This window comes from Pseudomonas sp. NPDC087336 (assembly GCF_044744285.1).
Classification (GTDB): Bacteria; Pseudomonadota; Gammaproteobacteria; order Pseudomonadales; family Pseudomonadaceae; genus Aquipseudomonas.
This window is the reverse complement of the sequence record NZ_JBIUYA010000012.1, coordinates 57672-115146: the sequence shown is the minus strand read 5'-3', so window position 1 is coordinate 115146 and position 57475 is coordinate 57672. Positions and strand designations below refer to the sequence as shown.

General features: G+C 60.7%; 54 protein-coding genes (2 of these 54 only partly in view). 25 read left to right on the top strand and 29 right to left on the bottom strand.

Going from position 1 to position 57475, the window contains the following annotated elements:
* The 3 genes from ACIO0C_RS14375 to ACIO0C_RS14365 form a co-directional block, all read right to left on the bottom strand.
* Positions 1 to 508, bottom strand: partial view of an extracellular solute-binding protein gene (locus ACIO0C_RS14375; RefSeq protein WP_046818851.1) — the start only. 596 nt of this gene lie to the left of the window's left edge; 508 of the gene's 1104 nt are visible here — the first part of the coding sequence; it begins with the start codon at positions 506 to 508; the stop codon falls past the left edge of the window.
* A 217-nt stretch (positions 509 to 725) separates the two neighbouring features.
* Complete coding sequence (locus ACIO0C_RS14370; protein WP_401313020.1) at positions 726 to 2186, bottom strand: aldehyde dehydrogenase family protein; 1461 nt, start codon at positions 2184 to 2186, stop codon at positions 726 to 728.
* Positions 2183 to 3820, bottom strand: coding sequence for a 5-guanidino-2-oxopentanoate decarboxylase (locus ACIO0C_RS14365; RefSeq protein ID WP_401313018.1), 1638 nt, complete (start codon positions 3818 to 3820; stop codon positions 2183 to 2185). The genes ACIO0C_RS14370 and ACIO0C_RS14365 overlap by 4 nt, the downstream gene beginning before the upstream one ends.
* Positions 3821 to 3979: 159 nt before the next feature.
* Here ACIO0C_RS14365 and ACIO0C_RS14360 point away from each other — a divergent pair, with 159 nt between their 5' ends.
* Positions 3980 to 4861, top strand: coding sequence for a LysR substrate-binding domain-containing protein (locus tag ACIO0C_RS14360; RefSeq protein WP_272603406.1), 882 nt, complete (start codon positions 3980 to 3982; stop codon positions 4859 to 4861).
* A gap of 162 nt (positions 4862 to 5023) precedes the next feature.
* Here the strand turns inward: ACIO0C_RS14360 and ACIO0C_RS14355 are convergent, their stop codons facing one another.
* Positions 5024 to 5902 carry an MBL fold metallo-hydrolase gene (locus ACIO0C_RS14355; protein WP_401313016.1) on the bottom strand — a complete coding sequence of 293 codons (879 nt, stop codon included), beginning with the start codon at positions 5900 to 5902 and terminating at the stop codon, positions 5024 to 5026.
* A gap of 118 nt (positions 5903 to 6020) precedes the next feature.
* Between ACIO0C_RS14355 and ACIO0C_RS14350 the strand changes: the two genes are divergently transcribed.
* Positions 6021 to 6944, top strand: coding sequence for a LysR family transcriptional regulator (locus tag ACIO0C_RS14350; protein ID WP_401313014.1), 924 nt, complete (start codon positions 6021 to 6023; stop codon positions 6942 to 6944).
* Between the two features lie 48 nt (positions 6945 to 6992).
* Positions 6993 to 7169: a hypothetical protein gene (locus ACIO0C_RS14345; RefSeq protein WP_008061905.1), complete on the top strand. Its 177-nt coding sequence runs from the start codon at positions 6993 to 6995 to the stop codon at positions 7167 to 7169.
* Between the two features lie 8 nt (positions 7170 to 7177).
* Here the strand turns inward: ACIO0C_RS14345 and ACIO0C_RS14340 are convergent, their stop codons facing one another.
* Positions 7178 to 8074: a helix-turn-helix domain-containing protein gene (locus ACIO0C_RS14340; RefSeq protein WP_401313011.1), complete on the bottom strand. Its 897-nt coding sequence runs from the start codon at positions 8072 to 8074 to the stop codon at positions 7178 to 7180.
* On the opposite strand from ACIO0C_RS14340, the gene ACIO0C_RS14335 reads away from it, so the two are divergent.
* Both ACIO0C_RS14335 and ACIO0C_RS14330 read left to right on the top strand, forming a co-directional pair.
* Entirely contained in the window at positions 8067 to 8387 is a 321-nt protein-coding gene (locus tag ACIO0C_RS14335; protein WP_401313168.1) for a hypothetical protein, read from the top strand. The genes ACIO0C_RS14340 and ACIO0C_RS14335 overlap by 8 nt on opposite strands.
* Before the next feature lie 58 nt (positions 8388 to 8445).
* Entirely contained in the window at positions 8446 to 9963 is a 1518-nt protein-coding gene (locus tag ACIO0C_RS14330) for an MDR family MFS transporter (protein ID WP_401313009.1), read from the top strand.
* Between the two features lie 94 nt (positions 9964 to 10057).
* On the opposite strand, the gene ACIO0C_RS14325 is transcribed toward ACIO0C_RS14330, so the two are convergent.
* From ACIO0C_RS14325 to ACIO0C_RS14310, 4 genes are all read right to left on the bottom strand, one after another.
* On the bottom strand, positions 10058 to 10906 hold the full coding sequence (locus ACIO0C_RS14325; RefSeq protein WP_401313006.1) for a cache domain-containing protein: 849 nt from the start codon (positions 10904 to 10906) through the stop codon (positions 10058 to 10060).
* A 122-nt stretch (positions 10907 to 11028) separates the two neighbouring features.
* Positions 11029 to 11901, bottom strand: coding sequence for an ATPase (locus ACIO0C_RS14320; RefSeq protein ID WP_401313003.1), 873 nt, complete (start codon positions 11899 to 11901; stop codon positions 11029 to 11031).
* Between the two features lie 107 nt (positions 11902 to 12008).
* Positions 12009 to 13001: an NAD-dependent epimerase/dehydratase family protein gene (locus ACIO0C_RS14315; protein ID WP_401313000.1), complete on the bottom strand. Its 993-nt coding sequence runs from the start codon at positions 12999 to 13001 to the stop codon at positions 12009 to 12011.
* A 55-nt stretch (positions 13002 to 13056) separates the two neighbouring features.
* Positions 13057 to 13950 carry a LysR family transcriptional regulator ArgP gene (locus ACIO0C_RS14310; protein ID WP_401312997.1) on the bottom strand — a complete coding sequence of 298 codons (894 nt, stop codon included), beginning with the start codon at positions 13948 to 13950 and terminating at the stop codon, positions 13057 to 13059.
* 95 nt (positions 13951 to 14045) lie between these two features.
* On the opposite strand from ACIO0C_RS14310, the gene ACIO0C_RS14305 reads away from it, so the two are divergent.
* From ACIO0C_RS14305 to ACIO0C_RS14295, 3 genes are all read left to right on the top strand, one after another.
* Positions 14046 to 14447, top strand: coding sequence for an ACT domain-containing protein (locus ACIO0C_RS14305; RefSeq protein WP_401312994.1), 402 nt, complete (start codon positions 14046 to 14048; stop codon positions 14445 to 14447).
* 6 nt (positions 14448 to 14453) lie between these two features.
* Positions 14454 to 15056 carry a LysE/ArgO family amino acid transporter gene (locus ACIO0C_RS14300; protein WP_401312992.1) on the top strand — a complete coding sequence of 201 codons (603 nt, stop codon included), beginning with the start codon at positions 14454 to 14456 and terminating at the stop codon, positions 15054 to 15056.
* A gap of 177 nt (positions 15057 to 15233) precedes the next feature.
* Entirely contained in the window at positions 15234 to 15830 is a 597-nt protein-coding gene (locus ACIO0C_RS14295) for a superoxide dismutase (RefSeq protein ID WP_008022038.1), read from the top strand.
* A gap of 117 nt (positions 15831 to 15947) precedes the next feature.
* Here ACIO0C_RS14295 and ACIO0C_RS14290 read toward each other — a convergent pair whose 3' ends face one another.
* On the bottom strand, positions 15948 to 16259 hold the full coding sequence (locus ACIO0C_RS14290) for an NGG1p interacting factor NIF3 (protein WP_401312989.1): 312 nt from the start codon (positions 16257 to 16259) through the stop codon (positions 15948 to 15950).
* 5 nt (positions 16260 to 16264) lie between these two features.
* On the bottom strand, positions 16265 to 20161 hold the full coding sequence (gene purL, locus ACIO0C_RS14285) for a phosphoribosylformylglycinamidine synthase (protein ID WP_401312986.1): 3897 nt from the start codon (positions 20159 to 20161) through the stop codon (positions 16265 to 16267).
* Between the two features lie 285 nt (positions 20162 to 20446).
* Between purL and mltF the strand changes: the two genes are divergently transcribed.
* Positions 20447 to 21907 carry a membrane-bound lytic murein transglycosylase MltF gene (gene mltF / locus ACIO0C_RS14280; RefSeq protein WP_401312983.1) on the top strand — a complete coding sequence of 487 codons (1461 nt, stop codon included), beginning with the start codon at positions 20447 to 20449 and terminating at the stop codon, positions 21905 to 21907.
* 90 nt (positions 21908 to 21997) lie between these two features.
* Here the strand turns inward: mltF and pdxJ are convergent, their stop codons facing one another.
* The 8 genes from pdxJ to lptF form a co-directional block, all read right to left on the bottom strand.
* Positions 21998 to 22738 (bottom strand): pyridoxine 5'-phosphate synthase, encoded by a 741-nt coding sequence (gene pdxJ / locus ACIO0C_RS14275; RefSeq protein ID WP_401312981.1) that lies wholly within the window; start codon positions 22736 to 22738, stop codon positions 21998 to 22000.
* Positions 22739 to 22787: 49 nt separating this feature from the next.
* The gene (recO, locus tag ACIO0C_RS14270; protein ID WP_401312978.1) at positions 22788 to 23471 is read right to left on the bottom strand and encodes a DNA repair protein RecO; all 684 of its coding nucleotides are present in this window, start codon (positions 23469 to 23471) and stop codon (positions 22788 to 22790) included.
* A 164-nt stretch (positions 23472 to 23635) separates the two neighbouring features.
* The gene (gene era / locus ACIO0C_RS14265) at positions 23636 to 24538 is read right to left on the bottom strand and encodes a GTPase Era (RefSeq protein WP_008056597.1); all 903 of its coding nucleotides are present in this window, start codon (positions 24536 to 24538) and stop codon (positions 23636 to 23638) included.
* Positions 24531 to 25220 carry a ribonuclease III gene (rnc, locus tag ACIO0C_RS14260; protein WP_401312975.1) on the bottom strand — a complete coding sequence of 230 codons (690 nt, stop codon included), beginning with the start codon at positions 25218 to 25220 and terminating at the stop codon, positions 24531 to 24533. Before rnc ends, era begins: the two co-directional genes overlap by 8 nt.
* A 184-nt stretch (positions 25221 to 25404) precedes the next feature.
* Positions 25405 to 26259: a signal peptidase I gene (gene lepB / locus ACIO0C_RS14255; protein WP_008056599.1), complete on the bottom strand. Its 855-nt coding sequence runs from the start codon at positions 26257 to 26259 to the stop codon at positions 25405 to 25407.
* A 5-nt stretch (positions 26260 to 26264) separates the two neighbouring features.
* Positions 26265 to 28064 (bottom strand): translation elongation factor 4, encoded by a 1800-nt coding sequence (lepA, locus tag ACIO0C_RS14250; RefSeq protein ID WP_180205238.1) that lies wholly within the window; start codon positions 28062 to 28064, stop codon positions 26265 to 26267.
* A gap of 171 nt (positions 28065 to 28235) precedes the next feature.
* Complete coding sequence (lptG, locus tag ACIO0C_RS14245; RefSeq protein ID WP_401312970.1) at positions 28236 to 29297, bottom strand: LPS export ABC transporter permease LptG; 1062 nt, start codon at positions 29295 to 29297, stop codon at positions 28236 to 28238.
* Positions 29290 to 30408, bottom strand: a complete 1119-nt coding sequence (gene lptF / locus ACIO0C_RS14240) for an LPS export ABC transporter permease LptF (protein WP_401312968.1) — start codon at positions 30406 to 30408, stop codon at positions 29290 to 29292. Before lptF ends, lptG begins: the two co-directional genes overlap by 8 nt.
* A gap of 425 nt (positions 30409 to 30833) precedes the next feature.
* Here lptF and ACIO0C_RS14235 point away from each other — a divergent pair, with 425 nt between their 5' ends.
* The 5 genes from ACIO0C_RS14235 (at position 30834) to rlmF (ending at position 37574) form a co-directional block, all read left to right on the top strand.
* Positions 30834 to 32324 (top strand): leucyl aminopeptidase, encoded by a 1491-nt coding sequence (locus ACIO0C_RS14235; protein ID WP_401312965.1) that lies wholly within the window; start codon positions 30834 to 30836, stop codon positions 32322 to 32324.
* 60 nt (positions 32325 to 32384) lie between these two features.
* Positions 32385 to 32813, top strand: a complete 429-nt coding sequence (locus ACIO0C_RS14230) for a DNA polymerase III subunit chi (protein ID WP_401312964.1) — start codon at positions 32385 to 32387, stop codon at positions 32811 to 32813.
* A gap of 8 nt (positions 32814 to 32821) precedes the next feature.
* Entirely contained in the window at positions 32822 to 33211 is a 390-nt protein-coding gene (locus tag ACIO0C_RS14225) for a DNA polymerase III subunit chi (RefSeq protein ID WP_401312962.1), read from the top strand.
* 225 nt (positions 33212 to 33436) lie between these two features.
* Entirely contained in the window at positions 33437 to 36283 is a 2847-nt protein-coding gene (locus ACIO0C_RS14220; protein ID WP_401312959.1) for a valine--tRNA ligase, read from the top strand.
* 259 nt (positions 36284 to 36542) lie between these two features.
* Positions 36543 to 37574 (top strand): 23S rRNA (adenine(1618)-N(6))-methyltransferase RlmF, encoded by a 1032-nt coding sequence (gene rlmF, locus ACIO0C_RS14215; RefSeq protein WP_401312957.1) that lies wholly within the window; start codon positions 36543 to 36545, stop codon positions 37572 to 37574.
* Positions 37575 to 37635: 61 nt separating this feature from the next.
* Here rlmF and ACIO0C_RS14210 read toward each other — a convergent pair whose 3' ends face one another.
* Positions 37636 to 37917, bottom strand: a complete 282-nt coding sequence (locus ACIO0C_RS14210; RefSeq protein WP_007905514.1) for an HU family DNA-binding protein — start codon at positions 37915 to 37917, stop codon at positions 37636 to 37638.
* A 395-nt stretch (positions 37918 to 38312) separates the two neighbouring features.
* Between ACIO0C_RS14210 and yejK the strand changes: the two genes are divergently transcribed.
* Together yejK and ACIO0C_RS14200 are read left to right on the top strand one after the other, a co-directional pair.
* Positions 38313 to 39317: a nucleoid-associated protein YejK gene (yejK, locus tag ACIO0C_RS14205; RefSeq protein WP_272603425.1), complete on the top strand. Its 1005-nt coding sequence runs from the start codon at positions 38313 to 38315 to the stop codon at positions 39315 to 39317.
* Entirely contained in the window at positions 39317 to 39667 is a 351-nt protein-coding gene (locus ACIO0C_RS14200; protein WP_401312954.1) for a glutaredoxin family protein, read from the top strand. The genes yejK and ACIO0C_RS14200 overlap by 1 nt, the downstream gene beginning before the upstream one ends.
* A gap of 53 nt (positions 39668 to 39720) precedes the next feature.
* On the opposite strand, the gene ACIO0C_RS14195 is transcribed toward ACIO0C_RS14200, so the two are convergent.
* The 8 genes from ACIO0C_RS14195 to ACIO0C_RS14160 all read right to left on the bottom strand — a co-directional run bounded on the left by ACIO0C_RS14195 (position 39721) and on the right by ACIO0C_RS14160 (position 46739).
* On the bottom strand, positions 39721 to 40656 hold the full coding sequence (locus ACIO0C_RS14195; protein WP_401312952.1) for a glutathione S-transferase family protein: 936 nt from the start codon (positions 40654 to 40656) through the stop codon (positions 39721 to 39723).
* 86 nt (positions 40657 to 40742) lie between these two features.
* Positions 40743 to 41054, bottom strand: coding sequence for a GIY-YIG nuclease family protein (locus ACIO0C_RS14190; protein ID WP_401312950.1), 312 nt, complete (start codon positions 41052 to 41054; stop codon positions 40743 to 40745).
* 40 nt (positions 41055 to 41094) lie between these two features.
* Positions 41095 to 41565, bottom strand: a complete 471-nt coding sequence (locus tag ACIO0C_RS14185) for a nuclear transport factor 2 family protein (protein ID WP_401312947.1) — start codon at positions 41563 to 41565, stop codon at positions 41095 to 41097.
* Between the two features lie 100 nt (positions 41566 to 41665).
* The gene (locus ACIO0C_RS14180) at positions 41666 to 42964 is read right to left on the bottom strand and encodes a CynX/NimT family MFS transporter (RefSeq protein ID WP_401312944.1); all 1299 of its coding nucleotides are present in this window, start codon (positions 42962 to 42964) and stop codon (positions 41666 to 41668) included.
* Positions 42954 to 43613: a FadR/GntR family transcriptional regulator gene (locus ACIO0C_RS14175; RefSeq protein ID WP_401312942.1), complete on the bottom strand. Its 660-nt coding sequence runs from the start codon at positions 43611 to 43613 to the stop codon at positions 42954 to 42956. The genes ACIO0C_RS14180 and ACIO0C_RS14175 overlap by 11 nt, the downstream gene beginning before the upstream one ends.
* Before the next feature lie 156 nt (positions 43614 to 43769).
* Entirely contained in the window at positions 43770 to 44111 is a 342-nt protein-coding gene (gene grxD / locus ACIO0C_RS14170) for a Grx4 family monothiol glutaredoxin (RefSeq protein WP_007938922.1), read from the bottom strand.
* 97 nt (positions 44112 to 44208) lie between these two features.
* The gene (locus tag ACIO0C_RS14165; RefSeq protein WP_401312939.1) at positions 44209 to 46314 is read right to left on the bottom strand and encodes a molybdopterin oxidoreductase family protein; all 2106 of its coding nucleotides are present in this window, start codon (positions 46312 to 46314) and stop codon (positions 44209 to 44211) included.
* A 134-nt stretch (positions 46315 to 46448) separates the two neighbouring features.
* A complete protein-coding gene (locus ACIO0C_RS14160; protein WP_401312936.1) occupies positions 46449 to 46739 on the bottom strand; it encodes a hypothetical protein in 291 nt (96 codons plus the stop codon).
* A gap of 407 nt (positions 46740 to 47146) precedes the next feature.
* Here ACIO0C_RS14160 and argF point away from each other — a divergent pair, with 407 nt between their 5' ends.
* Complete coding sequence (argF, locus tag ACIO0C_RS14155) at positions 47147 to 48067, top strand: ornithine carbamoyltransferase (RefSeq protein WP_401312934.1); 921 nt, start codon at positions 47147 to 47149, stop codon at positions 48065 to 48067.
* Positions 48064 to 49173 (top strand): ABC transporter ATP-binding protein, encoded by a 1110-nt coding sequence (locus tag ACIO0C_RS14150; protein ID WP_401312932.1) that lies wholly within the window; start codon positions 48064 to 48066, stop codon positions 49171 to 49173. The genes argF and ACIO0C_RS14150 overlap by 4 nt, the downstream gene beginning before the upstream one ends.
* 7 nt (positions 49174 to 49180) lie before the next feature.
* Here ACIO0C_RS14150 and ybaK read toward each other — a convergent pair whose 3' ends face one another.
* On the bottom strand, positions 49181 to 49651 hold the full coding sequence (ybaK, locus tag ACIO0C_RS14145; protein WP_008056627.1) for a Cys-tRNA(Pro) deacylase: 471 nt from the start codon (positions 49649 to 49651) through the stop codon (positions 49181 to 49183).
* Between the two features lie 328 nt (positions 49652 to 49979).
* Here ybaK and ACIO0C_RS14140 point away from each other — a divergent pair, with 328 nt between their 5' ends.
* The 7 genes from ACIO0C_RS14140 to ACIO0C_RS14110 form a co-directional block, all read left to right on the top strand.
* Complete coding sequence (locus ACIO0C_RS14140; RefSeq protein ID WP_401312929.1) at positions 49980 to 50831, top strand: MIP/aquaporin family protein; 852 nt, start codon at positions 49980 to 49982, stop codon at positions 50829 to 50831.
* 75 nt (positions 50832 to 50906) lie between these two features.
* Positions 50907 to 52412 carry a glycerol kinase GlpK gene (glpK, locus tag ACIO0C_RS14135; protein ID WP_180205255.1) on the top strand — a complete coding sequence of 502 codons (1506 nt, stop codon included), beginning with the start codon at positions 50907 to 50909 and terminating at the stop codon, positions 52410 to 52412.
* Positions 52413 to 52507: 95 nt separating this feature from the next.
* Positions 52508 to 53263 (top strand): DeoR/GlpR family transcriptional regulator, encoded by a 756-nt coding sequence (locus ACIO0C_RS14130; protein ID WP_008056633.1) that lies wholly within the window; start codon positions 52508 to 52510, stop codon positions 53261 to 53263.
* A gap of 365 nt (positions 53264 to 53628) precedes the next feature.
* Complete coding sequence (gene glpD / locus ACIO0C_RS14125; protein ID WP_401312924.1) at positions 53629 to 55167, top strand: glycerol-3-phosphate dehydrogenase; 1539 nt, start codon at positions 53629 to 53631, stop codon at positions 55165 to 55167.
* A gap of 418 nt (positions 55168 to 55585) precedes the next feature.
* Positions 55586 to 56500: a glutamate/aspartate ABC transporter substrate-binding protein gene (locus ACIO0C_RS14120; protein WP_020800741.1), complete on the top strand. Its 915-nt coding sequence runs from the start codon at positions 55586 to 55588 to the stop codon at positions 56498 to 56500.
* Positions 56501 to 56692: 192 nt separating this feature from the next.
* A complete protein-coding gene (locus ACIO0C_RS14115; protein ID WP_401312921.1) occupies positions 56693 to 57439 on the top strand; it encodes an amino acid ABC transporter permease in 747 nt (248 codons plus the stop codon).
* Positions 57439 to 57475 carry the 5' end (the start) of an amino acid ABC transporter permease gene (locus tag ACIO0C_RS14110; RefSeq protein WP_401312918.1) on the top strand. It continues 635 nt past the right edge of the window, so 37 of the gene's 672 nt are visible here — the first part of the coding sequence; its start codon is at positions 57439 to 57441; the stop codon falls past the right edge of the window. Before ACIO0C_RS14115 ends, ACIO0C_RS14110 begins: the two co-directional genes overlap by 1 nt.

The window sequence follows — 57475 nt, the reverse complement described above, 5'->3', positions numbered from 1 at the left end:
ACAGGGCGGCGTAGCTGTTCGGCGCTTCCTTGATGGTGCGCGTGCTGTAGACCAGGCTGTTGCACCAGAGCAGGTAACCGATGCCGTGGCCATTGGCGCCGGTGCGGTATTTTTCCGGTACGTCGACCAGGTTGGGAATGCGGTTGAGGTCGGGTTTTTCCAGCAGGTTGGCGGCGGCCAGGCCTTCGGCGCCGACACCGGCCAGGGTAATGATGTCGTACTGCGGACGATCACCGCCGGCCTTGAGTTTGGCGACCATTTCCGAGGTACTGCCGGTACGGTCGGCGATGACCTTGCAGCCGTACTTGTCTTCGAAGGTCGCGGCGATGTTGCGCAATGCGGCCAGGCCGGTGTCGTCGGACCAGGTCAGCAGGCGCAGGGTCTTGCCTTGAAAGCGGGTGTCGCTGGCATTGGCCTTGACGAACGGCAGGCTCATGGCCGCCGCGGCAACCGAGGCTACGCCCACGGTCTTGATGAATTGACGTCTGTTCAGATCATGCTCGCCCATTACGGACTCCCTTTGTTTTTGTAGGTATAAGGCAGGTCGAAACTGTTGCATCCGCGCGGCTGGACCCGCGGTACCCCTCGTATTTTCGGGGGCTTTACTGAGCCAGCGGGTTCATCCTGAGGTCGTGTAAAACACCTGACTATCGATAAAAATTCATTGAAGCCATGACGCCGGCGCATGCCTCACGAGGAGGCATGCGCGGACCGTTTTCGTGCCTTCAGACGGCGCGAATCACGTGCTTGATTTCCTGGAAAGCCTGCAAGCCCCACGGCCCCAATTCGCGGCCGATGCTGCTCTGCTTGTAGCCCCCCCAAGCGGTCTGCGGGAAGATCACTTGCGGCGCATTGATCCATACAAGCCCCGCCTGCAAAGCGTTGGCGACGCGGTCCGCCGTTTCTGCGTTACGCGTAACGACGCTGGCGACCAGGCCGAACTGGCTGTCGTTGGCCAGGGCAATCGCTTCGGCTTGCGAGGCAAAACGACGTACGCAAATCACCGGGCCGAAAATCTCTTCGCACCACAGCGCACTGTCCAGGGGCACGTCGGTGAAGACGGTCGGCTGCAAAAAATATCCGCGCGGCAGGTCTGCCGGGCGATTGCCGCCGCAAACCAGTTTGGCGCCAGCGCTCAAGCCGCGATCGATGTGGCCGAGCACGCGCTGGAATTGCGCCTGATTGACCAGCGCGCCCATTTCCACGTTCGGGTCGAACGGGTCGGCCACGCGAATGGCTTCGGCACGGGCCTTCACCCGGCTGAGGAACTCATCGGCCAGCTCATCGGCGACCAGCACGCGGCTGGTGGCGGAGCACATCTGGCCGGCGTTGAAGAAACCGCCACCGCAGGCCACTTCCACCGCCAGGTCGAGGTCGGCATCGGCCAGCACCAGCAAGGAGGATTTGCCGCCCAGTTCCAGGCTCACGCCTTTGACGGTTTCCGCCGCCCGTTGCATGACCTGCACGCCCACCGCGTTGCTACCGGTGAAGGAAATCTTGGCGATACGCGGGTCCGCCGACAGCGGTGCGCCAACGGCCAGGCCGGTACCACACACCAAGTTGAACACACCGGCAGGCAAGCCGGCCTGGGCAATGATCGTCGCCAGTTCCAGCTCCGGCAGCGGCGTCACTTCCGAGGGCTTGAGCACCACGCAGCAACCGGCGGCCAGGGCCGGGGCGAGCTTCCACGCAGTGGTGACCATCGGGAAGTTCCACGGCACGATCAGGCCGACCACACCGCAAGGCTCACGGCGCAGGCGCGCACTGAAATCGTCGGTCGGCAGTTCAACCGGGCTGTCCTGTTTCGCGTCCAGCCCTTCGGCCAGAGCGGCGTAATACTCGAACGTGGCGATCACGTCATCGACGTCGATGGCCGCTTCGAACAATGGCTTGCCGTTGTTGCTCGACTGCAAGTGCATCAGGCGCTCGCGACTGGCCTGCACGCCTTGCGCAATCTTGCGCAGGATCGCACCGCGCTCGGCGCCGCTGGTCTGCGACCAGGTGGCGAAGGCTTTGGTTGCCGCGCTCACCGCCAGGTCGACGGCCCGCTCGTCACCGCCGTTAACCGTGGTCAACAGCGCTTCGGTCGACGGGTTGATCACGCGCAAGTGTTCGTTGCCCGCCGACCATTTACCCTCGATGAAAAGGCCGTTCAGAGTCGTCGGAAAAACCGTGGAAAAGCTCATTTCGACACCGCCTTCGTCCACTCGGTCTGATCGATTTCAATCAGGGTCGGGCCCTGGCGATCAGTGGCGACACGCAATGCCGTACGCAGTTGCTCAACACCGTTGACCGCCTCGGCAGCGCAACCCAAAGCCTTCGCCACACCGATGAAGTCCGGGGTGTAGATGTCCACGCCCACCGGCTCGATGGCACGGTTGACCATGTATTTCTTGATCTCTTCGTAACCCTGGTTATTCCACAGCAGCACGATCACCGGTGTGCGCGCTTCAACGGCGCTGGCCAGTTCCGGCAGGGTGAATTGCAGGCCGCCGTCGCCGATCAGGCACACCACTGGCGGACGTGCGCCGCCTTCGACGATGCCCCCCAACCAGGCGCCGATCGCCGCCGGCAAGGCATAACCGAGGGTGCCGTAGCCGGTGGAGGAGTTGAACCAGCGACGCGGGCGTTCCAGGTTGAACGCCAGGTTGCCGGTGTACACCGGTTGGGTCGAATCGCCGACGAATACTGCGTTCGGCAGCTCGTGCAGAACGGTTTCCAGGAAACGGGTCTGGGCCAGGGTCGGCGCATCCCAGGTGGCGGCCAGTTCTTCGCGCAAACGCGCGGCGCGCACCTGGCCCCAATCGTTGCGGCGCTCGGCCAGCGGCTTGTGCGACAGTGCGCTGAGCAAGGCCTGGGCGGCGTTGCGCGAGTCGGCGACCAAGGCCACGTGCGGCGGATAGTTGCGTACGGTCTGGTCCGGATCGATGTCGACGCGCAGTAGCTTGCCAGGGATCTCGAAACCACCGGCGAAGGTCACGTCATAGTCGGTCTCGGCCAGCTCGGTACCGATGGCCAGCACCACGTCGGCCTCGGCGACCAGTGCGCGGGTGGCAACCAGGCTCTGGGTCGAACCAATCAGCAACGGGTGAGCGGAGTGCAGCATGCCCTTGGCATTGATGGTCAGCGCTACAGGTGCGTCCAGCAGTTCGGCCAGTTCGGTCAGCTCGGCGGCGGCATCGATGGCGCCACCACCGGCGAGGATCAACGGACGCTTGGCGCCGGCCAGCAGCTCGGTCATGCGGCTTACGGCGGACGGTGCGGCACCGGCGCGGTCAATGTTGACCGGTACGCTGGCGAGCAGGTCGTCGGCTTCTTCAACCAGAACGTCCAACGGAATTTCGATGTGCACCGGACGCGGACGACCAGCCTGGAACAGCGCGAAGGCTCGGGCCAGCACGCCCGGCAATTCGGACGCCGACATCAGGGTATGGGAGAACGCCGCCACGCCACCGACCAGTGCGCTCTGGTTCGGCAGCTCGTGGAGCTTGCCGCGACCGCCGCCCAGCTGGTTGCGGGTCTGTACGCTGGAGATCACCAGCATCGGGATCGAGTCGGCATAAGCCTGGCCCATTGCCGTGGTGATGTTGGTCATGCCAGGGCCGGTGATGATGAAGCACACACCCGGCTTGCCGCTGGTGCGGGCATAGCCGTCAGCCATGAAGCCGGCGCCTTGCTCGTGACGCGGGGTGACGTGGTTGATGCTCGAACGGGCCAGCCCGCGATACAGCTCCACGGTATGAACCCCGGGAATGCCGAATACCTGCTCGACTCCGTAACCTTCGAGTAACTTGACCAATACTTCGCCGCACGTCGCCATGTCATTGCCCTTCTTGTTCGTTTGAGACGCCGGGCCTGCGCAGTGTTTATGATGGATTCGCAGGTCCAGGGATGGCCTCATTGGAACGGGCGACACATAGCCGCAACAATGGATAAAAAGTCATACTAGCCATGTCCTCACGTCATACCTTGGATCCCAATGAAACGACTGCCTCCCCTGCCGGCGCTGCACACATTCCTGATTACCGCGCAGTGCTGCAATTTCACCCGTGCTGCCGAACAACTGTTTATCACCCAGGGCGCGGTGAGTCGGCAGATCGCCGGGCTGGAAGATTTCCTGGGTTATGAATTGTTCATCCGTCAGGCCCGAGGCCTGGACCTGACGGCCGAAGGACGGGAATGGCTGCCACGGGTCCAGCAGATTTTCGGCCTGATCGACGAGGCGGTGGAGCAGATCGGCGAGAAGCGCGAAACCCTGCAGCTCAAGGCTCCGACCTGCGTCATGCGCTGGTTGCTGCCACGCCTGTTGCAATGGCAAAGGGAACGCCCAGACGTGCCGGTGGAGCTGACCACCACGGTCAAGCACGGCGTGGACTTTCATCGCGAGCAGTTCGATGCGGCAGTGATGTATGGCGCGCCGCCGGACGGCTTGCTGGTGTCGCAAAAACTCTTCGATGAACAACTGACGCCGGTGTGCTCCAAGCCGTTGCTCGAAGGTTCGGTGCCGCTCCAGTCGCCGGAAGATCTGGAGCAGCACATGCTCCTGCACCCGACCCGGGATGAACGGGACTGGAAGGCCTGGCTGGCCACTGCGGATATTCGCCTGAGCAACGTGAGCAAGGGCCAGCATTTCGAAACGCTGGACCTGGCCATGTCGATGGCGTCCCAGGGCACGGGGGTGGCGATCGGTGACTGGTCGTTGATCGGCGATGACTTGAGTGCCGGGAGGCTGGTCATGCCCTTTGAATTGAAGGTGAAAACCGGATTGGCGTATTACCTGGTTTTCCCGGAGAAGCCCGCGCCTTCGGCGAAGTTGCGCGAGTTGATGGGGTGGTTGGTGGAGCAGGCGCAATCGCGGTAATCGAAACCTGTAGGGTGATCTCAATACCCGGATTGGGTGTACTCGTATGATCGTTCCCACGCTCTGCGTGGGAATGCAGCCCGGGACGCTCTGCGTCCCATTGGAACGCGGAGCGTCCCTTGAGGCATTCCCACGCAGAGCGTGGGAACGATCAAATGCGGGTTACCACTTCATCTCGCCCTTGGCGACCTTGGCGCTCAGCTCCAACGAGCTTTCCTCGCCCAGCGTCGGGTAGCGCTTTTTCATCGCCGCGATCAGTGCCGCCGAATCCTTGGCCTTGGCGGTTTCTTCATCGAAGGCCTTGATGTAATCGGCAGTGAACTGCACGGCGGCCAGGGAACGGGCGCTCTCGCCGAGGTAATGCCCCGGCACGACCGTGTTCGGCTTCAGGGTTTCGATCGAATGCAGCGTAGCCAACCAATCGGTATGGGACTGTGCAGACTGGGTGTCGGCCATCCACACGTGGATGTTTTCTGCCACGACCACGCCCCCGACCACGGCCTTGATCGATGGAATCCACACGAAGCTGCGATCCGGTTGTTTGCCCTGCAAACCGACCACCTGCAACTTCTGCCCTTCGAGCATCAGGCTGTCGCCCTTGAGCACATCCGGCACGATGGCTTTAGCGGGCGCGTCAGCCCCCAACTTCGGCCCCCAGAACGCCAGTTTGCCGTCGACGGTGTGCTTGATGTGATCGACGGTCGGCTGTGAAGCGAGCACTTTGGCCGTGGGGAATGCAGTCGTCAGGGTATCGAGGCCGAAGTAGTAATCCGGGTCGCCGTGGCTGATGTAGATGGTGGTCAGTTGCTTGCCGCTGGCGCGGATCTTTTCCACCACTTGCGCGGCTTGGGACTTGCCGAACTGGGCGTCCACCAGGATCACCTCTTTCTCGCCGCTGACCAGCACCGAGGTCACCGGGAATATCGCTTTGTCACCAGGGTTATACACATCCAGCGTCAACGTCGACGCGGCGGCGTGGGCGGCGAAACAGAGGGCGGTGGTCGCCAGCAAGACGCGTTTGAGTGTGGTGAAACCGATCATCAGTTGCTCCGTTGTTCGCGGGCCAGGGTTGGCCGATATGGGAACAGAGCTTAGTTGCATGCCTCAGTACAAAAAATGCGATGCTTGAACATAGTTTGTTTCTGAAATCGGGCAAATCATGGATCGTCTACACGCAATGCGGGTGTTCGTCACGGTGGTCGATCTCGGTAGCCAGTCGGCCGCCGCCGATCACCTGGAGCTGTCACGGCCGGTGGTTTCGCGCTATCTGGCGGAACTGGAAGACTGGGTCGGCGCACGCCTGATGCACCGCACCACGCGCAAATTGAGCCTGACCGCCGCCGGCAGTGAAATGCTGCCCCGCTGCCGGCAGATGCTCGACCTGTCCACGGACATGCAAGCCGCCGTCAGCGTGCCGGACGATGCACCCCGCGGCCTGCTGCGAATCAGCGTCAGCACCTCGTTCGGCCAGGCGCAGTTGGCCGATGCCATGGCAGCTTTCGTCAAGCGCTACCCGGGTGTCAGCATCGACATGCAGATGCTTGATCGCACAGTGAACCTGGTGGATGAGCGCATTGACCTGGCCATTCGCACCAGCAATGACCTGGACCCGAACCTGATCGCCCGGCGACTTACCGTCTGCCGTTCGGTGATCTGCGCCTCCCCCGCTTACCTGCGCGAGCATCCGACGCCCCGGCGGGTCGAAGACCTGTGCCAGCACAACTGTCTGACCCATTCCTATTTCGGTAAAAGCCTCTGGCATTTCGAGCAGGACGGCGAGCAGGTGTCAGTGCCGGTGCAAGGCAACATCAGCGCCAACGAAGCCAGCACATTGCTGCGTGCAGCCATGGCCGGCGCCGGGGTGGCGATGTTGCCGACTTATCAGGCGGGTGTGCATATCCACAGCGGCGAACTGGTGCGCCTGCTGCCCCAGGCCGAACCCCGGCAGATGAACGTGTACGCGGTGTACGCCTCACGCAAACACATGCCATCGGCGCTGCGCTGCTTGCTGGATTTTCTGGTGCTGAGGTTTCCCGAAGAACCAGCGTGGGACGCAAACCTGCGGCAGCTATTACAAGCCTGACCTATGCTCAAGGTAGTACCGAAGGGCATTCGTTCAGAGGTCTACGCCATGAACATCAAAACAAGAAGGTACCTCGCCATCTTCATCACCTGCGCGGTCACGCTCGGGCTGTATGGCGCTGCCGCCTGGCGCGTCGAGCAGCTGCGCAACTTGCCCCGGGAATCAGCCAGCTGCAATTTCGAACGCTGCATTCCGCACAACGCGACCCTTAACGCCCTGCGGTAACGAACGGGTCAGGCCTCCTTGTCCTGATCGGCCTTCAAGCGGTCGCGGAACGCCTTTGGCGAGATGCCCACGCGGCGCCGAAACAGGCGCGTGAAGTTGGTCGGATCGGAGAAACCCAACACGTCGGACATTTCATAGATGGTCATGCTGGTATAGGTCAGCAGGCGCTTGGCTTCCAGCAACTGCCGTTCGTGCATGATCTGCAACGCCGGTTGCCCCGCCAGCTCACGGCAGGTGCCATTGAGATGGGAGACCGAAATCCCCAGCCGATGGGCCAGGTCTTCAACCTTGACGTGCTGGCGATAGGTTTCTTCCACCAACTGGATGTAGCCATTGAGGTATTCCCGAGCCCGCTGCGGTCGTTGACCGACTGAGCGGCGCTGGATCACCTGGCGGCTGACCCACACCATGATCACGCTGACCAGCGAATGCATGAGCATGTCCCGCGCTGGCTGGTGGCCGGTATATTCGCTCTGCAACGCGCTGAACAGACTATTGAGGTACTCGGCGTCCAGGCCCGCCGGGTAGCTCTCGGCTTGGGCCAGGGCATTCACCGAATGCCCCAGCTGCGCCTGAAGATGCGCGATCAGCGGTGCCGCGAGCGTGACCACGAACCCCTCGACATCTTCGCTGAACCGGAAGCCATGCACTGACAGCGGCGGCAGGATCTGGATCGCCGGTTCGGTCAGTTGCGTACGTTTGCCTTCGATTTCAAGCTCTGCCTGACCTTTGAATACGAAGAGCAACTGACATAAATCGGCGTGGCGGTGGGGTTTGATTTCCCATTGATGTTCGCGACTGCGGTTGGAAATGGTTTCACAGTGCAGCAAGTCCGGGGTCGGCCAATCCAGGCTTTCACCGTAGAGCTTGAACACCGGAATCGAAGGCAGGTCAGGCTTGTTCATCACTTCAATCCAGGTTTCGGAATGGACGACGGGCGATAATCGCACCGATTGGCAGAATGTACAGCTATCCGCTCAGTTTTCACCTTCAATTGACCGACCCGCAAGGGAAAAATGCAAGCTTTCGATCCATAAAAATCATTCACCTCCTTTGGTCGCGTGCGCTCTGCAAGCGCAGGCCAGTGGCAAAACGGTGATGTTCTACGGCCAAACCGAAGTCACCCGCGACCTGGTGGCCGCTCGTCAGGTCGAAGGTTTGCAATCGATTTACCAGACCTTCCATACGAGGCTATCGAATAGCTTCCTACCGACTTAAACTGGCAAGCATCCGCTCGCCTTGCCTCGGCGGGTCCACCACTGCCGCAGGTTTACCCGTGACCAATCTCCACCAGCCTGAATTGCCCAAACCGGCCATCCGCAGCGTGCTGATCGCGCTGATGCTGGCGATTTTCCTCGGTGCCCTGGACCAGACCATTGTTGCCGTGTCGATGCCGGCCATTTCCGCGCAGTTCAAGGACGTCAGCCTGCTGGCCTGGGTGATTTCCGGCTACATGGTGGCAATGACGGTGGCGGTGCCGATCTACGGCAAATTGGGCGACTTGTATGGGCGGCGCAAATTGATGCTGTTCGGCATGAGCCTGTTCACCCTGGCGTCACTGTTCTGCGGCATGGCCCAGAGCATGGAGCAGCTGGTGCTGGCGCGAATTCTCCAGGGGATCGGTGCCGGTGGCATGATCTCGGTCAGTCAGGCGATCATCGGCGACATCGTGCCGCCCCGCGAGCGCGGCCGTTATCAGGGCTACTTCAGCAGCATGTATGCGGTGGCCAGCGTCGCCGGCCCGGTACTGGGCGGGTACATGACCCAATACCTGTCCTGGCGCTGGGTATTCCTGATCAATTTGCCGCTGGGCCTGGGGGCGTGGCTGGTGGGCAATCGCACGCTGGTGGGCTTGCCGATTCCGCAACGCAAACCCGTGATCGATTACCTCGGTACCCTGTTGATGATCATCGGGCTGACGGCTTTGTTGCTGGGCATCACCCAGTTCGGCCAGGGCCATTCCTGGCGCAGTGCCGAAGTATTGGGGTTGCTGGCTTGTGCGGCAGCGGTGCTGGGCCTGTTCGTGCTGCATGAACGACGGACATCGGAGCCATTGCTACCGATGCACCTGTTCGCCAACCGCAATGCAATCCTGTGCTGGTGCACGATTTTCTTCACCAGCTTCCAGGCCATTTCGTTGATCGTGCTGATGCCCCTGCGCTTCCAGAGTGTCACCGGTGCCGGTGCGGACAGCGCCGCCCTGCACCTGCTGCCCTTGGCCATGGGATTGCCGATCGGCGCGTATTTCGCCGGCCGCCGTACCTCTGTGACCGGGCGCTACAAGCCGATGATCCTGACTGGCGCACTGCTCATGCCGTTGTCGATTCTCGGCATGGCGTTCAGCCCGCCCCAGGCCTTTTTGCTGAGCAGCCTGTTCATGCTGTTCTGCGGAATCGCCTCGGGCATGCAGTTTCCGACCTCCCTGGTCGGCACGCAGAACTCGGTGCAACAGCGTGACATTGGCGTTGCCACCAGTACCACCAACCTGTTCCGCTCACTGGGCGGTGCGGTGGGCGTGGCGTTGATGTCGGCGCTGTTGCTGGCGTTGTTGCAGGATTCGAGCTTCGCCCATCTGGCCGGCTCTTCGCTGATGGCCGAAGGTCACTCGGGTAACGTCTTGCTGGACGGCCTGAACGCCGCGCCGGGAGACGCGCAGGATGCCTTGCGCGCGGAACTGTTGCTGACGTTCAGGCATTTGCTGATGGTGAGTGCGGCGGTGTCGCTGCTGGGGCTGGCGGCGGCGATCGCCATGCCGGACATGGTGTTGCGCGGGCGCGAGGACCGGGCCCTGTAGGAGCCAGGCTTGCCAGCGAACGCCGCAGTGTGTCTGATATACCGCGTTATCGTTCTTCGCCGGCAAGCCTGGCTCCTACAGGTCTGCGAGAGATTCAAGGGCTGTAATACCCCACAGCCACCAGGAAATGCCCGACCTTTTTCAGGTAGGCATGCTTGTTCTCGACCTTCCCGGTCACCGGGTTTTTCCAGCGGTATTCATACTCGCCGTAATCCTGTTGCCCGATCAGCGCCAGCATCGGCTCCCCTACCGGCTTTCCATCCGGATCATTGATCTTGCTGAAATCGGTGTTGATCAATCGCAGATTGGTCCCATGGGCGATGTAGCGCCGGGTATCGAGGTCGACGACAAATACATACAGGTCATCCTGCAGGTAGCCGCCCTTGAGGGAGTTGATCGCTTTCAGGGTGCCCTTTTCGTCCTTCGCCAGGTCGGTGGCCGCCTTGTTCAGCAGGGCCATGGCCTGTTCCGCCGAAGCCCGCGGCAGGTAGTAGCCGACAGCGAGGATTCGCTGGCCGACACGCTGATAGTAGACATGCTTGCGCTCGACCTTGCCGTCAGACCAGTTTTGCCAACGGTACTCCGCCTGCTGGATGCCGTTGCCCTCGGGCACTTTCAGCGCATCCTTGAAAGCTTTTTGCAGATCCGGCCCGAGCACATCCGACACATCCCGGCCAATCAGCGCCGCCGAGGGCCCGCCGCTGGCGAGCATCACGCCCTTGGTATCGACCACGAAGACATAGCGGTCCTGGTCGACAAACTCGCCCTGGCGGCTGAAGGCGGCGAAGGCCTTGTCGCCATTGTCGTGGTAGTAGGCCAGGGCTTTCTCCAGCAAGGCGATTGCGGCCTGGCTGTCAGCCTTTTCGGTTCCAGCAGCTTGAACCTGGCCCAGGCACATCAGCAGCATGCCGACCAGCCAGGCCAACTTGTGCACAACTCCCATGGCGCGTCCCTCGTTCCTTTAAATGTTTCAAGAGCGTAGACGGCAATGGCGCATGCAGGGACATTCAGCGAATCGAGGTGCACAAGGGGATCATTCCCGGCGAACCGGGAATGAGGCAGGGCCTATTGGCGAGTGCGCAGTTGCTGTTGCAGGTTCTGGATCTGCGCTTGCAGGCTGTTGATGGTCCGGGTGACCTGGCTACGGAAGGCATCGAACTCAGCAGTGCTTGCGCCTTGAGGAGCGCCGGGACGGTTGTCCTGTTGGCTCTTGAGGACGACGATGTCCTGTTCCAGGCGGTCGATGGCGGCGTTCGGATTGCCCTGTTTCTTCAGCGCCGTGATGTCAGCGCCCAGACTCTTCAGTTGCGCATCGAATTTTTCGGTGTCCGCCGGGGTATTTTTCAGCGTGGTCAGTTCACTGCCCAAGGCTTTGACCTGCTCCTGCACCTGCGCATTGGCCTTCTGCTGCTCGGTGTCCTGGGCGGCCATCTGGGCCAGGCGCTTGTCCAGCTCACTGGTCTGCGCGGTCATCTGCGCCAGGCGTTTGTCCAGGTCCGAGGCCTGGCCGGCGACGCCCTGCTGTTGCTTGCCCTGATCCTGCAACTGGCTTTGCAGCTGGCGGATTTGCAGCTTCAGCGCTTCGCTGTCGGTGCTGACGTTGGTCTGGCTGGCGACCACCTTGCCGGAAATATCCTGCAGACGCCCCGCCGCTTCTTCACTGATTCGCGCAAAGCTTTCCTGGGTCGCCACCAGCTGTTGTTCCATCAGCGAAATCTGTTGGAAGCTCCACCAGGCAAGGCCCGCGAAGGCAAAGAACAAGGCGCCGACCAGTGCCCACAACGGGCCGGTGCTTGCCGCCTTGACCTTGACCACGGGCGGTGTACGCGAATGCACGGTGGTGCGAGTGCTCTTCGGGAAATCATCGTCATCGAGGATGTCTGCACGCAGGCTCGGTACATCGTCGAAGTCATCGTTGGCATCGTTACGCATGGACATTGAGTCAACCTTTGTGAAACGCGGTGATGGCTTGATGCGGCGCAGTATAACTCCCATGGCCGCAACCATTGACCCTGAACCCGAACCTGGGTTCAGTGAAGCGGGTTTCAGCGAATGTCCTGAGCCTTCCACCAGGCGCAAAACTCATCGAGCGCCGTCCAGAGACTGACCTTGGGGTCGTAGTCCAGATAATGCCGGGCGCGACTGATATCCAGGGTGAAATTTTTCTTCATGACCTGCATGCCCAGTCGCGACAGGGTCGGTTCGGGACGTCCCGGCCACAACTTGCAAACCCCCTCGTTGAGCGCCGCGACGGTATAGCCCAGGCCGTAGGAACGGTAGCGCGTCACTTGCGGGACTTCCATTTTGCGCATGACGTAATTGACCACGTCCCACAGCGGGATCGGCGCTCCGTTGCTGATGTTGTACACCTTGCCCAAGGCTGAACCGCTGGCCAGCAAACTGCTGAGCAACGCTTCATTGAGGTTGTGCACACTGGTGAAGTCGACCTTGTTCAAACCGTTGCCGATGATCGCCAGGCGCCCCTTGCGCTGCATGTTGAGCAAGCGCGGGAAGATGCTCATGTCACCCGCCCCGGTCACGAAACGCGGGCGCAGCGCCAGGGTTTCGAGGCCAAACTCCTGGGCGCCGAAGACTTTTTGCTCGGCCAGGTACTTGGTCGCGGCGTACGGATGCTTGAAGCGTTTGGGCACCTGCTCTTCGGTCAGCCCCAGGTGATCGCGGCCATCGAAATAGATCGATGGCGACGACAGATGCACCAGGCGCCGCACTCGCTGTTTCAGGCAGGCTTCGACCACATTCTCGGTGACCTGGACATTGCCCAGGTGAAAGTCCTGATAACGCCCCCACAGGCCAACGGCACCGGCGCAATGCACTACGGCCTCGACCCCGGAGCACAGGTCGCGTGCCAGCAGCGGGTCGCTCAAGTCGCCCTGGATGAACTCGGCGCCACGGCGCACCAGATGCTCGACACTTTCGGCCCGGCGACCGTTGACCCGCACGTCCAGGCCCTGCTCCAGGGCGAAACGCGCAAAGCGCCCGCCAATGAAGCCGCTTGCGCCGGTGACCAGAATCTTCATGTAGTGCTCCGAATATTTCGTTTTTGCGTATTGCGTGAGGTCTTGACGCTGTCTGTCAGTCCAACGGCACCAACCATTGCCTGGACGCCTGCACCAATTGCTCGGTCAGCAATCCCAGCAACTGACCGCCATTGCGCCAATGATGCCAGTACAGCGGCACGTCGATCGGTTTATCTGGCAAAAGCTCCAGCAAAATGCCGCGTTCCAGTTGTTCGCGTACCTGCAGTTCCGGCACCAGGCCCCAGCCAAGTCCGGCTTCGGTGAGGCGGATGAAGCCTTCGGACGATGGGCACAAATGGTGCTCGAAACCGCCGTCGACGCCGAGGGACGCCAGGTAGCGATGCTGCAGGAAGTCGTCCGGGCCGAACACCAGCGCCGGGGTCCGGGCCAATTGATCGGCGCGCACGCCTTGAGGAAAGTGCCGGGCTATGAAGGCCGGGCTGGCCAGAGCACGGTAGCGCATTGCTCCGAGCAATACGCTGCGCGCACCGGCTACCGGGCGCTCGCTGGCACACAGGCACGCCGCGACTTCGCCTGCACGCATGCGCTTGAGGCCGACGGTCTGGTCCTCGACCACCAGATCCATCAACAGGTGGTGTTGCGCGCAAAAATCCCCCACGGCCTGGGCCCACCAGGTCGCCAGGCTATCGGCATTCAGGGCGATCCGCAGGCGTTCCGGCAGGCCCTCTTCGTCCAGCGCCGGCACCAGCGTCTGCAAATCGCGCTCAAGCAGACGCACCTGCTGCACGTGGTTGAGCAACCGTCGGCCAATCTCGGTCGGCGACGGCGGCGTCCCCCTCACCAATACCGGTTGACCGACCCGCGCCTCGAGCAATTTGATGCGCTGGGAAATAGCCGATTGCGACAAACCCAACACCTGGGCCGCCCGTTCGAACCCGGCCTGCTCGACCACCGCGGCCAGGGCAGAAAGCAATTTATAGTCGAACATCAGTTTTCCTAATGAGCGATCAGCAATATTGGTTTTTCTTATACAGGTTCCTGCCGGAGAATGGCCAGCACGAACTCTTGTAAAGGATCACGCCCATGGCTGGCGAAACTTCACTGGCAACGCTGCTGCGCAGCATGAGCCCGCAACTCAATGCCGGCGAGTACGTGTTCTGCACCCTGCCCGACGGCCAATTGCCCGCGGGCCTGGAAATCGTCGGGAGTTTTCGCGAGCAGGAAGGCCTGACCGTGATTGTCGAACGCTCCCGCGCCGAGCAGGCGGGCTTGAGCTTCGACTATGTCGCCGCGTGGATCACCCTGAACGTGCATTCGGCCCTTGAGGCGGTCGGTCTCACCGCGGCGTTCGCCACGGCCCTGGGCCAGGCCGGCATCAGCTGCAATGTGATCGCCGGTTACTACCACGACCATTTGTTTGTCGGCCAGGCCGACGCCGAACGCGCGATGCAAGTGCTGCGCGACCTGGCAGCCAACGCGGAGTAAAAAAAAATGTGGCAAAGCTATATGAACGGCCTGTTGGTAGCCTTCGGCCTGATCATGGCGATCGGCACGCAGAACGCATTCGTACTGGCACAAAGCCTGCGCCGTGAACACCACCTGCCGGTGGCGGCGCTCTGCGTGGCCTGCGATGCCTTGCTGGTGGCCGCCGGGGTATTCGGCCTGGCGACCGTGCTGGCACAGAACCCGACCCTGTTGGCCATCGCCCGTTGGGGCGGCGCGGCGTTTCTGTTGTGGTACGGCAGTCAGGCGTTGCGTCGGGCCTGCTCCAGACAGAGTCTGCAACAAGGTGAAAGCCAGACCGTTCGTTCGCTGCGTGCGGTGATGCTCAGTGCCTTGGCGGTGACCCTGCTCAACCCGCATGTTTACCTGGACACCGTTTTACTGATCGGCTCCCTCGGCGCACAACAGACCGAACCCGGCGCGTATGTGGTGGGCGCGGCGAGTGCCTCATTGTTGTGGTTTTTCACCCTGGCACTCGGCGCGGCATGGCTGGCGCCGTGGCTGGCGCGTCCGACCACCTGGCGTATTCTTGACCTGTTGGTGGCAGTGATGATGTTCGCCGTAGCATTGCAGCTGATCAGCGCTGGCTGATTTATTCCAAAAGGCTCTGGAACCTCTATTCCACACAGATGTTGCGTGGTTATGCCGCACCCCCGGTGCTATGATCCGATCCGATGCGCCGCAAAGAGTACAAACTCCCCGGCGCTTGTCTGGCCGCCCGTGATCGGCCTTGCGCTCACCGCAACTGACCTGATTAGGAGAATCATAATGGCTTTCGAATTGCCGCCGCTGCCGTACGCACACGATGCCCTGCAGCCGCACATTTCCAAGGAAACCCTGGAATTTCACCACGACAAGCACCACAACACCTATGTCGTGAACCTGAACAACCTGGTGCCTGGCACCGAGTTCGAAGGCAAGACCCTGGAAGAAATCGTCAAGACTTCCTCGGGCGGCATCTTCAACAACGCCGCTCAAGTGTGGAACCACACTTTCTACTGGAACTGCCTGGCGCCAAACGCCGGCGGTCAACCAACCGGCGCGCTGGCGGAAGCCATCAACGCTGCCTTCGGTTCGTTCGACAAGTTCAAGGAAGAGTTCAGCAAGACTTCCATCGGCACTTTCGGTTCCGGTTGGGGCTGGCTGGTGAAAAAGGCTGACGGTTCCCTGGCCCTGGCCAGCACCATCGGCGCCGGCAACCCGCTGACCAACGGCGACACCCCGCTGCTGACCTGCGACGTCTGGGAACACGCTTACTACATCGACTACCGCAACCTGCGTCCGAAGTACGTCGAAGCGTTCTGGAACCTGGTTAACTGGAAGTTCGTGGCTGAGCAGTTCGAAGGCAAAACCTTCACCGCTTAAGTCCGACGCCATTCAAAAAACCCGGCTTTCATGCCGGGTTTTTTGTGGGTGCAGAAATGAAGGCAATAAAAAACCCGCTGGCGATTCAGCGGGTTTTTTATTGCGTTGATCAAGGGATCAGAAATCCTCCAACCGCCACACTTCATAAGCCGGCGTCTCATAGGGGTGACTCTGTTTCAGAGCCGCCACCACCGGGCCAATCAACTCATCGGCCACCACAAGCTCAACCTTCCATTCTTCGACCTGCTCGACCTGCCCTGCCTCGCCAATGAACGGCTGGCTGCCGTCCAGTGGGCGAAACTGGCCCAGGCCCAACACCTGCCAGGCGCAATGATCATAAGCGCCAATTCGCCCGCCACCGGCGGCGAACACAGCGCTTTTGACCACCTCGACATGGCTGGCCGGAACAAAAAAGGCGAGCTTGTACACGGCCCTTAGTTCACCCACACACGAGCGTTACGGAACATGCGCATCCAAGGTGCGTCTTCGTTCCAGTCTTCCGAGCGCCACGAGTTCTGCACGGCGCGGAACACACGCTCCGGGTGCGGCATCATGATGGTCACGCGACCGTCGCGGCTGGTCAAACCGGTGATCCCGCGCGGCGAGCCGTTCGGGTTGGCCGGGTAGCTTTCGGTGACCTTGCCGTGGTTGTCGACGAAACGCATCGCCACGCAACCGGACAGATCGGCTTCCAGCAACGCCTCTTCGCTGGCGAATTCGGCATGGCCTTCACCGTGGGCGATGGCGATCGGCATGCGCGAACCGGCCATGCCTTGCAGGAAGATCGAGTTCGACTCCTGGATCTGCACCATCGCCACGCGCGCTTCGAACTGTTCGGAACGGTTACGCACGAAGTGCGGCCAGAACTCGCTGCCCGGGATCAGCTCGTGCAGGTTGGACATCATCTGGCAACCGTTGCACACGCCGAGGGTGAAGCTGTCGTTACGTTCGAAGAAGCCCTGGAACGCATCGCGGGCGCGGCTGTTGAACAGCGCCGACTTGGCCCAGCCTTCACCGGCGCCCAGTACGTCACCGTAGGAGAAGCCGCCGCAGGCTACCAGGCCCTTGAACTCGTTGAGGTCGACACGACCAGCCAGGATATCGCTCATGTGCACGTCGATCGCGTTGAAGCCGGCGCGGTCGAACGCAGCCGCCATTTCCACCTGACCGTTGACGCCCTGCTCACGCAGCACGGCAACCTGTGGGCGGATGCCTTTCTTGATGTAAGGCGCGGCGATGTCCTGGTTGACGTCGTAGCTCAGCTTGACGCTCAGGCCCGGGTTGTCTTCTTCCAGCAGCACGTCGAATTCCTGATCGGCGCAGTCGGCGTTGTCACGCAGACGCTGGATCTGGTAGCTGGTTTCGGCCCACTGGCGTTGCAGCAGACGACGCTGACCTTCGAACACGGTGTCACCGTTGAAGGTGATGTCGATCTGGCCGTTGTTGATCGGCTGACCGATCACCGATACGCACTCGCCCAGGCCCGCAGCGCTGAACTGTGCAAGGATATCCGGGGTGGCGTCCTGGCGAACCTGGATCACGGCGCCCAGCTCTTCGTTGAACAGGATCGCGGCGATGTCAGCGGACGTTTCCGCCAGACCGTCGAGGTTCAGGCTCAGGCCGCAATGACCGGCGAAGGCCATTTCCACCACGCTGGTCAACAGGCCACCGTCGGAACGGTCGTGGTAGGCCAGCAGGTGACCGTCGGCGTTGAGGCCCTGGATCACCGCGAAGAAGGCTTTCAGGTCTTCGGCGTCGTCGACGTCCGGAGCCTGTTTGCCGAGCTTGCCGTGTACCTGTGCCAGGATCGAGGCGCCCATGCGGTTCTGGCCACGGCCCAGGTCGATCAGGATCAGGTCGGTGGTGCCCTTGTCCATGCGCAGTTGCGGGGTCAGGGTCTGACGGATGTCAGTCACTGGCGCGAAACCGGTCACGATCAGGGACATTGGCGAAGTCACGGCCTTGTCCACGCCTTCATCGTTCCAGCGCGTGGCCATGGACATCGAGTCCTTGCCCACCGGAATGGTAATGCCCAGCTCAGGGCACAGTTCCATGCCGACCGCTTTCACGGTGTCGTACAGACGCGCGTCTTCACCCGGGTGACCGGCGGCGGACATCCAGTTCGCCGACAGCTTGATGTCGGAGATCTTGCCGATGCGCGAAGCGGCGATGTTGGTCAGGGTTTCACCGATGGCCATGCGGCCCGACGCCGGAGCGTCCAGCAGCGCCAGCGGAGTACGCTCGCCCATGGCCATGGCTTCACCGGTGTAGACGTCGAAGCTGGTGGCGGTAACGGCAACGTCGGCCACCGGAACCTGCCATGGGCCGACCATCTGGTCACGGGCCACGAGGCCGGTGATGGTGCGGTCGCCGATGGTGATCAGGAAGCTCTTGCTCGCCACGGCCGGGTGATGCAGCACGCGCTCGACGCAGTTGGCGATGTCAAGGGTCGACGGATCGAAATCGTCGCCCAGCTCGTTTTCACGCACCACCGAACGGTGCATGCGCGGGGCTTTGCCCAGCAGCACTTCGAGCGGCATGTCCACCGGGCTGTTGCCGAAGTGGCTGTCGGTGACGGTCAGCTGCGGCTCGGCCGTGGCTTCGCCGACGACGGCAAACGGGCAACGCTCACGTTCGCAGATCGCCTTGAAGCGCGCAAAGTCGGCCGGGCCGACTGCCAGCACGTAGCGTTCTTGGGATTCGTTGGACCAGATTTCGTGCGGGGCCATGCCCGGCTCGTCGTTTGGAATGTTACGCAGTTCGAAACGGCCACCGCGGTCGCCGTCGTTGACCAGTTCCGGGAAGGCGTTGGACAGACCGCCCGCACCCACGTCGTGGATGAAGCTGATCGGGTTCTTGTCGCCCAGTTGCCAGCAACGGTCGATGACTTCCTGGCAACGGCGCTCCATTTCAGGGTTTTCACGCTGAACGGAGGCGAAGTCCAGGTCTGCCGAGCTGGTGCCGGTGGCCATGGAGGAAGCGGCGCCGCCGCCCAGGCCGATCAGCATCGCCGGGCCGCCGAGCACGATCAGCTTGGAGCCAACCAGGATCTCGCCTTTCTTGACGTGTTCTTCACGGATGTTGCCCATGCCGCCAGCCAGCATGATCGGCTTGTGGTAACCGCGAACTTCGTCACCGTGCGGGGTGCTGATCGACTGTTCGAAGGTACGGAAGTAGCCGGTCAGTGCCGGACGACCGAATTCGTTGTTGAACGCAGCGCCGCCCAGCGGGCCTTCGATCATGATGTCCAGCGCGGTAACGATGCGCTCGGGCTTACCGTACGGCACTTCCCACGGCTGTTCGAAGCCCGGGATCTGCAGGTTGGACACGGTGAAACCGGTCAGGCCGGCTTTTGGCTTGGCGCCACGACCGGTCGCGCCTTCGTCGCGGATCTCGCCACCGGAACCGGTGGATGCGCCCGGGAACGGGGCAATCGCGGTCGGGTGGTTGTGGGTCTCGACCTTCATCAGGATGTGCACCGGCTCCTGCACCGCGCCGTACTGGCGGGTTTCAGGGTCCGGGAAGAAACGCCCGGCCACGGAGCCGACGATTACCGAAGCGTTGTCCTTGTAAGCCGACAGAACGCCCTCGCTGTGCATCACGTAGGTGTTCTTGATCATGCCGAACAGGCTTTTTTCCTGGCTTTCGCCGTCGATGTCCCAACTGGCGTTGAAGATCTTGTGACGGCAGTGCTCGGAGTTCGCCTGGGCGAACATCATCAGTTCGATGTCGTGCGGGTTGCGCTTCAAGCCAACGAAGGCGTTGACCAGGTAGTCGATCTCGTCTTCGGCCAGGGCCAGGCCCAGCTCGGTGTTGGCTTTTTCCAGCGCGGCGCGGCCGCCACCCAACACGTCGATCGCGGTCAGGGGCTTGGGTTCGGCGTGACTGAAGAGGCCGGCAGCCTGTTCCAGGTTGCCCAGGACGATCTGGGTCATGCGGTCGTGCAGTGCGTCGGCGATCAACTGGGCTTCAGCGTCGCTGAACTGGCCAGCCACATAGAAGGCAATGCCGCGCTCGATACGCTGGATCTTGGTCAGGCCGCAGTTGCGAGCGATGTCGCTGGCCTTGCTCGACCAGGGCGAGATGGTGCCGAAACGTGGCAACACCAGGAACAGACGACCGGTCGGCTCCTGGACCGGAACGCTTGGACCGTACTTCAGAAGGCGCGCAAGCACCTGCTGTTCGTCGCCGGTCAGGTCGCCGGTAACTTCGGCGAAGTGAGCGAATTCAGCATACAGGCCACTGACAGCCGGAACCTTCTGGCTCAGTTGCTCAAGGAGCTTGCTGTGGCGAAAGGCAGAAAGGGCAGGAGCGCCGCGCAGGATCAACATCTTCGGGACAGCCTCGGGAAGGGGTGTGCTTTGAGGCCGTGCATTCTAGCCTAAACAGCCAGCGACAGCACCCGAAACGCTACGCACGGTTGCACTCGAGTGTCGATCTGTGTTTCTGCCCCGAAAGTCAGGTTAACCAGCCGGGTGACGACAGCTTATTTTTACTGTATCAAAATGCTGAAAAGGCCCGTTCCAGCGGGGTTTTGGCCGCTTTTGCGATCTCTAGCAGACTACCCCGTTGCTGTCGAGATATGGCGCTCGTGGTCCTTTGCGTATACTGCGCAAATGTTTTCCCCAACGGCTTTGCGTCCGCGGTACGCCAAATGGCTGATCGCAACCGGACTCTTCCTGATGCTCAGTGGCTGTGTTGATAAACCCAACACACTGGAGCGCGTAAAGGAGGATGGTGTGCTGCGGGTGGTTACCCGTAACAGCCCCGCCACCTACTTTCAGGATCGCAGCGGTGAGACCGGCTTCGAATACGAGCTGGTGAAGCGCTTCGCCGACGATCTGGGGGTCGAGCTCAAGATCGAGACGGCCGATAACCTCGACGACCTGTTCAATCAGGTGGGCAAGCCCAGTGGCCCGGTGCTGGCAGCTGCCGGCCTGGTCAGCAGCGAAGCACGCAAAAAGCAGGTACGGTTTTCCCACCCCTACCTGGAAGTCACTCCGCAGATCATCTACCGCAACGGCAAGTCGCGCCCTACCGACGCGAAGGACCTGGTCGGCAAGAAGATCATGGTGCTCAAGGGCAGCACCCATGCCGAGCAGCTCGCACAGCTGAAACAGAAATTTCCCGGCATCGAATACGAAGAGTCCGACGCGGTCGAGGTCGTTGATCTCCTGCGCATGGTCGACGAAGGTCAGATCGACCTGACACTGGTCGACTCCAACGAAGTCGCGATGAACCAGGTCTACTTCACCAACATCCGGGTGGCCTTCGACCTGGGTGACGCCAGCAACCAGAGCTGGGCCGTGGCGCCGGGCGACGACAACAGCCTGCTCAACGAGATCAACGAGTACCTCGACAAGGTCAAGAAGAACGGCACCCTGCAACGTCTCAAGGACCGCTACTACGGGCATGTCGATGTGCTCGGCTACATGGGCGCCACCACGTTCGCCCAGCACTTGCAGCAACGCCTGCCCAAGTACGAGCAGCACTTCAAGGCATACGCCAAGAAAGAGAAAGTCGACTGGCGCCTGCTGGCGGCAGTCGGTTATCAGGAATCGTTATGGCAGCCCGCAGTGACCTCCAAGACCGGCGTGCGCGGCCTGATGATGCTGACGCAGAACACCGCGCAAGCCATGGGGGTGTCCAACCGCCTCGATCCCAAGCAGAGCATCATGGGCGGCGCCAAGTACCTGGCCTACGTGAAGGACCAGCTGGACGATTCGATCCAGGAGCCGGATCGTACCTGGTTTGCCCTGGCCGCCTATAACGTCGGCAGCGGTCACCTCGACGACGCCCGCAAGCTGGCGGCCAAGGAAGGGTTGAATCCGGACAAATGGCTGGACGTGAAAAAAATCCTGCCGCGCCTGTCCGAGAAGAAGTGGTACAGCAAAACCCGTTACGGCTACGCCCGTGGCGGTGAGCCGGTGCATTTCGTGGCGAACATCCGGCGCTACTACGACATCCTGACCTGGGTGACACAACCGCAGCTTGAGGGCGAACAGGTGGCCGAGGGCAAATTGCATGTGCCGGGGATCGACAAGAGCAAGCCGGCCCAGGAACCTGCCCCGCTGTAGGCGCTAGCTTGCTCGCGATGGTGGGTAACGATAACGCTGGCTTGCTGAATGAACGCGGCGCCCTCAAGTCCATCGCGAGCATGCTCGCTCCTACCGGGCAGCTGCCAGAATCAGCGCTTTCATCTCCGAAACAGCCGACTTGAAGCCCACGAACAACGCATGGGCCACCAGCGCGTGGCCGATGTTCAGTTCGTTGATGCCCTTGATCGCAGCCACCGCCTCGACGTTGTGATAGTGCAGACCGTGGCCGGCATTGACGATCAGGCCTTGCGCCAGGCCGAACGCTACGCCGTCGGCGACGCGCTTGAGCTCTTCAGCCACTTCGGTCGGCGTCTCGGCATCGGCATAACGGCCCGTATGCAATTCGATGGCCGGTGCACCCACACGGTGTGAGGCTTCGATCTGCCGTTCGTCGGCGTCGATGAACAGCGACACTTCAGAGCCGATCTTCGACAGGCGCTCCACGGCGGCCTTGATCCGCGCCTCCTGGCCTGCCACATCCAGCCCACCTTCGGTCGTCAGCTCCTGACGGGTTTCTGGCACCAGGCAGATGTGCGCCGGGCGGATGCGCTCGGCGAACTGCATCATTTCTTCGGTGATGCCCATTTCGAAGTTCATGCGGGTTTGCAGAACGTCCTTGAGCACCAGCACGTCACGCTCCTGGATGTGTCGGCGGTCTTCGCGCAGGTGCACGGTGATGCCGTCCGCGCCCGCCTCTTCCGCATCCAGTGCAGCCTTGACCGGGTCCGGGTAACGAGTGCCCCGGGCCTGACGCAGGGTGGCAACGTGGTCGATGTTCACGCCAAGAAGAATGCGGGTGCTGGTGGTCACGGAAGCGCTCCAGAATAAGAAAAAGTTCGGTGCACAGCATACGGGGAGACTACGGCTTGCGAAACAGCTCGCGACTGACCAGGGGACGACCGCCCAAATGAACGGCCAGTGCCTGGCGCATCAAACGCTTGGCCGCGGACAACGCACCCGCCGCACTCCAGTCGGCTTCAGCCATGGCCAGCAGTTCGGCGCCACTGAACAACCCCGGCTGCAACAAATAGACCCGCTCCAGCCCGGCATCCACCTGCAGACGGTAGAGACCGTCTGGTGCAATGGGTTCGTCGTGGATATCGGCCGTCAATGAAAAGCCGTAGCCCAGGTCATCCAGCAGGCGCCATTCGAACGAACGCAGCAGCGGCTCCAGCGCCCGACCTTCGGCCAGGGCGAGCAAGGTCGCGGCATAGTGATCGAAAACCGAAGGGAAAGGGTCTTCGGCGGGCAGCAGGCGAATCAACAGCTCATTGAGATAAAGACCGCTGAACAATGCCTCCCCGTTGAGCCAGGTGGCGATGCCTGCACTCTCCATGCGTCCGACATTCTTCAGCTCGCCACGCCCGCGAAACTCGACCTCCAGCGGTACGAACGGCCGCGCCAACGTCCCGGCCTTGCCCCGCGCACTGCGCAACACCGCCCGCAGCCGCCCTTGCGGCGTGAGGAAGTCCACCAGCGCGCTGTTTTCGCGGTAGGCGCGGGAGTGGAGGACGTAGGCGGGTTGAGGGATGGGTTGGGACATGGAGCTCTCAATGATGGATCGCGATTTTGCTGACAACCCAAAACCAATGTGGGAGCGGGCTTGCCCGCGATGGCGGACTCACATTCAACATCTCTGCTGAATATTACATCCTCATCGCGGGCAAGCCCGCTCCCACAGGGTTTACTGTGTGGCGCCAACCAGTCTTACAGGTCGCCGTAGCCCAGCGAACGCAAGGCGCGCTCGTCGTCGGACCAGCCGCCCTTCACCTTGACCCACAGGTTGAGCATGATCTTGGAGTCGAACAACAGCTCCATGTCCTTGCGCGCTTCGGTGCCGATGCGCTTGATACGCTCGCCCTTGTCGCCAATGATGATCTTCTTCTGGCCATCACGCTCAACGAGGATCAGGGCATGGATGTGCAGGGTCTTGCCCTGCTGCTTGAACTCTTCGATTTCGACGGTGATCTGGTACGGCAGCTCGGCGCCCATCTGGCGCATGATTTTCTCGCGTACCAGCTCGGCGGCGAGGAAACGGCTGCTGCGGTCGGTGATCTGGTCTTCCGGGAAGAAGTGATCGTTTTCCGGCAGATGGTCAGCGATCACCCGCTCCAGCGCGTCGAGGTTATGCCCGTGCTGCGCGGAAATCGGGATGATCTGTGCGTTCGGCAACTGCTCCTGCAACCAGCTCAGGTGCGGCATCAACTCAGCCTTGTCTTCGATGCGATCAGTCTTGTTCAGTGCCACGATCAGAGGGCCGGTCACGTACTGCACGCGCTCGAGGACCATCTGGTCTTCGTCGGTCCACTTGGTACGGTCGACCACGAAGATCACCACATCGACGTCTTTCAACGCCGCCGATGCGGTCTTGTTCATGTAGCGGTTCAAGGCCTTTTCGCCGCCCTTGTGCATACCCGGCGTATCGACGTAGATCGCCTGTACATCACCCTCGGTCTTGATGCCGAGCATGTTGTGACGGGTGGTTTGCGGCTTGCGCGAGGTGATCGCCAGCTTCTGGCCGAGGATGTGGTTGAGCAGCGTGGACTTGCCCACGTTCGGACGGCCGACGATGGCAACATAGCCACAGCGCGTTGCGTTTGTATCAGTCATTGCCATTCTCCACACCCAGGGCAATCAGTGCTGCGGCGGCCGCTACCTGTTCGGCAATACGACGGCTCACACCCTGACCTCGGCTTTTTTCATTCAGAAGGGTGATTTCACATTCGACGAAGAACGTCCGGCAATGCGGTTCACCCTGGATATCCACCACTTCGTAACGCGGCAGCTCGCAACCACGGGACTGCAGGAATTCCTGCAGGCGGGTTTTTGGATCTTTGTTGGTGTCGACCAGCGTCAGGCCTTCGAACTCCCCAGCCAGCCAGGCCAGCACGCGCTCGCGCGCCACTTCCATGCCGGCGTCCAGGTAGATCGCGCCAATCAGTGCTTCCAGGGCATCGGCCAGAATCGACTCGCGACGGAAACCGCCGCTTTTCAGTTCACCGGAGCCCAGGCGCAGGTACTCGCCCAGGTCGAAACCCCGGGCCAGTACGGCCAGGGTCTCACCTTTGACCAGGCGTGCGCGCAAACGCGACAGCTGGCCTTCGCGGGCCAGCGGGAAGCGATCGAACAACGCCTCGCCGGCAACGAAGTTGAGGATGGCATCACCGAGGAATTCCAGGCGTTCGTTGTTACGCCCGGCAAAACTGCGGTGAGTCAGGGCCAGGACCATCAGCTCCTGATCCTTGAAGGTGTAGCCGAGCTGACGCTCGAGACGGCTTAAGGAGATGCTCACGGTTTACCCACGCTGAGTTCGTGGTTGGATTCCACCGCCATCGCCGGGAGTCGGCGCAGGCTTGGGACAATTAACGCTGTGTTCAAAAATAACGTCCTGAATATCGTTGTTTTCATGCCTCTGTTGCCGATTGTGCCGACTCCAGAAAAGCATTCGGCGCTGTGTTCAACAGCGCCGTGTCTGATTACTGGATCAGGCCAACCCGCGAGAAATTCGGCAGGTGACTGAGTTTGGGTTCCGGCCAGCTCATCCAGACCGCGAAGGCCTTGCCGACGATATTCTTGTCGGGAACCATGCCCAGCAGATCCTTGGGAATGGCTGGATCATCCCAATAGCGACTGTCGTTGGAGTTGTCGCGGTTGTCGCCCATCATGAAGTAGTGCCCGGCGGGCACCGTCCATGTACGGTCCGGCGCTGCGCGGTAACGGCTCATCTCCTTGCGGATCAAGTGCTCGGCGACACCAAGTTTTTCCTTGTAGAGCTCGGCGCTGCCCAAGGTGCCCGGCTCGGAGCCGACCAGCTTTTCGGCAATCGACTCACCGTTGACGAACAGACGCTTGTCAGCGGTGTACCGCACCGTATCGCCCGGCAGCCCCACTACACGCTTGATGTAGTTGACGTTCGGATCGCTCGGATAACGGAACACCATCACATCGCCACGCTGCGGCTCACCGACTTCGATGACTTTCTTGTCGATCACCGGCAAGCGGATCCCGTAGGAAAACTTGCTCACCAGGATGAAGTCGCCGACGTCCAGGGTCGGTTTCATCGAGCCGGAAGGGATCTGGAACGGTTCCACCAGGAACGAACGCAGCACCAGCACGATGAACAACACCGGGAAGAACGACTTGCCGTATTCGACCAGCAAGGGTTCTTTGCTCAGCTTCTCGACCACCACCCCGTCAGGCTGGCTGACGCTGCCCTGATAGGAAGCGATGGCAGCACGCCGACGCGGCGCCAGGATCAACAGATCAAGCAACGCCAACAGGCCGCAGACGAACACGGCGATGACCAGCAACAGCGGGAAATTTAGTGACATAGGACCTAGCTATCCAACCTGAGCACGGCAAGGAAGGCTTCCTGTGGAATTTCCACGTTGCCGACCTGCTTCATGCGTTTTTTACCGGCCTTTTGCTTTTCCAGCAGCTTTTTCTTACGGCTTACGTCACCGCCGTAGCATTTGGCCAATACGTTCTTTCTGAGCGCCTTGACGGTTGTACGCGCCACAATCTGCCCGCCAATGGCGGCCTGGATTGCCACGTCGAACATCTGCCGCGGAATCAGTTCTTTCATCTTCTCGGTCAACTGGCGACCTTTGTAGTGCGCATTGTCACGGTGCACGATCAACGCCAGGGCGTCGACCTTGTCGCCGTTGATCAGCACGTCCAGTTTCACCAGACTAGCCGATTGGTAACGATCGAAATGGTAATCCAGCGAAGCATAGCCGCGGCTGGTGGATTTCAGGCGATCGAAGAAGTCCAGTACCACTTCGTTCATCGGCAAGTCGTAGGTCACCTGGACCTGAGAGCCAAGGAACAGCATGTCGACCTGCACACCACGTTTCTCGATGCACAGCGTAATGACGTTACCCAAGTGCTCTTGCGGCACAAGAATGTTGGCGCGCACGATCGGCTCGCGCATGTCTTCGATGGAAGACAGGTCCGGCAACTTCGACGGGTTATCGACGTAGATCGTCTCGCCGGTCTTGAGCAGCAGCTCGAAGATTACCGTCGGCGCCGTGGTGATCAGGTCCAGGTCATACTCGCGCTCAAGGCGCTCCTGGATGATTTCCATGTGCAGCATGCCGAGGAACCCGCAACGGAAGCCGAAGCCCAGGGCGTCGGAGCTTTCCGGGGTGTACTGCAGCGACGAATCGTTCAGGGTGAGCTTTTGCAGGGCCTCACGGAAGTCCTCGAAGTCGTCGGAGCTGACCGGGAACAGGCCGGCGTAGACCTGCGGCTGGATGCGCTTGAAACCTGGCAGTACATCGACATCCGGCGTCGAGCTCAAGGTCAGGGTGTCACCCACCGGCGCACCGTGAATGTCCTTGATGCTGGCGATGATGAAGCCCACTTCACCGGCCTTCAGGTCGGCGGTCGGGGTGTGTTTCGGGTTGAATACACCGACGCTGTCCACCAGGTGGACCTTGCCGGTGGACTTGACCAGGATCTTGTCACCCTTCTTCACCCGACCGTGGCGCACACGCACCAGGGACACGACGCCCAGGTAGTTGTCGAACCAGGAGTCGATGATCAACGCTTGCAGCGGATCTTCGATGTTGCCGGTCGGGGCAGGAATGGTGGTGACCAGGCGTTCAAGCACTTCATCAACGCCCAGGCCGGTCTTGGCAGAGCAAGTGACCGCGTCGGTGGCATCGATGCCAATGATTTTTTCGATTTCTTCCTTGACGCGGTCCGGATCGGCCTGTGGCAGGTCGATCTTGTTCAGCACCGGCATCACTTCCAGGCCCTGCTCGATGGCCGTGTAGCAGTTGGCAACCGATTGCGCTTCAACACCTTGGCCGGCATCGACCACCAGCAGCGCGCCTTCACAAGCTGCCAGCGAGCGGCTCACTTCATAGGTGAAGTCAACGTGACCTGGGGTATCGATGAAGTTCAACTGGTAGTTGATACCATCGCGAGCCTTGTAATACAGCGTGACGCTGTGCGCCTTGATGGTGATCCCGCGCTCGCGCTCAAGATCCATGGAATCCAGTACCTGGGCTTCCATTTCACGCTCGGCCAGGCCGCCGCACATCTGGATGAAGCGATCGGCCAGCGTCGACTTGCCATGGTCAATGTGGGCGATGATGGAGAAATTGCGGATATGACTCAAATCACTCACGGATCAACACTCAAAAAGGCTGCAGGCATAGCCCGCCGAAAAATAGCCGGGAATTGTACCTGATCCACGGCACAAGCGTCACGTTTGCAGGCCAGACGGCCCGTACAAAAACGCCCCGGTCTTGCGACAGGGGCGTTTTTTATCAGCAGCGAAGCGAGGAACAGGCCGCCATCAACCGGCGCGACGCAACAACCACAGCCCGGCCAGGGCACAGACACTGGCTGGCACGAGCACCGCAAACAGGGGCGAAAAACCGAAAACCAGGCTTGAAGGCCCCAGCAGATCCTGGGCAATACGGAAGGTAAAGCCCACCAGCACACCGGTAAACACCCGCTGGCCGAGGGTCACCGAGCGCAGCGGACCAAAGATGAAGGAGATTGCCATCAGCACCAGGGCAGCGGTGACCAGGGGCTGCAACACCTTGACCCAAAATGCCAGCCAGTAACGGCCATTGTTCAGTCCCTGGTCAGCCAGATAGTGGATATAGCCCCACAGCCCCGAGATCGACAGCGATTCCGGCGCCATGACCACCGTGCTCAGCAATTGCGGGCTCAACGCCACTTCCCAGCGCTCGACCGGAGCAGTCACCACTTCGGTGCTCTTTTCGTGGAATACCGTGGTGGTGACATCGGACAACTGCCAGTGATCCTTGTCGAACTCGGCGCGCTTGGCGAAGCTCGCCGACAGCATGTGCCGCTCTTTGTCGAAGTGATAACGGGTCACGCCATACAGCAGGCCATTGGGCTGCACGGAGTTGACGTGGATGAATTCGTCACCCTGGCGATGCCACAGGCCGTGCTTGGCGCTTTGCGCGTCGCCACTGCCCTGGGCCAGCGAGCGGTTGGCCTGGGCGGCGCTTTCAGTCGCTGGCGCCACATACTCACCAATCAGCACCCCCACCACCATCAGCACCAGCATCGGCTTCATGACCGCCCAGACGATCCGCCCGATGGACACGCCGGCCGCACGCATGATGGTCAGTTCGCTGTTGCTGGCCAGGCTGCCGAGACCGATCAGGCAACCGATCAGGGCCGCCATCGGCAGCATGTCGTAGAGCCGGCGTGGCGCCGTCAGCAACACGTAGCTCAGGACGTCGACCAGGGTGTAGGTATCGCTGGCGTCGCCCATCTCGTCGATGAACGCGAACAACGTGGCCAAGCCGAGAATAATCCCCAATACCGCCAGGATCGCCACGAACACGCTGCTACCAATGTAGCGGTCGAGCTTAACCACGGGCCACCTCCAGCGCGCTGCGGCGACTCGCCATCTTCAAGCGCAAAGGCTCCCAGTAGAGCAGGCCCAGGCCAATGGCCAGGAATATCCCGTGCACCCACCACAAGCCCAGCGCTGGCGGGATCTTGCCCTTTTCAAGGGCGCCGCGAGCGGCAATCAGGATAGTCAGGTAGGCCATATAGAGAAGGATGGCCGGCAACAGCTTGAGGAAACGTCCCTGGCGCGGGTTGACCCGCGACAGCGGCACCGCCATCAAGGTGACAATGAACACCAGCAACGGCAGGGACAGGCGCCATTGCAGCTCGGTGCGCGAGCGAATGTCGTCGCTGCCCAGCAAGGAAGCCGTAGTCATGGCATCACGGTCGGTCACTTCGTCGCTGACGTCCGGCTTGGGCAGCAACACGCCGTATTCGTCGTATTTGATCGCCCGGTAATCGGCTTGCCCCGGATTGCCGTCATAACGGTAGCCGTTATCGAGGATCAGGTAGCGGTTGCCGTCGGGGCGGATTTCCTGTCGGCCTTTTTCCGCCACCAGCACGGAAATCCCGCGATCCTTCTTGTCGGAACTGATGTTCTTTTGCGAAATGAAGACCCCCGCCAGATTGATGCGGTCGTCGGACAGTTGCTCGGTATAGGTCACCCGCGTGCCATCGCGCAGGGCCTGGAAGCGGCCAGGCTCGAGGGTGTCGAACTCGGTCAGGGCATCCTGCTTGTTCAGCAGCAACTGGAACTGATTGGCGCCCTGTGGCGCCAGGCTCAGGCTCAACCAGGCCACGACCAGTGCAACCAGGGTGGCCGGGAACAGGGTCATGCGAAACAGGCGTTGCTGGCTCATGCCGGTGGCCGACAGCACGGTCATTTCGCTTTCAAGGTACAGGCGACCGTACGCCAGCAGGATCCCGAGAAACAGGCCCAGCGGCAGGATCAGCTGCAGGAACCCCGGCAGGCGGAAACCCATGATGAGGAACAGCGAGCCCGGATCCAGTTGACCGGAAGCGGCCTGCGCGAGGTATTTGATGAAGCGTCCGCTCATGATGATGACCAGCAGCACCGCACTGACGGCGCTCAAGGTCAACAGGACTTCGCGGGATAGATAACGGAAGACAATCAAACCAGACACTCCAGGGTTGTCAGGCTATGGCGGCCAAACAAGCAAACACATCAGACAGCCCGCAAGGCAGGGCCGTCGAAAAAGATGGCGCATTATCCTGTGATTGGGTGCGCCTGTCACTGCGCAATGCATGGGGGGAATGTAGGAGCGAGCGCTCCGGGCGGCGATCCGACGATGGTCGTCAACGATTACGCGGGAAGCCTGACACGCCGTGGCGCTTTCAGTTTTTTCGCGAGCAAGCTCGCTCCTACAGTAGCCGACAAAACCGCGAAGATCGTACAACCGAGGGTTGTCAGGCGCCGCTGGCGAGGTTCAAACTGCCGCCTTCGTCGCCGGTCGATCCTGGCGCCTTTCTATTTATAAGCAAGCGCTGCCCGCACCTTGTCGAGCGCTTGCCTATTGATCACCAATTCAGGGACCCGGACATGGAACTGGTTGTAAAAAGCGTCAACCCGCAAACGTTGAAAACCGCCACGCTGGTAGTTGCCGTCGGCGAAGGCCGCAAGCTCGGCACCGTTGCCAAACAGCTCGACGAACTCAGCGCTGGCGCCATCAGTGCCGTTCTCAAGCGCGGTGACCTGGCCGGCAAGGTTGGCCAGAGCCTGTTGCTGCACAGCCTGCCGAACCTGAAAGCAGAACGCGTATTGCTGGTCGGCGTGGGCAAGGACGAAGAACTGGGTGACCGCCCGTTCCGCAAAATCATTGCCGGCATCCTCAACACGCTCAAAGGCCTGGGTGGCAGCGACGCGGTGCTGGCCCTGGACGAAATCGTGGTCAAGGGCCGCGACAGCTATGGCAAGACCCGCCTGCTGGCCGAAACCCTGGTGGACGGCGAATACCAGTTCGACCAGTTCAAGAGCCAGAAAGCCGAGCCGCGCGCCCTGAAGAAAATCACCCTGGTGACCATCAAGGCCGCCGAGGCTGAAGTGCAACGCGCCGTGACCCACGCCACCGCCATCGCCAACGGCATGGCCCTGACCCGCGACCTGGGCAACCTGCCGCCGAACATTTGCCACCCGACCTTCCTCGGCGAGCAAGCCAAAGACCTGGGCAAGCAATTCAAGGACCTGAAAGTCGAAGTCCTCGATGAGAAAAAAATCAAGGCCCTGGGCATGGGCTCGTTCTACGCCGTCGGCCAGGGCAGCGCCCAGCCACCACGCCTGATCGTCATGCAATACAACGGTGGCAAGAAGTCCGAGAAGCCCTACGCCCTGGTCGGCAAGGGCATCACCTTCGACACCGGCGGCATCAGCCTCAAGCCGGGCGCCGGCATGGATGAAATGAAATACGACATGGGCGGCGCTGCCAGCGTATTCGGCACCGTGCGTGCCGTGCTCGAACTGAAGCTGCCGATCAACCTGGTGTGCATCCTGGCTTGCGCCGAGAACATGCCAAGCGGCAATGCTTCGCGCCCGGGCGACATCGTCACCACCATGAGCGGCCAGACCGTGGAAATCCTCAACACCGACGCCGAAGGCCGTCTGGTGCTGTGCGACGCCCTGACCTACTCCGAGCGTTTCAAGCCACAAGCGGTGATCGACATCGCCACCCTGACCGGCGCCTGCGTGGTTGCACTGGGCTCCCACACCTCGGGCCTGCTGGGCAACAACGAGCAATTGATCGACCAACTGCTGAGCGCCGGCAAGACGGCCGACGACCGCGCCTGGCAACTGCCGCTATTCGATGAGTACCAGGAACAGCTGGACAGCCCGTTCGCCGACATCGCCAACATCGGTGGTCCGAAAGCCGGCACCATCACGGCGGCCTGCTTCCTGTCGCGCTTCACCAAGAACCTGAACTGGGCGCACCTGGACATCGCCGGCACCGCCTGGACCAGCGGCGGCAAGGACAAGGGCGCCACTGGCCGTCCGGTTCCACTGCTGACCCAATACCTGCTGGACCGCGCCAAAGCCTGAAACCAATGACCCCGGGCGACGTCGCTTGCGAGCGGCGTCGACCCGGGCTCAGGAACCGCAATGACCAAAGTCGACTTCTATATCCTGCCCAGCGCCGATCCTTCGGCGCGGCTGGATTTCGCCTGCAAGCTCACCGAAAAAGCCTGGCGCATGGGCCATCGCGTCTACCTCCATTGCAGCGATGCGGCCCAGCGTGACGATCTCGATGCGCGCCTCTGGGCCTTCAAGGGGGAAAGCTTCGTGCCCCACGGCCCCGCTGAGAACGAACCGGACAGCCTGATCGTGCTGGGCTTTGGCGATGACTGCGGTCAGCATCAGGACCTGCTGGTCAATCTCGATCTGAAAGTACCGGCCTTTGCCCAACATTTCGCCCGCGTGGCGGAGGTGGTGGTCGAAGATCCGGTCATACGCACGGCTGCGCGGGAGAGTTTCCGTTTCTACCGCGAACAGGGCTATCCTCTGCAAGATCACCGTTTACAGCGACTCTGAGCATTCCGATGGACACTCCAAAACCGCTGCAACCCTCCGCGCACCTGCTGGACGACCTCGAGTCGATCCGCCAGCTGCTCGGCGATGACAACCTGCAACCGCCTCTGCTGACCGACACAGTCGAAGAAGGTGATCAGGAACAGATTCCGATGCTGTTCGACACCGTCAGCGAAGCCACGCCGACCGTTGCACCAACACCACCCAAGCCCGCCGCCGAGCCCGCGCCGAGCACCCACCAGAACGCCGAAGCGTTGCTGTACCTGGACAGCGAACTGCGCGCCGCCGCGCAATTGATCATGCAAGACGTGATCGACGACTTCGCGCCGCACATCGAAACCGAAATCAAACGCCGCCTCAGCGCGCGGATGGAACGGTTGCTGAGCCAGTACAACGACTGAGCCATACACAGATCCCCTTGTAGGAGCGAGCTTGCTCACGAAAGCGGTGTACCAGCCACCATTCAAGTCGACTGACACACTGCTATCGCGAGCAAGCTTGCTCCTACAAGGGGATTTGCATCAGTTTTGAGGACGCGCCCTGTCCGCCCCTGCTCGCCCTGCGCCCCATGCCCCGCTATACTTGCCGGCTTTTCCTGAACAAATGCCAATAGGGTCCCGCCGCGCATGGATAAGACCTACCAGCCGCACGCCATTGAAACTTCCTGGTACAACACCTGGGAGTCAGAGAATTACTTCGCCCCGCAAGGCGCGGGCGAGTCCTACACCATCATGATCCCGCCGCCGAACGTCACCGGCAGCCTGCACATGGGGCATGGCTTCAACAACGCGATCATGGACGCCCTGATCCGTTTCCGCCGCATGCAGGGTCGCAACACCCTGTGGCAACCGGGTACCGACCACGCCGGTATCGCCACGCAAATGCTGGTAGAGCGTCAACTTGAAGCCCAAGGCCAGAATCGCCACGACCTGGGCCGTGACAAGTTCCTCGAGAAAGTCTGGGAATGGAAGGATCAGTCCGGCGGCAACATCAGCCGTCAGATCCGCCGCCTCGGCTCGTCCGTGGACTGGAGCCGCGAGCGCTTCACCATGGACGATGGCCTCTCGGAAGCCGTGAAGGAAGCGTTCGTGCGCCTGCACGAAGACGGCCTGATCTACCGCGGCAAGCGCCTGGTCAACTGGGACACCAAGCTGCACACGGCGATTTCCGACCTCGAAGTGGAAAACCACGACGAGAAAGGTTTCCTGTGGAACCTGAAGTACCCGCTGGCCGACGGTGCCAAGACCGCTGAAGGCAACGCGTTCCTGATCGTCGCGACCACCCGTCCGGAAACCATGCTCGGCGACTCCGCCGTCGCGGTTAACCCGAACGATGAGCGCTACAAAGCCCTGATCGGAAAATTTGTCGAGTTGCCGCTGGTCGGCCGCCGCATCCCGATCATCGCCGACGATTACTGCGATCCTGAATTCGGCACCGGTTGCGTGAAAATCACCCCGGCCCACGATTTCAATGACTACGAAGTCGGCAAGCGCCACAACTTGCCGCTGCTGAACATTTTCGACAAGAACGCCAACGTTCTGCCCGCCGTTCAGGCGTTCAACCTCGATGGCACCCTGAACGAAACCATCGACGGCAAGATCCCGGCTGAATATGCCGGCCTGGACCGCTTCGAAGCGCGCAAACAGATCGTTGCGGCGTTTGAGGCCGCTGGCCTGCTGGTCAGCGTCGACGATCACGCCCTGAAAGTGCCGAAAGGCGATCGCTCCGGCACGATCATCGAGCCGTGGCTGACCGACCAGTGGTACGTGTCCACCAAACCGTTGGCCGAACCTGCGATTGCCGCCGTTGAAGACGGTCGCATCCAGTTCGTACCGAAACAGTACGAAAACATGTACTTCTCGTGGATGCGTGACATCCAGGACTGGTGCATCAGCCGTCAGCTGTGGTGGGGGCACCGGATTCCGGCCTGGTACGACGAGTCGGGCAAAGTCTACGTCGGTCGCGACGAAGCCGAAGTACGCGCCAAGCACAACCTCGGCCCGGACGTCGCGCTGCAGCAGGACAACGATGTTCTCGACACCTGGTTCAGCTCGGGCCTGTGGACCTTCTCCACGCTCGGCTGGCCGGAACAGACCGAATTCCTGAAGAAGTTCCACTCCACCGACGTGCTGGTCACCGGCTTCGACATCATTTTCTTCTGGGTTGCCCGGATGATCATGCTTACCATGCATTTGGTGAAGAACGAAGACGGCACGCCGCAGGTTCCGTTCAAGACCGTTTATGTGCACGGCCTGGTGCGAGATGGCCAGGGCCAGAAAATGTCCAAGTCCAAGGGCAACGTCCTTGACCCGCTGGACATCATCGACGGTATCGAGCTGGAAGAGCTGGTGCAGAAACGCACCTCCGGCCTGATGCAGCCGAAACTGGCGAAGAAGATCGAGAAGCAGACCCGCGACGAGTTCGCCGAGGGCATCGCCAGCTACGGCACCGATGCCTTGCGCTTCACCTTCTGTTCGCTGGCCTCCACCGGTCGTGACATCAAGTTCGACATGGGCCGCGTCGAGGGCTATCGCAACTTCTGCAACAAGATCTGGAACGCGGCACGCTACGTGCTGGACAAGGGCGAAGACTGCGGCCAGAACGGCGAAGCTTACGAGCTGTCCCTGGCGGATCGCTGGATCATCTCGCAGCTGCAACGCACCGAAGCCGAAGTGACTCGTCAGCTCGACCAGTTCCGTTTCGACCTGGCCGCGCAAGCCTTGTACGAGTTCATCTGGAACCAGTATTGCGACTGGTACCTGGAACTGTCCAAGCCGGTGCTGTGGGACGAAAACGCACCGGTTGAACGCCAGCGCGGCACCCGTCGCACCCTGGTTCGCGTGCTCGAAGTGGCCTTGCGCCTGGCGCACCCGTTCATGCCGTTCATCACCGAAGAAATCTGGCAGCGCCTCGCGCCGCTGGCCGGTATCGAAGGCAAGACAATCATGTTGCAACCTTGGCCAGTGGCCAATGAAGCACGCATCGACCAGGCCGCCGAAGACGACATCGAATGGCTCAAGGGCCTGATGCTTGGCACTCGCAACATCCGTGGCGAAATGAACATTGGCCCGGGCAAACCGCTGCCGCTGTTCCTGAAGAACGTCAGTGCAGAAGATCAGCGTCGTCTGACCGAGAACGAAGCGTTGCTCAAGAAGCTGGCACGCCTGGAATCGATCACGGTGCTGGCCGCCGGCGAAGAGGCACCGTTGTCCGCCACCGCACTGGTTGGCGAGATGCAAGTGCTGGTGCCGATGGCCGGCCTGATCGACAAAGGAGCAGAGCTTGCGCGCCTGGACAAGGAAATCCAGCGCCTGCAAGGCGAAGTGCAGCGCGTCGGCGGCAAGCTGTCCAACGCCGGTTTCGTTGACAAGGCGCCAGCTGAAGTCATCGAGAAAGAACGCGCCAAACTGGCCGAAGCCGAACAGGCTCTGGGCAAGCTGGCGGAACAACATGAGCGGATTGCCAGCCTGTAAGGGCATGTCGCGATGAAAAAGGGAGGCCCATTCGGCCTCCCTTTTTTATACGCCTCGCCCACAGCCACCAGAGAACCCCGTGGGAGCGGGCTTGCCCGCGATGAGGCCATCACTTCCAACATAGGTGTTGCCTGACACACCGCCATCGCGGGCGAGCCCGCTCCCACAGGGATATGGGGTGATTGTCAGATTGGGTTCCAAAGTCCGGGATGTGGGACAATACCCGCCACTATTAGCCATACCCGAATCGACCACACCCATGACCGCCCCCCGCACACCCAGACCTGCGCGTAAAAAGCCCGAATCCGCGACCCCGGCCAAAGCCGTGGAGCCGCGCGAAAAGGCCAGCCTGCATCCGCGCAATCGCCACCAGGGTCGTTACGACTTCCCGGCACTGATCAAGAGCACGCCGGAGCTGGCGAAGTTCGTGATCATCAACCCGTACGGCAAGGAAAGCATCGACTTCGCCAGCCCGGACGCGGTAAGGGTGTTCAACCGGGCGTTGCTCAAGTCGTTCTACGGCATCGCCCATTGGGACATTCCAGCCGATTACCTGTGCCCACCGGTTCCGGGCCGTGCGGACTATGTGCACTTCCTCGCCGACCTGCTGGCCAGCGGCAATGACGGCGTGATTCCCCGGGGCGCCGCGGTGAAGGTGCTGGACGTGGGCATGGGCGCCAACTGCGTCTATCCGCTGATCGGTCATAGCGACTACCGCTGGCAGTTCCTCGGCTCGGAAATCGACGCCACCGCCATCGCCGCAGCCAAGGCCATCATCCAGTCCAACGGCTTGAACAAGGCCATCCAGATTCGCCAGCAGGGCAACCGCAAGCATATTTTGCTGGGTCTGCTGGAAAGCGCCGAGCGGTTTGACCTGACGATGTGCAACCCACCGTTCCACGCCTCGCTGGACGAAGCTACGCGCGGCAGCACCCGCAAGTGGCGCGCGCTGGGCAAGGCCGATCCGAAACGCAAACTGCCGGTGCTGAATTTTGGCGGTCAGGCCGCGGAATTGTGGTGTGAAGGCGGTGAAGCGCGATTCGTCACCCAACTGATCAGCGAAAGCGCGCAGGTGGGGCAACAGGTACTGTGGTTCAGCACACTGGTATCGAAAGCGTCGAACCTGCCAGCGATCCAGACCGCGTTGAAAAAAGCCGGGGCACTGCAAAGCCAGGTGGTGGAAATGTCCCAGGGCCAGAAACAGAGCCGCTTCGTGGCCTGGACATTCCAGACCCAAGCGCAACAACAAGCCTGGCGTCAGGCGCGCTGGGTGAAGCCTTCAGCGCAGTAAGCAGCAGACACAAAAAAACCGTGCCCGGATCGCTCCGACGCACGGTTTTTTTTAACAAGTCTTACTTGTTAACAGCGTCGGTCAGGCCTTTGGCCACAACCAGCTTGATCACTTTCTTGGCAGCGATTTCGATTGCAGCGCCAGTCGAAGGGTTACGGCCAGTACGGGCAGGACGCTCAGTCACTTTCAGTTTGCCGATACCTGGCAGAGTGATTTCGCCGCCGTTTTCCAACTGATCGGCAACGATTTGGCCCAGTTGGTCCAGAGCGTTACGCGCGGTGGTTTTCGGCGCGTCGATAGCTTCAGCGATGTCGGCGATCAGTTGGTCTTTAGTAAGAGCCATGTAGTGTTCCTTCCCTATCAAATTCATATGGATTGCAGAGTGCAGTGTCAGCCATCGAGCCCGATCTTCTGGATCTGGCACCCTCGGCCAAATAACCGCGGGATCGGGGTTATAGATACCGAAATCAGGGTTTGGTTCGACCTGACAAATGCTGAATGCACGCTTAACGCAGTGACTACGCGTAAGACCGGGCAAAACTAGCACAGAGACGGGGAAATATCCGCCTCTTGCTACCCAATTGGTCAGCTTTATTGCTCTAAACCGGCAAAAAAACGCATAAGCACCACCGGTCACCCCACAAATGCCGTTCGCACCGCGCCAAAACCAGTGGTTGCGGTACACTGAGCGCTTTTTCGGGGAGCGCGCCCTCCCGTCTTCCATCAGCCGAGAAGCCCATGCCGATCCGTCATTGCATCGTCCACCTGATCGACAAAAAACCCGACGGCACTCCAGCGGTTCTCCACGCTCGCGACTCTGAACTGGCCGAGTCTGCAGCCATCGAGAACATGCTTGCCGACCTCAACGAAAACTACAACGCCAAACAAGGCAAAGCCTGGGGTCTGTTTCATCCGGAGTCCGGCGCCTTTCCATTCAGCGGCTGGCTGAAGGAATACCTCGATGGCGGTCAGGACTTCACCGCCTTCAGTCGCGTGGCGGTGGAGCACCTGCAAAAACTGATGGAAGAGTCCAACCTCTCGGTCGGCGGCCACGTCCTGTTCGCCCACTATCAGCAAGGCATGACCGATTACCTGGCAATCGCCCTGTTGCACCACAGTGAAGGCGTCGCGGTGACCGAACAACTGGACGTGACCCCTTCCCGTCACCTGGACCTGGGCCAGTTGCACCTGGCGGCGCGGATCAACGTGTCGGAGTGGCAGAACAACAAGCAATCCAAGCAGTACATTTCGTTCATCAAAGGCAAGAACGGCAAAAAGGTTTCGGAGTATTTCCGCGACTTCATCGGCTGCCAGGAAGGTGTCGACGGCCCCGGCGAAACCCGCACCCTGCTCAAGGCCTTCAGTGACTTCGTCGAAAGCGAAGACCTGCCCGAAGAGGACGCCCGCGAGAAAACCAAGACCCTGGTGGATTACGCCAGCAGCCAGGCCAAGCTCGGCGAACCGATGGGCCTGGAAGAGTTGTCGGAACTGATCGACGAAGACCGTCCGAAAGCCTTCTACGACCACATCCGCAACAAGGACTACGGCCTGTCGCCGGAAATCCCGGCGGATAAACGCACCTTGAACCAGTTCCGCCGTTTCACCGGCCGCGCCGAGGGCCTTTCCATCAGCTTCGAAGCGCACCTGCTGGGCTCGAAAATCGAGTACGACGAAGACGCCGGCACGCTGATCATCAAAGGCCTGCCGACCTCGCTCACCGACCAGCTCAAGCGCCGCAACTGATGCTCGCCAGCGTATTGAAGAAGTTCCTGCTGATCCTGCTGGTGGTCGTGGTCTATCAGCATTGGGGCAAGATCGAGCGGGTGTTCAACCCATCGCAGGTGGTGTCAGAACAGACCCAGGCCGAGGCCAACGTCGTGCTTTACGCCACCGAGTGGTGTGGCTACTGCAAGCTGACCCGGCGCTTTCTCGATCAGAAAGGCATTCCATACAAGGAGTTCGACATCGAGAAAGATGCCGTGGCGCGCAAGGCCTATGAGGCCTTGGGCGGCGGCGGGATTCCGATCATCGATGTGAACGGGACGCTGATTCGCGGGTATGACCCGGATGCGATTCTCGCAGCTCTGAAATAATCTGAAAGCTGTAGGCGCGAGCGGTGCGGGCAAGCCTCGCTCCTACAAAGACATCATTGCGCTTCGATGCGGAATCCAAACCGCGGAAAGTGCACATGCACCACACCACCGCGCTCATCCTCACGACGCACGATCAACTCTTCGACACCGGCAAACAGTAACTCCCCCACCACCGGATCTACGCCATAGTCCGTGGCCGCGATCAGTACTTGCTGACCGGCCTCAAACCCGTTCGGATCGACGAACTGCTCATCCGGCAATGGGGCTGGCGTGGCATTGCGCGCAACCTCCAACGCTTCCCCGGACGTCATCTCGCTGAAGGCGCCGTGACCGAAGCCCAATACCCGTGCGTGCCACGCAGCAACCGCCGGGTAAGCATCGACCAGCGGCGCAGTGATCGGTGTTGCCTTGAGGAACCACAGCGGGTGAGCCAGGGCGAAGTCGGCAATCGACGGTTCGCCGAACAGGTAATCACCGTCCTCGCGCTGCAGCTGTTGCTCCAGGCGCGTCATGATCGTCGGCCATTGATGCCGCGCTTGCTCGGCCGCCAACTTTATAGCGCTGCCACCACTGAACAGGCAGGCCCGGTCGGCGATAAACGCCTTGATCGCTTCGGGGGGCAAACCGGCAAAACGCACCGCTATCGATTCCGGCTGAAACACCAGGCTGACGGCATGCTGGAACACCACCGAATCGGCCCAGGCCGCGAAGGTCGCGGCGACCATTTCCTGGCCTTCCGGAAAGAACGTCGGCAGGGCTTTTTCCTGTTCCAGACGCCGGGCAATCAAGGCCGTGTCGCAATAGATATCCACACCGATCTGCAGCACCGGCGTCTTGCGATAGCCGCCGGTCAACGCAGTCAGATCGGGCTTTGGCATCACCGGCGAGATTTTCACCGAACGCCAGGACAACCCCTTGAAACCCAGGAGCAAACGGGCTTTTTCGGCGAAAGGGGACGTCGGGTAATGATGCAGGATCAACTCGGACATGCTCGGCTCCGCCGCACGAATAGGAACCCCAGCTTAGCGCGCAATCGGCAGGCAGCCTACAGGTCTGCCTGATGGGAACTGATCAGTCAGATTGATACGCCGGCGGCGGCACTGGCCACAAGGCATTCCTTGGCGCTTTTCTTGAGTTTTTTGATCAATCGTTCCTGACGCAGCGCTTCACTTTTATCGCGACAAATTTCGGTATAAACCAGCGCTACTGCCGGGCTGGAAAGAAAGAACCGCGCCCCTTTGCCACTTTGATGAGTGGCAAAACGACGCACAGGATCATCGCTGATCCCGCAGTAGAGCGAGCCATTGGCCGCACGAACCAGATAGACGAACCACGGCTTGGTCACCTGTGAATCGGTGTCGGCAGGTTTTTCGTTGAGGGTGCTCACGTAACGATCAAGACTTGTAAGGAAACAAGCGGCGATCTTATCAGCGACTGGCCTGGAAAGCCTTCAGGCCCTTCAACGCTTGAGCGCGAACAGCGTTCTTCACCAGTGGCGTCCAGCCCAACAACAGGCCTTTGAAACCCAGCGCCTGACGTGACCAGGTCCATAGATCGAAGCTGTCGTGATGCTCGCAGATCTTGCCGTCACGAAAGACAAACCGCGCCTGAATATCGTTGACCACGGTGCTGCCTGTCTGGCTGAACAAATATGTCGCCACCCAATGGGCGCCGCCGGTGCGTTCATCGCTGCGCACATTGTCGAAAGTCAGGGAAAAGTCCTTGGCCCGGGTGGTGAGCATGCGCCACATGTCGCCGGCATCGCGACCACGAAGCTCGCCAAACGCCGGATCACTGAACACCACGTCATCGGTATAGCAGGCGCTCATGGCCTCGGCATCCAGCCGTTGGAAGGCTTGGTAGAACTGGGTGATCAATGCGCTGTGTGCATCACTCATGGGCAGGCTCCTTACGTTCACAAGATTGCCTGCACGATAGTCTGCAAATACGCCGAACACTATCGGCATTCGCCAGGTGAACGCCGATAGTGCGCAGGGGTCAGACCTTTTCGCTTTCGACCTGGACGTAGAGTGCTCGCCCGGCACCGAGTCCGGCGATGATCGCACCCAGGCCGATCACGCCGAAAATCCAGCCAACGGCGCTCCAGCCACCGGTCCAGTCGTGCACAATCCCCACCGCGAACGGCCCCATGGACGCCAGGGTATAACCGAAGCCCTGGGCCATGCTCGACAGGTTCGCCGCCACATGGGAGTCCCGCGAGCGCAGCACGATCAGGGTCAACGCCAGGCTGAACGTGGCGCCCTGCCCCAGGCCGAGCACTATCGCCCAACCCCACAAGCCTTCGATCGGGGCGTACAGGCAACCGAACAAGCCACCCAGGGTCAGCGCCATGACGATCACGATCGCCAGGCGCTGGTCCTTGCCGCGAGTCGCCAGCCATGGCGCTGCGAGGGAACTGACCAATTGAACGATCACCGAACCCGACAACACCAGTCCCGCCTGGGTCGGGGTCAGGCCACGACCAATCAGGATCGATGGCAACCAGCCAAACACGATGTACGCCAGTGACGATTGCAGGCCCATGTACAACGTCACCTGCCAGGCCAGCGGATCACGCAACAGACCACGGACTCGATAGGCGACGTTATGCGCACCGTGTTTCTGACCGACTTGCGGCAACCAGAAAATTGCCGCGACCAGCGCCGGAACCACCCAGAAGCCCAGACCCAATGCCCAGCTTTTGTCGAAGTGTTCGCTCAACGGCACGGTCGCACCGGCCGCCATGGCCGCGCCCAGACACAGGGCCATGGTGTAGACACCGGTCATGGTCCCGGCCTGTTTGGGGAAGTCGCGTTTGACGATGCCCGGCAACAAAACGCCGATCACACCGATGCTCGCGCCGGCCAGTACGCTGCCGGCAAACAGACCGATCTCGCCAAAGGAACTGCGCAGGATGATCCCGGCCGCCAGGGTCAGGAGAATGCCCAACACCACGCGTTCGGCCCCGAAGCGGCGCGCCAGCACCGGTGCAAGCGGGGCGAACAAACCGAGGCACAATACCGGCAACGTAGTCAGCAACCCGGCCTGTGACGCCGACAACCCCAGGCTTTTCGACACCTCGCTCAGCATCGGCGCCATGCTCGACAACGCCGGGCGCAGGTTCAGCGCCACCAGAATCAGGCCCAGCAACAACAGCCACGGGCGTCGCAGGATCGGCTGGGTTTGCTGGACCTGTTCGTCATCAGCCTCGGCGTCGATCAGCAGCTCTTCGAGCTCTGCCGTGCGTTTGGGTGAGGTGAGGCTGTTGGACATGGTGTTCTCGGTTTCAAGGTTCATTGATCAGCTGCCTCGACAGGGCTTTGGCCCGCTCCGGGTCGCGTTGCTCCACGGCATCGAGCAGTTCGACGTGCAGGTCGAAGACCTCCTGGCGCCGGGGGGTGATGTTCAGGCAGTGGCGCAATTGTTCGCCGACAACACTGGAGAAATAGCGATACAGCTCACTGAGCGTCGGGTTGTGCGCGGCGTCCACCAGGCGACGGTGGAACACCAGATCACAGGCAATGTAGGTGTCAAGATCGCCGTGATAGTGGCTGCCGCTAACGCCCAACGCCTCACGCAAGGCCACCAGGTCCTCATCGGTACGGCGCATGGCGGCCAGGCCGATGGCCTCGACTTCAAGGATGTGCCGGGTCTCGCGGGCCTGTTCGAGTGAGCAACGGGACAACGCCTTGAGGGTGTCCAGCGGATCGACCACCGCGCGCAGGTAACTGCCGTCACCCTGACGGATTTCGATCAACCCGGAAAACGCCAACACGCGCATGGCTTCGCGCACCGTGTTGCGGCTGATGCCCAGTTCGGCGGACAGCTCGGGTTCGGTCGGCAAGCGCTGCCCCACCGTCCAGACGCCCTGGTTGATGCGCGAGCGCAGCTGCTCCAGGGCCTGATCGACCAGGGAGCGTTTAACCAATGGAGCAATGTCTGACATAGGATTCGCCCTGTCATCCAATCATAGGATGAATTTTCTGACATGTTAGTCAGCTTCATCCGGGAGGACAACCCGGTCATGTGTGCCGATGATTTTTCCCGGACGAAAAAAAACCCTTCACGAATAATCGTGAAGGGTTTTTTTGATGCCTGGGTATCAGGCTTCGGTCTTGGCTGCCGCTGCTTTGGCCGCGGCATCCTTGATCAGCGCCTGCAACGAACCATCAGCGGACATTTCAGTCATGATGTCGCTACCGCCAACCAGCTCGCCAGCTACCCACAGCTGCGGGAAGGTTGGCCAGTTGGCGTATTTTGGCAGGTTGGCGCGGATTTCCGGGTTCTGCAGGATATCCACGTACGCAAATTTTTCGCCACACGCCATCACGGCCTGCGCGGCTTTCGCGGAGAAGCCGCACTGCGGGGCATTCGGCGAGCCTTTCATGTAAAGCAGAATGGTGTTGTTGGCAATCTGCTCTTTAATCGTTTCGATGATATCCATGGAGCACCTCGGCTGAACTTTCCGACTCATGGGTCGGCACGGTGGCGCATTGTAACGGAAAGCCGAGCGCGCTGCTCGGTCTCTCCGTCAGATGCGATCAGGCCGCTACCACGGTCACCGGCACACCGTTCAACGCCGCATTACCCGACAACTCATCGAGTTGACACTCGTCGGTCAGGTCATTGGCGCTGGCGCCTGGCTGACCACTGGCGATGCTCATTTGCACACCCGGCCGGGCATGGCCCCAACCGTGCGGAAGGCTGACCACACCTTTCATCATATCCAGGCTGGCCAACACTTGCACTTCGATGACCCCGACCCGCGAACTGACCCGCACCATCTGCCCGTCGCTTAACCCGCGACTGGCCAGATCATCCGGGTGCATCAACAACTGGTGACGAGGCTTGCCCTTCACCAAGCGGTGATAGTTATGCATCCACGAGTTGTTGCTGCGCACATGTCGCCGGCCGATCATCAACAACTCATCGCTGGCCGGCGCCTGCAACGCCGCGAAACGTGCCAGGTCGGCGAGGATCGCGGCGGGGGCAGCCTGGACTCGCTGATTGGCGGTTTTCAAGCGGGGCGCCAGGTTGGGTTTCAGTGCGCCCAGGTCAACCCCATGGGGATGATCGAACAGGGTTGCCAGTGACAGCTTGTACGGCGACGCGTCGCCGTACAGTCCCATGCGCAAACCGCGGTCGATCATCTGCGCCGGGGCGATGGTGGGTTTCAACTCCTTGCCGGTCTTCGCTGCGAACGCCTTGGCCAGCCCGACGAAAATTTCCCAGTCGTGCAATGCGCCTTCAGGCTTTGGCAGGATGGCGCGGTTGAAGCGGCTGACGTTGCGCACCGCAAACATATTGAAAGTGGTGTCGTAATGATCGTTTTCCAGCGTAGAAGTAGACGGCAGGATCAGGTCGGCATAACGCGTAGTTTCATTGATGTACAGGTCGACACTGACCATGAACTCCAGGCCGTCCAGCGCCTGTTCCAGCTGGCGACCATTGGGTGTGGACAGCACCGGGTTGCCCGCCACGGTAATCAGCGCGCGGACCTGTCCTTCGCCTTCGGTCAGCATCTCTTCGGCCAAAGCCGACACCGGCAGTTCGCCGCCGTACTCGGGGCGCCCGGAAACCCGGCTCTGCCACAAATTGAAATGCCCACCCGACGTTGAAGCCACCAGGTCAACCGCCGGTTCCGTGCACAAGGCGCCGCCGACGCGGTCGAGGTTGCCGGTGACCAGGTTGATCAACTGCACCAGCCAATGGCACAGCGTGCCGAATGCCTGGGTCGAGACACCCATGCGGCCGTAGCAAATCGCTGTGGGTGCGACGGCAAAATCCCGTGCCAGTTGGCGGATTTGTTCCGCCGGCACCGCACACAATGGACTCATGGCTTCGGCGCTGAAACCGGCCACGGCTTCGCGCACCTGATCCAGACCGTCCACTGGCAAATGACTGTCGCGGGTCAGGCCTTCGGCGAACAGGGTATTGAGCAGACCGAACAGCAACGCCGCATCGCCACCGGGGCGAACGAACAGATGCTGGTCGGCGATCGCCGCCGTTTCGCTGCGGCGTGGGTCGACCACCACGACTTTGCCGCCCCGGGCCTGGATCGCCTTCAGGCGTTTTTCCACATCCGGCACGGTCATGATGCTGCCGTTGGAGGCCAGCGGATTGCCGCCCAGGATCAGCATGAAATCGGTGTGATCGATGTCCGGTATCGGCAACAGCAAACCATGGCCGTACATCAAGTGACTGGTCAGGTGATGGGGCAACTGGTCGACGGACGTCGCGGAAAACCGGTTACGGGTTTTCAGCAGGCCGAGAAAATAATTGCTGTGGGTCATCAGCCCATAGTTGTGCACGCTGGGATTGCCTTGATAAACCGCCACCGCGTTCTGCCCGTGGCGCTCTTGAATCGCGGCGAGGCGTTCGGCGACCAGGTTGAAGGCATCTTCCCACTCGATGGGTTGCCATTCGCTGCCCACCCGCCGCATTGGCTGATGCAGGCGATCCGGATCGTTCTGGATGTCTTGCAGGGCAACCGCCTTGGGACAAATGTGCCCGCGGCTGAAGGTGTCCAGGGGGTCACCCTTGATCGAGGTGATCTGCAGGTTGCCTTCGAGCTCGGTGGTTTCGATGGTCAGGCCGCAGATGGCTTCACACAAATGGCACGCACGGTGATGGAGAGTCTTGGTCATGGCCAGTCTCTGTCTTGTTCTGGGCGGGCGATAGCGACCGCGGGAACAAAACTATGGCGCCTGCCCCGCCGCCGCGCCAGCGACGTTCGTCTTGTGAATCGGTGGCCATCAGGCGTGCCGATAACCGCTGACGATCAGCTCGAAGGCAGCCTGGGCGGCGTGTGCAACTGGATTTCCTGGAGGGGTTCGACCGGCCCATGGGCGCCGTGCACACCGGTCAGTTCTCCAATTAGACGCCAGTGTTCGTCAAGCCCGGCACTGATGGTGACCATGCGGTCGATCATGCGCCGCCCTGCGTCCCGCGTGACCTGGTCGTCACTGCGCAGCAGTTCGAAAGACATCGATGTCATGGAGGCGGTCAGGTGAGTCAGGGAGCGGGCCGTTAGGCTGAGCAATTCCATAAGCTGTTGTTCTTTCGATTCCATCGCTGAGCTTCCTGCGTCACTCGTGAATTAGTTATAACCCAGCACTTTGTATTCGCAAGTAATCCAGATCGGCTGCGCCCGGCCTCAAAGCCCGGAACGACTGGTCGAAAACCGACTGTCTGCTCGCCATCCCCGCCCCGCTGGATTGCCAAGTTCCACGGTGCCGGTGTACAAATGCCTGGCTGCTGTCAGGAAACAGGCTTCAAAAAGCGTTATCGCAGTCATCCGATAGCCTCTCTGAAATCCCCTAATAACCGTAGCCCTATTGGTAAGACGCGACATTTAATTATAAGATCGCGCCTTCCCCTATTTCGTCGCCCCGTGCGGCTTACGCCGCAGGTCTCGCCCGTTGTTCCGTAAAACAAGGCTTTGAGCATCTGCGGTTTGTAGCAAAAAGGTAGTCAATGATGAGCGCAAGGCACTTTCTCTCCCTGATGGATTGCACGCCCCAAGAGCTGGTCAGCGTGATCCGTCGAGGCGTTGAGCTCAAAGACCTGCGTAACCGCGGCGTACTGTTCGAGCCTTTGAAAAACCGCGTGCTCGGGATGATTTTCGAAAAGTCCTCGACCCGCACCCGAATTTCGTTCGAAGCCGGCATGATCCAGCTCGGTGGCCAGGCGATCTTCCTGTCGCCCCGCGATACCCAGCTGGGCCGTGGCGAGCCGATCGGCGACTGCGCAATCGTCATGTCGAGCATGCTCGACGCCGTGATGATCCGCACCTTTGCCCACAGCAACCTGACTGTATTCGCCGCCAACTCGCGCGTGCCGGTCATCAACGGCTTGTCCGACGACCTGCACCCGTGCCAGTTGCTGGCCGACATGCAGACGTTCCTCGAACACCGTGGCTCCATCCAGGGCAAGACAGTGGCCTGGATCGGTGACGGCAACAACATGTGCAACAGCTATATAGAAGCGGCGATCCAGTTCGACTTCCAGTTGCGCATCGCCTGCCCGGAAGGTTACGAACCCAATCCCGAATTCGTGGCCAAGGCTGGCGACCGGGTGACCATCATTCGTGATCCGCAGGACGCCGTGCGCGGTGCGCACCTGGTGAGCACTGACGTCTGGACCTCCATGGGCCAGGAAGAAGAAACCGCCAAGCGCCTGCAGCTGTTTGCTCCGTACCAGGTCAACCGCGCCCTGCTCGACCTGGCCGCCCCGGACGTACTGTTCATGCATTGCCTGCCGGCTCACCGCGGTGAAGAAATCAGCGTCGACCTGCTCGACGACCCGCGCTCGGTGGCCTGGGACCAGGCTGAAAACCGGCTTCACGCACAAAAGGCCCTGCTCGAGTTTCTTGTCCCGCCTTCGTACCATCACGCATGAGCCAGCCATTACTGCTTAACCTGCGCAACCTCGCCTGCGGCTATCAAGACCAGCGCGTGGTGCAAAACCTCAACCTGCATTTGAACGCCGGTGACATCGGTTGCCTGCTGGGCTCTTCAGGCTGCGGCAAGACCACCACCCTGCGCGCCATTGCCGGCTTCGAACCGGTGCACGAAGGTGACATCCAGCTGGCTGGCGAGACCATCTCCAGTGCCGGTTTCACCCTCGCGCCGGAGAAGCGTCGCATTGGCATGGTGTTCCAGGATTACGCCCTGTTTCCGCATTTGAGCGTGGCCGACAACATCGCCTTCGGCATTCGCAAACATCCGGACAAGGATCGCGTGACCCAAGAGTTGCTCGAACTGGTCAACCTGAAAAACCTCGGCAAGCGTTACCCCCACGAGCTCTCCGGTGGCCAGCAGCAACGGGTCGCCCTGGCTCGCGCCCTGGCGCCGGAACCGCAATTGCTGCTGCTGGACGAACCGTTCTCCAACCTCGACGGTGAATTGCGCCGCAAACTCAGCCACGAGGTACGCGACATCCTCAAGGCCCGCGGCACCAGCGCGATCCTGGTGACCCACGACCAGGAAGAAGCCTTCGCGGTCAGCGATCACGTCGGCGTGTTCAAGGAAGGCCGGCTTGAGCAATGGGATACGCCCTACAACCTCTATCACGAACCACTGACACCCTATGTGGCCAGCTTCATCGGCCAGGGTTACTTCATTCGCGGCCAGCTGAGCAGCCCGGAGTCGGTGCAGACGGAACTCGGTGAACTGCGCGGCAACCGCGCCTACACCTGGCCGGTCGGCGGTGCGGTGGATGTCTTGCTGCGTCCGGACGATATCGTTTATGCGCCAGACAGTGCATTGAAGGCGCGGATCGTCGGCAAGTCTTTCCAGGGTGCCTCGACGCTTTATCGCCTGCAAATGCTCACCGGCGCACAACTGGAAGCGATCTTCCCCAGCCATGTCGACCATCTGATCGGCGCAGAAGTCGGCATTCGTGTCGCGGCGGAACACCTGGTGCTGTTCCAGGCATCCGGCAGCATGGCGGCGCAAATCCCTACCGTTGATTCAGGCGTGCGGCGCTACAGCAGCGCGCATTGATCACCCCCTACGGGCGGCCGATATCGGCGAATGTTGCCTGGGTATGTTCGGCCAGCACGGCGGGGGCCAATTCGACTTCAAGGCCCCGCCGTCCCGCGCTGACAAAAATGCTCGCAAACGGCTGGGCCGAATTGTCGATAAACGTCCGCAAGCGCTTCTTCTGCCCCAACGGGCTGATACCGCCCAATAGATAACCAGTGGAGCGCTGGGCCGCCGCAGGGTCGGCCATTTCGACTTTCTTCACCTTGGCTGCCTGGGCCAAGGCTTTTAGATCGAGACTGCCGCCAACCGGCACCACCGCCACCAGCAACTCACCTTTCTCACTGGCCGCCAACAAGGTCTTGAACACTTGCGCCGGGTCCAGTCCGAGCTTCTCCGCAGCTTCCAGCCCATAGGACGCCGCCTTCGGGTCATGTTCATAACTGTGCACACGGTGTTCGGCCCGAACCTTTTTCAGCAAATCCAATGCGGGTGTCATAACAGCTCCAGACTGGGTGGCAGTAGAAAATCCTGCGCCGGATTCTAGGACATTGATCCACAAAAGGCTCTATCGCGGCGCCGTTTCAAAAGGCGCCCAGTTCCCGGCTTCCCCTCCTGCGACGCGCGATCATTCACGTGACCAATAGTTTATTTGTGACCGATGGTTCACTTTCGACCTTTGACATCAGCGTTTCTTGTCTATATTTTTTCGTTTGTGAAACTGCATGAAAATCATAACGCAGTTCCAGCTGTAAAACGGGAACAGATCCTGCCTCAGTGAAAAACGCGCTTTGTCCAACGCCAGACAAGAAAAAAAAGAGGTTTCAATGACAACTGCTTTACAACAACCGTCGCTATCGAGCCAATGCATGGCCGAGTTCCTGGGTACTGCGCTGCTGATCTTCTTCGGTACGGGCTGTGTTGCCGCGCTCAAGGTCGCGGGTGCCAGCTTTGGCCTCTGGGAAATCAGCATTATCTGGGGTGTCGGCGTGAGCATGGCGATCTACTTGACCGCCGGGGTGTCCGGCGCCCACCTGAACCCTGCCGTCAGTATCGCGCTGAGCATTTTTGCCGACTTCGAAAAGCGCAAACTGCCTTTCTATATCATCGCCCAAGTGGCTGGCGCCTTTTGCGGTGCATTACTGGTGTACACCCTTTACAGCAACCTGTTCTTCGATTTCGAACAAACTCAACAAATGGTTCGCGGCAGTGCAGCCAGCCTTGAACTGGCCTCGGTGTTCTCCACCTTCCCCAACCCAAGCCTGTCCACAGCCCAGGCGTTCCTGGTCGAAGTGATCATCACCGCCATCCTGATGGGCGTGATCATGTCGCTGACCGACGATAACAATGGCCTGCCCAACGGCCCATTGGCGCCCATCCTGATCGGCCTGCTGATTGCAGTGATTGGCAGCTCGATGGGACCGCTGACCGGTTTCGCGATGAACCCGGCCCGGGACTTCGGCCCTAAACTGATGACTTTCTTCGCAGGCTGGGGTGAAATTTCCTTCACGGGCGGCCGTGATATTCCGTACTTCCTGGTTCCGGTTTTTGCACCGGTTGTCGGTGCCTGCCTGGGTGCCGCCGCCTACCGCGGCTTGATTGCCCGTCACCTGCCTGGCGCCGCACCTGCTACAAAGGATGCAACAGCGGCCATTGACGGCAAACCCAGAATTTCTTGATAGCGCTGGCGCGCGACCCTGCCCGTTTGCTCGTGCGCCAGACCTCACTTCCCTTTTTCGTCCAAGGCAATCGAAATGACCGACACACAGAACAAGAACTACATCATTGCCCTCGATCAGGGTACGACCAGCTCCCGCGCGATCATTTTCGACCGTGACGCGAACGTGGTCTGCACCGCACAGCGCGAGTTCGCGCAGCATTATCCGCAAGCCGGCTGGGTCGAACATGACCCGATGGAAATCTTCGCCACCCAAAGCGCGGTGATGGTCGAAGCCTTGGCGCAAGCCGGCCTGCATCACGATCAGGTCGCGGCCATCGGCATCACCAACCAACGTGAAACCACCGTGGTGTGGGACAAGAACACCGGTCGCCCGATCTACAACGCGATCGTCTGGCAGTGCCGACGCAGCACCGAGATCTGCCAGCAGCTCAAGCGCGATGGCCATGAACAATACATCAGCGAAACCACGGGCCTGGTCACCGACCCGTACTTCTCCGGCACCAAGCTCAAGTGGATCCTCGACAACGTCGAAGGCAGCCGCGAACGCGCGCGCAACGGCGAGTTGCTGTTCGGTACCGTCGACAGCTGGCTGATCTGGAAATTTACCGGCGGCAAGGTGCACGTCACCGACTACACCAATGCCTCGCGCACGATGCTCTTCAACATCCACACACTGGAGTGGGACGCGAAGATGCTGGAGCTGCTGGATATCCCGCGGGAAATGCTACCGCAGGTAAAGTCCTCCTCGGAAATCTATGGCCACACCAAAAGCGGCATCGCCATCGGCGGTATCGCTGGCGACCAGCAGGCCGCCCTGTTCGGTCAGATGTGCGTCGAAGCCGGCCAAGCGAAAAACACCTATGGCACCGGTTGCTTCCTGCTGATGAACACCGGCGACAAAGCCGTGAAGTCCAACCACGGCATGCTCACGACCATCGCTTGCGGCCCACGCGGCGAAGTCGCCTACGCACTGGAAGGGGCGGTGTTCAACGGCGGCTCCACCGTCCAATGGCTGCGTGACGAGCTGAAGATCATCAACGACGCCCACGACACCGAGTACTTCGCCAACAAGGTCAAGGACAGCAACGGCGTGTACCTGGTACCGGCCTTCACCGGCCTGGGTGCGCCTTACTGGGACCCTTATGCCCGTGGCGCACTGTTCGGCCTGACCCGTGGCGTGCGCGTCGATCACATCATTCGCGCCGCACTGGAATCGATTGCCTACCAGACCCGCGACGTGCTCGACGCCATGCAGCAGGACGCCGGCGAACGCCTCAAAGCCCTGCGCGTTGACGGCGGTGCTGTGGCGAACAACTTCCTGATGCAGTTCCAGGCCGACATTCTCGGCACCCAGGTCGAGCGTCCGCAGATGCGCGAAACCACGGCATTGGGCGCCGCTTACCTGGCGGGCCTGGCCTGCGGTTTCTGGGGCAGCCTGGACGAGTTGCGCGGCAAGGCGGTGATCGAACGCCAGTTCGAACCGACACTCGATGAAGCGGCGAAGGAAAAACTCTACGCCGGCTGGAAAAAAGCCGTCAGCCGCACGCGTGATTGGGCGGCTGAAGACGAGGCCGAATAAACCGGGATACGAGCTCGTATCTGTATGTAACTGGTAGGGAGCAGATTCCTGCGGCATCATGGGCAAATTTTGCACGGCAGCCCAAAGGACGCCCCATGAATCTGCCTCCCCGTCAGCAGCAAATCCTCGAACTGGTCCGCGAGCGCGGTTATGTCAGCATCGAGGAAATGGCCACGCTGTTCGTTGTTACCCCGCAGACCATCCGCCGCGACATCAATCAACTGGCGGAAGCCAATCTGTTGCGCCGCTACCACGGTGGCGCGGCTTACGACTCCAGTGTTGAAAACACCGCCTACGCCATGCGTGCCGATCAGATGCGCGATGAGAAACAGCGCATCGGCGAAGCCATTGCCGCGCAGATCCCCGACCACGCCTCGCTGTTCATCAATATCGGCACGACCACCGAGTCGATTGCCCGCGCCCTGCTCAATCACAATCACCTGAAGATCATCACCAACAACCTTCATGTGGCTTCGATGCTCAGCGCCAAGGACGACTTCGACGTCCTGCTGACCGGGGGCAATGTGCGGCGCGACGGTGGCGTGGTCGGCCAGGCCAGCGTCGATTTCATCAACCAGTTCAAGGTCGACTTTGCCCTCGTCGGCATCAGCGGCATCGATGAAGACGGCAGCCTGCTGGATTTCGATTATCAGGAAGTGCGGGTATCCCAGGCGATCATCGCCAACGCCCGCAAGGTGATTCTCGCCGCCGACTCCAGCAAGTTCGGGCGCAACGCCATGATCCGCCTGGGACCGATCAGCCTGATCGATTGCCTGGTTACCGACCAGCAGCCGGTGCCGGCACTGACGCAGTTGTTGAATCAGCACAAGATTCGGCTCGAGGTCGTTTAACCCCCCTCACATCTTCGTCGCCTGTTCCGACGCCATCGCGGGCAAGCCCGCTCCCACAAGGATCACCGAAACCTGTGGGAGCGGGCTTCGCCTGTTCCGACGCCATCGCGGGCAAGCCCGCTCCCACAGGGATCACCGAAACCTGTGGGAGCGGGCTTGCCCGCGATAGCAATCGCCCAGACACCGCATTTTCCGCCTCCCTCCGCCCTCGAATGTTCGTAAATTTTCCTTTCATGGCCCTTCGATGAGTTTTTTCAATCGAAGTCGACTGGCTGTGCGCGTCTTTATGGGCTAAGATTTTCGAAAATGAACATCAATGTTCGAATTCAAATACAGAAAATCAAAGAATTCCGAGGCCTTAGCCGATGCCCACTTCTACTTCACCTACGCCACCTTTCGCCGAGGTCTACGATATCGCCGTCATCGGTGGCGGCATCAATGGCGCAGGGATCGCGGCAGATGCCGCCGGTCGCGGCCTCTCGGTGTTCCTTTGCGAAAAGGATGACCTGGCCAGCCACACCTCATCGGCCAGCAGCAAGCTGATCCACGGCGGCCTGCGCTATCTCGAACATTACGAATTCCGCCTGGTGCGCGAAGCCCTGGCCGAGCGCGAAGTGCTGCTGGCCAAGGCCCCGCATATCGTCAAGCCCATGCGCTTCGTGCTACCGCATCGCCCGCACCTGCGCCCTGCCTGGATGATCCGCGCCGGCCTGTTCCTTTATGACAACCTCGGCAAACGGGAAAAGCTGGCCGGTTCAAAAAGCCTGAGGTTCGGCCCCGACAGCGCGCTCAAAAGCGAAATCACCAAGGGTTTCGAGTATTCCGACTGCTGGGTCGACGATGCGCGCCTGGTGGTATTGAACGCCATGGCGGCCCGGGAAAAAGGCGCCCACGTCCACACCCAGACCCGCTGCGTCAGCGCGCGTCGCACCAAAGGCCTGTGGCATCTGCACCTGGAACGCGCCGACGGCAGCCTGTTTTCGATCCGCGCCAAGGCGCTGGTGAACGCAGCCGGCCCCTGGGTCGCCAAGTTCATTCGTGACGACCTGAAGATGGAGTCGCCCTACGGTATCCGCCTGATCCAGGGCAGCCACCTGATCGTACCCAAGCTGTATGAAGGCGATCACGCGCACATCTTGCAAAACGAAGATCAGCGCATCGTCTTCACCATTCCGTACCTCAATCACTTCACCCTGATCGGCACCACCGACCGCGAGTACACAGGCGATCCGGCAAAAGTGGCGATTACCGAAGCCGAAACCGATTACCTGCTGCAAGTGGTCAACGCCCATTTCAAAAAACAGATCGGCCGTGACGATATCCTGCACAGCTATTCCGGCGTTCGTCCGCTGTGCAACGACGAATCCGACAACCCGTCGGCCGTCACCCGCGACTACACCCTGGCGCTGTCGGGCAGCGGCGAGGAAGCGCCCCTGCTGTCGGTGTTCGGCGGCAAACTGACCACCTACCGCAAGCTGGCCGAATCGGCGCTGGCGCAACTGGCGTCACACTTCCCGCACATCTTGCCAAGCTGGACCGCCAACGCCACCCTGCCGGGCGGCGAAGACATGAGCACACCGCAGGCGTTGAGTTCGCTGATCCGCGACAAGTTCGACTGGATCCCCAGCGAAATCTCACGCCGCTGGGCCACCACCTACGGCAGTCGCACCTGGCGCATGCTCGAAGGCGTACAGAACCTCAACGACATGGGCGAACACATCGGCGGCGGCCTCTACACCCGTGAGGTCGATTACCTGTGCAGCGAAGAGTGGGCGACCAGCGCCCACGACATTCTGTGGCGTCGTAGCAAACTCGGCCTGTTCACCACACCCGAGCAACAGCAACGGCTTGCCGATTACTTGAGCAAGGTCGAACAGAACCGCCGCAAGATCGAAGCGGCCTGATCCGGCAATGCAAAGCCCCTATCCAGGGGCTTTGTGCATTCTGTAGGCGCTGGCTTGTCGGGTCGCCGCATCGCAGCGAAGGCGACCTTGAGCCTTGCGAATTTCCTACAGGCCCTTTCGCCGGCAAGCCGGGCTCCTACAGGGGCGAGGAGGGTTATCGTACGCATTCGGTTTTCCGAACGCGACTTGGCGGTCAATTCGGTTAACCGGATTTCTTTTGCCAAAAAAAACCTCAATAAATATTTAATCTCCTTATAAATCAATGTATTGAGCCGTCGAGCCTGGCCTGGCACGAGTCATGCTCTACACTCTTCGACGAATGCTTGTTGTACCGACGCTCCAGGAGCCGTCAGGCATTCGAAGCACAAAAGGGCCGACGAACTGGCTCCATAAAAAAAACAATGTCGAGGAAAATTTGATGCGCATCGTTCCCCATATCCTGGGCGCAGCCATTGCTGCCGCTCTGATCAGCACGCCAGTGTTCGCCGCCGAACTCACCGGCACCCTGAAAAAGATCAAAGAGTCCGGTGTCATCACTCTCGGGCATCGTGACGCTTCCATTCCTTTCTCCTACATCGCGGACGCTTCCGGTAAACCGGTCGGCTACTCCCACGACATCCAGCTGAAAGTCGTCGAAGCCCTGAAAAAAGAACTGGATCTGCCGAACCTGCAGGTCAAGTACAACCTCGTCACCTCGCAAACCCGTATTCCGCTGGTGCAGAACGGCACCGTAGACCTGGAATGCGGCTCCACCACCAACAACGTCGAGCGTCAGCAGCAAGTTGACTTCTCCGTTGGCATCTTCGAAATCGGTACGCGCCTGCTGTCCAAGGCAGACTCCAAGTACAAGGATTTCCCGGACCTGGCCGGCAAGAACGTCGTGACCACCGCCGGCACCACCTCCGAGCGCATCCTCAAGGCGATGAACGCTGACAAACAGATGGGCATGAACGTCATCTCCGCCAAAGACCACGGCGAGTCCTTCCAGATGCTGGAAACCGGCCGTGCCGTTGCCTTCATGATGGACGATGCCCTGCTGGCCGGTGAAGCGGCCAAGGCCAAGAAGGCCAGTGACTGGGCCGTGACCGGTACACCACAGTCCTATGAAATCTACGGCTGCATGGTGCGCAAAGGCGACGAGCCGTTCAAAAAGGCCGTGGATGACGCCATCAAGGCCACCTACGCATCGGGCGAGATCAACAAGATCTACGAAAAATGGTTCATGCAGCCAATCCCGCCAAAAGGCCTGAACCTGAACTTCCCGATGAGCGACGAGCTCAAGGCCCTGATCGCCAATCCGACCGATAAAGCGGCTGACGACAAGAAATCCTGATTTCTGACTAACCTTATCTCCTGAGAGGGCCCCCGCCCTCTCGGGAGGTTGTCACTCCCTGCTGGCATTTTTGGAAACACTCGGACCGGTGGCTGTCGAGCCGATCGCGTGTGCCTGAGCATCACGTTCAGGCGGGAACGGAGCTTCCCCAAGCGGGTACCTGTACATCGATCGATCTGAGGGGAGACCCTAATGAATTACAACTGGGACTGGGGCGTGTTCTTCAAGTCCACCGGCGTGGGCAGCGAGACGTATATCGACTGGTTCATCTCGGGACTTGGCTGGACCATTGGCATCGCCGTCGCGGCCTGGATCATCGCCCTGATACTGGGTTCGATCCTGGGTGTCATGCGCACCGTGCCGAGCCGTATCGTATCGGGCATCGCCACCTGCTACGTCGAACTCTTCCGTAACGTGCCGCTGCTCGTTCAGCTGTTCATCTGGTACTTCCTGGTGCCCGACCTGCTGCCGCCAGATTTGCAGGAGTGGTACAAGCAGGACCTGAACCCGACCACCTCGGCCTTCCTCAGCGTCGTCGTGTGCCTGGGCCTGTTCACCGCCGCTCGTGTTTGCGAACAGGTGCGCACCGGTATTCAGGCGCTGCCAAAAGGTCAGGAATCCGCGGCCCGCGCCATGGGCTTCAAGCTGCCGCAGATCTACTGGAACGTGCTACTGCCCCAGGCGTACCGGATCATCATTCCGCCGCTCACCTCGGAATTCCTCAACGTCTTCAAGAACTCGTCCGTGGCTTCGCTGATCGGCCTGATGGAGCTGCTCGCGCAGACCAAGCAGACCGCCGAGTTCTCGGCCAACCTGTTCGAAGCGTTCACCCTGGCCACGCTGATCTACTTCACCCTGAACATGAGCCTGATGCTGCTGATGCGCATGGTCGAGAAGAAAGTCGCCGTACCGGGCCTGATTTCCGTAGGGGGTAAATGATGGAATTCGACTTCTCGGGCATCATCCCGTCCCTGC

Coding starts and splice junctions, on each gene's coding strand:
- ACIO0C_RS14370 (WP_401313020.1), bottom strand. CDS start 2,186: ATGAGCTTTTCCACGGTTTTTCCGACGACTCTGAACGGCCTTTTCATC.
- ACIO0C_RS14365 (WP_401313018.1), bottom strand. CDS start 3,820: ATGGCGACGTGCGGCGAAGTATTGGTCAAGTTACTCGAAGGTTACGGA.
- ACIO0C_RS14360 (WP_272603406.1), top strand. CDS start 3,980: ATGAAACGACTGCCTCCCCTGCCGGCGCTGCACACATTCCTGATTACC.
- ACIO0C_RS14355 (WP_401313016.1), bottom strand. CDS start 5,902: ATGATCGGTTTCACCACACTCAAACGCGTCTTGCTGGCGACCACCGCC.
- ACIO0C_RS14350 (WP_401313014.1), top strand. CDS start 6,021: ATGGATCGTCTACACGCAATGCGGGTGTTCGTCACGGTGGTCGATCTC.
- ACIO0C_RS14345 (WP_008061905.1), top strand. CDS start 6,993: ATGAACATCAAAACAAGAAGGTACCTCGCCATCTTCATCACCTGCGCG.
- ACIO0C_RS14340 (WP_401313011.1), bottom strand. CDS start 8,074: ATGAACAAGCCTGACCTGCCTTCGATTCCGGTGTTCAAGCTCTACGGT.
- ACIO0C_RS14325 (WP_401313006.1), bottom strand. CDS start 10,906: ATGGGAGTTGTGCACAAGTTGGCCTGGCTGGTCGGCATGCTGCTGATG.
- ACIO0C_RS14320 (WP_401313003.1), bottom strand. CDS start 11,901: ATGTCCATGCGTAACGATGCCAACGATGACTTCGACGATGTACCGAGC.
- ACIO0C_RS14315 (WP_401313000.1), bottom strand. CDS start 13,001: ATGAAGATTCTGGTCACCGGCGCAAGCGGCTTCATTGGCGGGCGCTTT.
- ACIO0C_RS14310 (WP_401312997.1), bottom strand. CDS start 13,950: ATGTTCGACTATAAATTGCTTTCTGCCCTGGCCGCGGTGGTCGAGCAG.
- ACIO0C_RS14305 (WP_401312994.1), top strand. CDS start 14,046: ATGGCTGGCGAAACTTCACTGGCAACGCTGCTGCGCAGCATGAGCCCG.
- ACIO0C_RS14300 (WP_401312992.1), top strand. CDS start 14,454: ATGTGGCAAAGCTATATGAACGGCCTGTTGGTAGCCTTCGGCCTGATC.
- ACIO0C_RS14295 (WP_008022038.1), top strand. CDS start 15,234: ATGGCTTTCGAATTGCCGCCGCTGCCGTACGCACACGATGCCCTGCAG.
- purL (WP_401312986.1), bottom strand. CDS start 20,161: ATGTTGATCCTGCGCGGCGCTCCTGCCCTTTCTGCCTTTCGCCACAGC.
- mltF (WP_401312983.1), top strand. CDS start 20,447: ATGTTTTCCCCAACGGCTTTGCGTCCGCGGTACGCCAAATGGCTGATC.
- recO (WP_401312978.1), bottom strand. CDS start 23,471: ATGTCCCAACCCATCCCTCAACCCGCCTACGTCCTCCACTCCCGCGCC.
- era (WP_008056597.1), bottom strand. CDS start 24,538: ATGACTGATACAAACGCAACGCGCTGTGGCTATGTTGCCATCGTCGGC.
- lepB (WP_008056599.1), bottom strand. CDS start 26,259: ATGTCACTAAATTTCCCGCTGTTGCTGGTCATCGCCGTGTTCGTCTGC.
- ACIO0C_RS14235 (WP_401312965.1), top strand. CDS start 30,834: ATGGAACTGGTTGTAAAAAGCGTCAACCCGCAAACGTTGAAAACCGCC.
- ACIO0C_RS14230 (WP_401312964.1), top strand. CDS start 32,385: ATGACCAAAGTCGACTTCTATATCCTGCCCAGCGCCGATCCTTCGGCG.
- ACIO0C_RS14225 (WP_401312962.1), top strand. CDS start 32,822: ATGGACACTCCAAAACCGCTGCAACCCTCCGCGCACCTGCTGGACGAC.
- ACIO0C_RS14220 (WP_401312959.1), top strand. CDS start 33,437: ATGGATAAGACCTACCAGCCGCACGCCATTGAAACTTCCTGGTACAAC.
- rlmF (WP_401312957.1), top strand. CDS start 36,543: ATGACCGCCCCCCGCACACCCAGACCTGCGCGTAAAAAGCCCGAATCC.
- ACIO0C_RS14210 (WP_007905514.1), bottom strand. CDS start 37,917: ATGGCTCTTACTAAAGACCAACTGATCGCCGACATCGCTGAAGCTATC.
- yejK (WP_272603425.1), top strand. CDS start 38,313: ATGCCGATCCGTCATTGCATCGTCCACCTGATCGACAAAAAACCCGAC.
- ACIO0C_RS14200 (WP_401312954.1), top strand. CDS start 39,317: ATGCTCGCCAGCGTATTGAAGAAGTTCCTGCTGATCCTGCTGGTGGTC.
- ACIO0C_RS14195 (WP_401312952.1), bottom strand. CDS start 40,656: ATGTCCGAGTTGATCCTGCATCATTACCCGACGTCCCCTTTCGCCGAA.
- ACIO0C_RS14185 (WP_401312947.1), bottom strand. CDS start 41,565: ATGAGTGATGCACACAGCGCATTGATCACCCAGTTCTACCAAGCCTTC.
- ACIO0C_RS14180 (WP_401312944.1), bottom strand. CDS start 42,964: ATGAACCTTGAAACCGAGAACACCATGTCCAACAGCCTCACCTCACCC.
- ACIO0C_RS14175 (WP_401312942.1), bottom strand. CDS start 43,613: ATGTCAGACATTGCTCCATTGGTTAAACGCTCCCTGGTCGATCAGGCC.
- grxD (WP_007938922.1), bottom strand. CDS start 44,111: ATGGATATCATCGAAACGATTAAAGAGCAGATTGCCAACAACACCATT.
- ACIO0C_RS14165 (WP_401312939.1), bottom strand. CDS start 46,314: ATGACCAAGACTCTCCATCACCGTGCGTGCCATTTGTGTGAAGCCATC.
- ACIO0C_RS14160 (WP_401312936.1), bottom strand. CDS start 46,739: ATGGAATCGAAAGAACAACAGCTTATGGAATTGCTCAGCCTAACGGCC.
- argF (WP_401312934.1), top strand. CDS start 47,147: ATGAGCGCAAGGCACTTTCTCTCCCTGATGGATTGCACGCCCCAAGAG.
- ACIO0C_RS14150 (WP_401312932.1), top strand. CDS start 48,064: ATGAGCCAGCCATTACTGCTTAACCTGCGCAACCTCGCCTGCGGCTAT.
- ybaK (WP_008056627.1), bottom strand. CDS start 49,651: ATGACACCCGCATTGGATTTGCTGAAAAAGGTTCGGGCCGAACACCGT.
- ACIO0C_RS14140 (WP_401312929.1), top strand. CDS start 49,980: ATGACAACTGCTTTACAACAACCGTCGCTATCGAGCCAATGCATGGCC.
- glpK (WP_180205255.1), top strand. CDS start 50,907: ATGACCGACACACAGAACAAGAACTACATCATTGCCCTCGATCAGGGT.
- ACIO0C_RS14130 (WP_008056633.1), top strand. CDS start 52,508: ATGAATCTGCCTCCCCGTCAGCAGCAAATCCTCGAACTGGTCCGCGAG.
- glpD (WP_401312924.1), top strand. CDS start 53,629: ATGCCCACTTCTACTTCACCTACGCCACCTTTCGCCGAGGTCTACGAT.
- ACIO0C_RS14120 (WP_020800741.1), top strand. CDS start 55,586: ATGCGCATCGTTCCCCATATCCTGGGCGCAGCCATTGCTGCCGCTCTG.
- ACIO0C_RS14115 (WP_401312921.1), top strand. CDS start 56,693: ATGAATTACAACTGGGACTGGGGCGTGTTCTTCAAGTCCACCGGCGTG.